This window comes from Pollutimonas bauzanensis (assembly GCF_900129885.1).
GTDB classification, from domain to species: Bacteria; Pseudomonadota; Gammaproteobacteria; order Burkholderiales; family Burkholderiaceae_B; genus Pollutimonas; species Pollutimonas bauzanensis.
Genome location: NZ_FQXE01000014.1, coordinates 97,341 through 145,942, shown reverse-complemented (window position 1 = coordinate 145,942; position 48,602 = coordinate 97,341). Strand labels below are relative to the sequence as shown.

The following is a 48,602-nucleotide window of genomic DNA, read 5'->3' as shown; positions in this document are numbered from 1 at the left end:
TGCACACGTCGCTGAACCTGTATGCCGAGCACGAATTCAACGCCTCGACCTTTACCTGCCGGGTGATTGCCGGCACGGGCTCGGACATGTACTCGGCCATCGCGGGGGGCATAGGCGCGCTGCGCGGGCCCAAGCATGGCGGGGCCAACGAGGTGGCCTTCGAGGTGCAAAAGCGCTACGACACGCCGGCCGAGGCCGAGGCCGACATCCGGCGCCGGGTCGAGGCCAAGGAGGTGGTCATCGGCTTTGGCCACCCGGTCTATACCGTGTCGGACCCGCGCAACCAGGTGATCAAGGAAGTCGCGCGCAAGCTGTCCAAGAAGCAGGGCAACACCAAGATGTTCGACATTGCCGAGCGGCTGGAGTCGGCCATGTGGGACGCCAAGAAGATGTTTCCCAATCTGGACTGGTTTTCGGCGGTGTCCTACCATATGATGGGGGTGCCCACGGCGATGTTCACGCCGCTGTTCGTGATTGCGCGCACCGCGGGCTGGGCCGCGCACATCCTGGAGCAGCGCGCCGACAACAAGATCATCCGGCCCACGGCCAACTATATCGGGCCCGAGGACCGCAAGTTCGTGCCGCTGGACAAGCGCAAGTAAGCCTCCCGACCATTATTTTTCTGCCTCCGGACCCCATGAACACTGCATACCGAAAACCCCTGCCCGGCACTCAGCTGGATTACTTCGATACGCGCGCGGCGGTCGATGCGATCCAGCCCGGCGCCTATGACAAACTGCCATACACCTCGCGCGTATTGGCCGAAAACCTGGTTCGCCGCTGTGACCCGGCCATGCTCGCGGCCGCGCTCAAGCAGCATATCGAGCGCAAGCGCGACCTGGACTTTCCCTGGTTTCCGGCGCGGGTGGTTTGCCATGACATCCTGGGACAGACCGCGCTGGTCGACCTCGCCGGCCTGCGCGACGCCATTGCCGAAAAAGGCGGGGACCCCGCCCAGGTCAATCCGGTGGTGCCTACCCAATTGATCGTCGACCACTCGCTGGCCGTCGAAAGCCCGGGGTTCGACCCCGAGGCGTTCGACAAGAACCGCGCCATCGAAGACCGGCGCAACGAAGATCGCTTCCACTTCATCAACTGGACCAAGAAGACGTTCAAGAACGTCGAGGTGATTCCGCCCGGCAACGGCATCATGCACCAGATCAACCTCGAGCGCATGTCGCCCGTGGTGCACGCCCTGGACGGCGTGGCCTTCCCCGATACCCTGGTGGGCACCGACAGCCATACGCCGCACGTCGATGCGCTGGGCGTGCTCGCCATCGGCGTCGGCGGCCTGGAAGCCGAGAGCGTAATGCTGGGGCGCGCCTCGTGGATGCGCCTGCCCGACATCATCGGCGTCGAGCTGGCCGGCAAACTGCAGCCGGGCATCACCGCGACCGATCTGGTGCTGGCGCTGACCGAATTCCTGCGCAATCAAAAAGTGGTGTCGTCCTACCTGGAATTCTACGGTGAAGGCGCTACTCACCTGACATTGGGCGATCGCGCCACCATCTCCAACATGACGCCGGAATACGGCGCGACTGCGGCGATGTTCTACATCGACCAGCAGACCATCGATTACCTGAAACTCACCGGCCGCGACGATGCGCAGGTCAGGCTGGTGGAAACCTACGCCAGGCAGGCCGGCCTATGGGCGGACACCCTCGAGCACGCCGAATACGAACGCGTGCTCCGCTTCGACCTGTCGAGCGTGGTGCGCAACATCGCCGGCCCGTCCAATCCGCACCGCCGCGTGCCGACTTCCGAACTGGCCGCCCGCGGCATCTCCGGCAAGGTCGAAAACGAGCCCGGCCTGATGCCCGATGGCGCGGTCATCATTGCCGCGATCACCAGCTGCACCAACACCAGCAACCCGCGCAACGTGATCGCCGCCGGCCTGCTGGCGCGCAACGCCAACGCGCGCGGGCTGACCCGCAAGCCCTGGGTCAAGAGTTCGCTGGCGCCCGGCTCCAAGGCGGTACAGCTGTATCTGGAAGACGCCAGGCTGCTGCCCGAACTCGAGCAGCTGGGCTTCGGCATTGTCGGCTTTGCCTGTACCACCTGTAACGGCATGAGCGGCGCGCTGGACCCCGTCATCCAGCAGGAAGTGATAGCCCGCGACCTGTACGCCACCGCCGTGCTTTCGGGCAACCGCAACTTCGACGGCCGCATCCATCCCTATGCCAAGCAGGCTTTCCTGGCCTCGCCGCCCCTGGTGGTCGCCTACGCCATCGCCGGCACCATCCGCTTCGATATCGAGAAAGACGTGCTGGGCATAGACCAGGACGGCAAGCCAGTCACCCTCAAAGACATTTGGCCCTCCGACGAGGAAATCGACGCCATCGTCGCCGCCAGCGTCAAGCCCGAGCAGTTCCGCCAGGTCTACGAACCCATGTTCGCCGCCAGCGTCGCCACGGGCGAGAAAATCAGCCCGCTGTACGACTGGCGCCCGGCCAGCACCTATATCCGCCGCCCGCCTTACTGGGAAGGGGCGCTGGCCGGCGAGCGCGCGCTCAAGGGCATGCGGCCCCTGGCGGTGCTGGGCGACAACATCACCACCGACCACCTTTCGCCGTCCAACGCCATCATGCTGGACAGCGCCGCCGGCGAATACCTGGCCAGGATGGGCTTGCCGGAGGAAGACTTCAACTCCTACGCCACCCACCGCGGCGATCACCTCACCGCGCAGCGCGCCACCTTCGCCAATCCCAAGCTGCTCAACGAAATGGTGCTGGAAAACGGGCAGGTCAAGCAGGGTTCGCTGGCCCGCCTCGAGCCCGAAGGCAAAGTCACCCGCATGTGGGAGGCGATCGAAACCTATATGGAACGCAAGCAGCCGCTCATCATCGTGGCCGGGGCCGACTATGGCCAGGGCTCCTCGCGCGACTGGGCCGCCAAGGGCGTGCGGCTGGCCGGCGTGGAAACCATCGCCGCCGAAGGCTTTGAGCGCATCCACCGCACCAACCTGGTCGGCATGGGAGTGCTGCCGCTGGAATTCAAGCCCGGCGTGAACCGCAAGACACTGAATATAGACGGCACCGAAACCTTCGACGTCATCGGCGAGCCCACCCCGCGTGCCACCCTGACGCTCGTGATCCATCGCAAGAACGGCGAACGCGTAGAAGCGCCGGTGACCTGTCGCCTCGACACCGCCGAAGAAGTGTCGATCTACGAAGCCGGCGGCGTGCTGCAGCGCTTCGCTGAGGACTTCCTCGAATCGGCGGCGGCCGGCTAAAGCAGACAAAGGAAAACTCCATGACTCATGTACCCCAGATCAAGGTTGCGGCGGCCTACATCCGCGGCGGCACCAGCAAAGGCGTGTTCTTCCGGCTGCAGGATCTGCCCGCGGCCGTCCGGACGCCGGGCGCGGCCCGCGACGCCTTCCTGATGCGCGTGATCGGCAGCCCGGACCCCTACGGCAAGCAGACCGACGGCATGGGCGGCGCGACCTCCAGCACCAGCAAGACGGTCATATTGTCCAAGAGCGGCAAGCCGGACCACGACGTCGACTATCTGTTTGGCCAGGTTTCCATCGATAAGGCATTCATCGACTGGAGCGGCAACTGCGGGAATCTTTCGGCCGCCGTCGGCCCCTTCGCCATCAGCGGCGGCCTGGTCGACGCGAGCCGCATACCGCAGGACGGCACGGCGATCGTGCGCATCTGGCAGGCCAACATCGGCAAGACCATCATCGCGCATGTGCCCATCACCAATGGCGCCGTGCAGGAAACCGGCGATTTCGAGCTCGATGGGGTGACCTTCCCCGCCGCGGAACTGCGGCTGGAATTCATGGACCCGGCGGCCGAGGAAGAAGGCGCGGGCGGTTCGATGTTCCCGACCGGCAATGTGGCCGACGACCTCGAGGTGCCGGGCGTGGGCACGCTGCGGGCGACCATGATCAATGCCGGCATCCCGACGATCTTCGTCAACGCCACAGACATCGGCTACACCGGCACCGAGTTGCAGGACGCAATCAACGGCGACGCCAAGGCCCTGGCGATGTTCGAGACCATACGCGCGCACGGCGCGCTGCGCATGGGCCTGATCCAGCATCTGGACGAAGCGGCCCAGCGCCAGCATACGCCGAAAGTCGCGTTCGTCGCCAAGCCGGCCGACTATGTCTCTTCCAGCGGCAAGCGCGTCGCCGCCGGCGACATCGACCTGCTGGTGCGCGCCCTGTCCATGGGCAAGCTGCATCACGCCATGATGGGCACGGCGGCTGTCGCCATTGGCGCGGCGGCCGCGATTCCCGGCACACTGGTCAACCTCGCCGCGGGCGGCGGCGATCGCCACGCGGTATGCTTCGGGCATCCCTCGGGCACCTTGAAGGTCGGGGCGCAAGCCAGCCAGGAAGGCGGCGAATGGTCGATAGTCAAGGCCATCATGAGCCGCAGCGCGCGCGTCCTGATGGAAGGATGGGTGCGCGTGCCCGGCGACGCCTTCTAGGAAGCGGCGCCGCCCGGCCGTTTGCTTCTTCACGCCCCGCCGCCGCGGCGCCCCGAAATCCGGACCAGCGCTCAGCCATATACGGATAAGCGCTTCCTCCCTGTAAACAAGCGCCTCTTCATACATTTTGCAGACGCATACACGCCATAGCCATGTTTGATACCTTCGTCCTTTACGCCCTGCCGTTTTCCTTCACACTGCTGGTCGCCTGCGCCCTCACATCCCTGGTCTCGGGACTCGTGCTGCTGCTTTTCAGGCTCCGGAAAACCAACGAAGTGCTGCGCCATCCCTATCTCAAGCAACATCCCTGGGAACGCTACCCGCTTTCGATACGCGCCACCATCCTGCTCGACTACTTCCTGCGGCTTTGCTTTCCCAAAAGCAAGTTCTGGATTGCCGGCCAGGCCAATCTGCTGCTCGCCCACATACAGCCGACCGAAGTCTCGACCCGCATAAAGTGGCCGCTGATCGGCTTCTGGGGCGGCTGCTTCGTGGGCCTCATCGCCATGCTGCTGCTCTGGGGACTGATCCTGCTTACAATGAATCCCTGATTCCCTTTCAAGACAGGAGCCCGAATGAGCCGCAGCATCGAACACAACCCCGGCAAGCAACGCTTCGAATGGACGGAAGACGGCATCCTCAGCGTCCTGGACTATGAATTGCAGAACGGGGTCATGACCATCATGCACACCGGCGTTCCTGAAGCCCTCGGCGGGCGCGGCATTGCCGCCGACCTCACCCGATGCGCCCTGGCCACGGCCCGCGAAAACGGCTGGGCGGTGCGCCCTCTATGCTCCTATGCCGCGGCCTATATGCGCCGGCACCCGGAATACGCCGGCCTGCTGGCCTGAATCCGCCACGCCCCCGGGGGGTAGCGGTTTAAACACAACAGCCACGCATCTTATGTCTTATATAAGATATAAGACATTTGCTTCCCGTCCAGCTTCCTTCTACAATTGACCACGAGCCTAAGCGCAAGCCTCGCCCTTCAGGGCGAGGTCAAGCGAGGCAAGACCAATGCGGCGCCGAAGGCGCCCCGCATTGTGGCGGAGAAGCGCCGGCCGACAGGCCGGAGTTCTTCACGTAAAGCAATTCTCCATTCATCCTCGAACAAAAGGGCATGCATAATGCTGGATTCATATCGCCAACATGTTGCCGAACGCGCCGCGTCAGGCATCCCTCCTCTTCCCCTTTCCCCGCAGCAGACCGCCGACCTGATCGAACTGCTCAAGAATCCGCCTGCCGGCGAAGAAGCGTTCCTGGTCGACCTCATCACGCACCGTGTCCCCGCCGGCGTCGATGATGCCGCCAAAGTCAAGGCGTCCTACCTGGCCGCCGTCGCCCTGGGCAAGGAAACCTGTCCCCTCATCGATCGCGAGCATGCCACCGAACTGCTGGGCACCATGCTGGGCGGCTACAACATCAGCCCGCTGGTCGACCTGCTGGACAACGAGGAGCTTGGCGCCATCGCCGCGGAAGGATTGAAGAAAACCCTGCTCGTGTTCGACGCTTTCCACGACGTCAAAGAGAAAGCCGACAAGGGCAACAAATACGCCCGCGCCATCCTGCAAAGCTGGGCCGACGCGGAATGGTTCACCAGCCGCCCCGAAGTGCCGGAAAGCCTGACCATCACGGTTTTCAAGGTCAGCGGCGAAACCAACACCGACGATTTGTCGCCCGCTCCCGACGCCTGGAGCCGCCCCGACATTCCCCTGCATGCCCTGGCCATGCTCAAGAACCCGCGCCCGGGCATCGAGCCCGAGGAAGCCGGCAAGATCGGCCCCATCAAATTCATTGAAAGCCTCAAGCAGAAAGGCCACCTGATCGCCTATGTGGGCGACGTGGTCGGCACGGGCTCGTCGCGCAAATCGGCGACCAACTCGGTGCTCTGGCATACCGGCCAGGACATTCCCTTTGTCCCCAACAAGCGCTTCGGCGGCGTATGCCTGGGCGGCAAGATCGCGCCCATCTTCTACAACACCATGGAAGACGCCGGCGCCCTGCCCATCGAGCTCGATGTCTCCAAGATGAATATGGGCGACGTCATCGAGCTGCGCCCCTACGAAGGCCTGGCCTTGAAGGACGGCCAGGTCGTCGCCGAATTCAAGGTCAAGTCCGAGGTGCTGTTCGACGAGGCCCGCGCCGGCGGACGCATTCCCCTGATCATCGGCCGCGGCTTGACCGCCAAGGCCCGCGAGGCCCTGGGGCTGCCCGTTTCGACCCTGTTCCGCCTGCCGCAGGTCCCCGCCGACACCGGCAAGGGCTACACCCTGGCGCAAAAAATGGTCGGCCGCGCTTGCGGCCTTCCCGAAGGACGCGGCATGCGCCCCGGCACCTACTGCGAACCCAGGATGACTTCGGTCGGCAGCCAGGACACCACCGGCCCCATGACGCGCGACGAATTGAAAGACCTGGCCTGCCTGGGCTTCTCGGCGGACCTGGTTATGCAATCGTTCTGCCATACCGCCGCCTATCCCAAGCCGGTCGACGTCAAGACCCATCACGAATTGCCCGCCTTCATCAGCACGCGCGGCGGCATTTCGCTGCGCCCCGGCGACGGCATCATCCACTCGTGGCTGAACCGCATGCTCCTGCCCGACACCGTCGGCACGGGCGGCGATTCGCACACCCGTTTCCCGATAGGCATCAGTTTTCCCGCCGGCTCGGGCCTGGTGGCGTTCGCCGCGGCCACCGGCGTCATGCCGCTGGACATGCCGGAATCGGTGCTGGTGCGCTTCAAGGGCAAGCTGCAGCCCGGCGTGACCCTGCGCGATCTGGTCAGCGCCATTCCGCTGTACGCCATCAAGCAGGGCCTGCTGACTATTGAAACGCAAGGCAAGAAGAATATTTTCTCGGGACGCATCCTGGAGATCGAAGGCCTGCCCGACCTGAAAGTCGAACAGGCGTTCGAACTGTCCGACGCTTCGGCCGAGCGCTCGGCCGCCGGCTGCACCGTGCACCTCAGCAAAGAGCCCATCATCGAATACATCAACAGCAACATCACGCTGCTGAAATGGATGATAGCCAACGGCTACGAAGACGAGCGCACCCTGGGCCGCCGCATCAAGGCCATGCAGGCCTGGCTGGCCAACCCGCAATTGCTGGAGCCCGATGCCGATGCCGAATACGCCGCGGTCATCGAAATCGACCTGGCCGATGTGCACGAGCCCATTGTCGCCTGCCCCAATGATCCCGACGACGTGAAAACCCTGTCGGAAGTCTCCGGGACGGCGATAGACGAAGTGTTCATCGGCAGCTGCATGACCAATATCGGCCACTTCCGCGCGGCTTCCAAGCTGCTGGAAGGCAAGCGCGACATTCCGGTCAAGCTGTGGGTCGCCCCTCCCACCAAGATGGACCAGAAACAGCTTACCGAAGAAGGCCATTACGGTGTCCTGGGCAGCGCCGGCGCGCGCATGGAAATGCCCGGCTGCTCGCTGTGCATGGGCAACCAGGCGCAGGTGCGCGAAGGCGCCACCGTCATGTCGACCAGCACGCGCAATTTCCCGAATCGCCTGGGCAAGAACTCCAATGTCTTCCTGGGTTCGGCCGAACTGGCCGCCATCTGCTCGCGCCTGGGCCGTATTCCGACCAAGGAAGAATACATGGCCGGCGTGGGCGTGCTCAGCGCGAACAGCGATCAGATCTACCGCTACATGAACTTCGACCAGATCGAAGACTTCCAGGAAATCGCCGATTCGGTCAGCGTATAGGCCAATAAGCGCCATGCCTGCATGGAACAAAACTCCCGCTGCGATTCCGCAGCGGGAGTTTTTTTTCGTTCCATAACTCGCGGAAACGGGCCTAAAATATATGGCGGATGCCACGCAGCGCAGCGTATTCCCCTGGCCACGCAAGCCCACAAGACACATAACCGGAGTTCTTTATGCCGCACAATACGTTCAACAGCTTACAAAAGTTCAAGATCGGGCGCAAAACGGCCCAGTTCTATTCCTTGCCGGCACTAGGCGCAACGCTGGGCATCGACATCCAGCGGCTGCCCGTGTCGATCCGGGTGGTGCTGGAATCGGTGCTGCGCAATTGCGACGGCAAGAAAATCACTGAAAAACACATCAGGCAGCTGGCTTCCTGGAAGCCGACGGCCAAGCGCGACACCGAGATTCCATTCGTGGTGGCCCGGGTCGTGCTGCAGGACTTCACCGGCGTGCCGCTATTGGCCGACATCGCGGCGATGCGCTCGGTGGCATCCAAGATGGGCAAGGACCCCAAAAGCATAGAGCCGCTGGTGCCGGTGGACCTGGTCGTCGACCATTCGGTCATGATCGATTACTTCGGCACCAAGAATGCGCTCGACCTGAACATGAAGCTCGAATTCAAGCGCAACCAGGAACGCTACCAGTTCATGAAATGGGGCATGCAGGCCTTCGATACCTTTGGCGTGGTGCCCCCGGGCTTCGGCATCGTCCACCAGGTCAACCTGGAACACCTGGCGCGCGGCGTGCATTACGACGCCAGGAACAATGTGTACTACCCCGACACCCTGGTCGGCACCGACAGCCATACCACCATGATCAATGGCATAGGCGTGGTGGGCTGGGGGGTGGGCGGCATCGAGGCCGAAGCCGGCATGCTGGGCCAGCCGGTCTATATTCTTACCCCGGATGTCGTCGGCGTCGAACTGAAGGGCGAGCTGCGCGGCGGCGTGACCGCCACCGACCTGGTGCTGACCATCACCGAACTGCTGCGCAGGCAGAAGGTGGTGGGCAAGTTCGTGGAATTCTGTGGGCCGGGCACGAGCAGCCTGTCGGTCACCGACCGCGCCACCATAGGCAATATGGCCCCCGAATACGGCGCCACCATGGGCTTCTTCCCGGTCGACGACCGCACTATCGAATACTTCCAGGGCACCGGCCGCAGCAAGGACGAGATCGACGCCCTGAAGGCCTATTTCAAGGCCCAGGGCATGTACGGCGTGCCCGATGCCAAGGATATCGGCTATACGCAGCTGATCACCCTGGATCTTTCCACGGTCACGCCCTCCCTGGCCGGCCCCAAGCGGCCGCAGGACCGCATCGAGCTGGGCGATGTCAAGAACACCTTTACCCGCCTGTACACCGAGCAGTCGGCCGCCGGCTTCAACCAGCCGCCCGAAAAACTCGGCCAGGTCTACACCACCAGCGCCGGCACGCAGGTCAAGAATGGCGACATCCTGATAGCCGCCATCACGTCCTGCACCAACACCTCCAACCCCAGCGTGTTGCTGGCGGCGGGCCTGATGGCCAAGAAAGCGGTCGAGGCGGGCCTGAAAGTGCCCAAGCATATCAAGACATCCCTGGCGCCGGGTTCGCGCGTCGTCACCGACTACCTCACCAAGACCGGCCTGCTGCCCTACCTGGAAAAGCTGGGCTTCGACGTCGCCGCCTACGGGTGCACCACCTGTATCGGCAACGCCGGCGACCTGACGCCGGACCTGAACGAAACCATTATCCAGAACGGCCTGGTCTGTTCGGCCGTTCTGTCGGGCAACCGCAATTTCGAAGCCCGCATCCACCCCAACATCAAGGCCAACTTCCTGGCTTCGCCGCCCCTGGTCGTCGCCTACGCCCTGGCCGGCACGGTATTGCGCGACCTGATGACCGAACCCGTGGGCCGGGGCAGGAACGGCGATGTCTGGCTGGGCGACATCTGGCCGAGCAACGCGGAAATCCAGGCGCTTCTGGGCCAGGCGCTGGATCCCGAAGTCTTCCGCACGAATTACGCCGAGATCAAGTCCAACCCGGGCAAGCTGTGGAACAATATTTCCGGTGTGCATGGCGATGTCTACAGCTGGCCCGCATCGACCTATATCGCCGAACCGCCCTTCTTCGCCGGCTTCGAAATGCGGCCCGCCGCCATGCCGGTGGTAAAGGGCGCGCGCGCCCTGGCGGTTTTCGGCGATTCGGTGACCACCGACCATATCTCCCCGGCGGGCTCCATCAAGGAAAGCTCGCCCGCCGGCGAATGGCTCAAGGCCCACGGCGTCATGAAACAGGACTTCAACAGCTATGGCTCGCGGCGCGGCAATCACGAAATCATGATGCGCGGCACGTTTGCCAACGTGCGCATCAAGAATCTCATGATCCCGGCCCTGCCCGACGGCAGCCGTTACGAGGGCGGCGAGACTTTGTATCAACCTACCGGCGAACGGCTGTCGATTTACGACGCCGCCATGAAATATGTGGCGGCCGGCGTGCCCACCGTGGTCTTCGCCGGGGAAGAATACGGCACCGGCTCGTCCCGCGACTGGGCGGCCAAAGGCACCCAGTTGCTGGGCGTCAAGGCGGTGGTGGCGCGCAGCTTCGAGCGCATACACCGCAGCAACCTGGTGGGCATGGGCGTCTTGCCGCTGCAGTTCAAGGATGGCGACAGCGTGGAATCCCTGGGCATCACCGGCGAAGAAACCTTTGATGTAGCGGGCATCGAAGCCAGCATCAGGCCGCAGCAGGATGTGACTGTCACGATACATCGCCGGGACGGCAGCTCGCAGCAGGTTTCCATGCTGCTGCGCATCGATACGGCGACCGAGGTCGACTACTACCTGCATGGCGGCATCCTGCCTTACGTGCTGCGCGAGCTGCTCGCCGCCTGATCCCGCCGGCCGGCGGCGGCCGCGAGGTGAACAATCAGCGGTGAAGCGTGGGGACACTTTTTGCATGCTCCGCCCCCGCGCCAGCCCACGAAGCCGGGTAGAGCGTTACACTAGCCTACTCATCAACTTGTATTGTCTTATGCCTCGTATGCCTGCCACCCCTCCTTCGCGTTTATCCCGCGAAGCTCAACGTCTTGTGACCCTGACGCAAGCGCTAGCCCGCTCCGGCAGCCGACTCGAAGATATCTACTGGGAAAACCTGCTAGGCATCCAGTTGAACAAGCTGCTGTTGGGCAAAAAAAACAAGACCATCGAAACCGTGCTCGATCACTTGCTGGCCAGCGATCTGAACGCCTACGAAATCCTGGTGGAGCAGGCCGAAACGCTGACCGAGTCCACGACCATCGTCCACCAGGGCGTGGAGTATGACGCCTTGCTGTTTTCGGCGCCGGTCGTGGCCTGGACCCGCTATCAGTTGCCCGAAGGCGAACTGACGCCCGCCCAGCGCCAGGCGCTGGCCCGGCATCTGCAAGCCCATATCGTCGCCGAGGGCGCCAAAATGGCGCTCATCCCGGCCCTCGTCAACTTTGACCAGATGCCGCAATCATTCCAGGAAACCCACGCCTGGACGCAGCGTCTCGCCCTGCTGGCGCTGGGCGCCGGCGCGGAGCCCTGCCAGATCAACAAGCCTGAGGACGCCGACGGCATGCTGGCCGATGCGCGCTTCGCGGTCGGCGTGATCGTCGTGCCCAAAGGGCAGGCGGTGTTCCGCTGGCAGATGCCGCAGGACGACGCCATCGCCATACGGCAAAAATGCCAGGAAGCCTGGGAACAGGCCAGCGCCGAAGTGTTCACCCCGATGTTCACGGGCTGCTATCTTGAATACCTGCAGCCCGACGCCTACTACATGAACAGCCGCGAGGCCGACAGGCGCATACGGCCGCTGGCCCTGAAGGCCGCGGTCACCTGGCTGCAGACGGCCGCCCATCTGCCGGGCGACGAGCTGCGCGCCGTCATCATCGGCTGCGGCGGCGACACCATAGAGGAATACCGGGTGGGCTTCAGCACGCGCCACAGCAACGAAGTGATCTACGGCTGCATCTGGCCCGTGCTGAGCAAGGAAGAGGCTGCCGCCGACGGCACGGAAAATCAGGTCATCGACGTGCCCGATGAAATTGCCGCCCTGCTCAAAGAGCAGGGAATCGCCGACGTGCGCCGGCTGCCGGGCATCCATCCCGCCGAATTCTGCGATGATTGCGGAGCGCCGTATTTTCCCAATCCGCTGGGCGAAATGATGCACCCCGAGCTTCCCGAAGAGACCGACCTGGCGCCCGTCCACTTCCATTAATGCCGCGGCTGTCCTTCGACATCTTTTGCCGGGTCGTCGATAATTTCGGCGACATCGGCGTTTGCTGGCGCCTGGCAAGGCAGCTGGCCCGGCTGCCGCCAGGACGCGAAGTGCGCTTATGGGTCGACGACCTGCACAGCTTCGGGCGGATCGAGCCCGGCGTGGACCCGCAAGCCGCGCAGCAATCGGCCCGGGGCGTCGATATCGTGCACTGGACGCAGCCAGCCCCTGTGCTGCGGCCGCATGCCGTGGTGATCGAGGCCTTTGCCTGCGACCCGCCCGCCGCTTTCATCGAGGCCATGGTCCGGCAAGACAGTTTATGGATCAATCTCGAATACCTGAGCGCCGAAGGCTGGGTCGAGTCCTGCCATACCCTGCCGTCCGCGCAGCACCATGGCTTGCGCAAGCATTTCTTTTTTCCCGGCTTTACGCCCGCCACGGGCGGGCTGCTGCGCGAACCCGGCCTGCTTTCCGAACGCGACGAATGGCTGGCGCAGCCCGGCCAGCGCGATGCGCTTCTGGGCGCCATCGGCGTGCCGGGCCGGCAGATCGAGCGGTTGCGGCAGGGCGCGCGCCAGGTGTTTTTGTTCTGCTACCCGGACGCCCCGGCCCAAGGGCTGCTCGACAGCCTGGAGCGGCAGGCCTGCCCCACCCTGCTGATCGTGCCCCGCGGCGTGTATCCCGGCTTGCAGGACCGCCCAGGCGGACGGGTGCATGTCCATGAAATGCCTTTTGTCGACCAGGCGGCCTTCGACCGGCTGCTATGGAGCAGCGACCTGAATTTCGTGCGCGGCGAGGATTCCCTGGTCCGCGCCTTGTGGGCCGGCAAGCCCCTGGTGTGGCAAATATATGCGCAGGATGCGAACACCCATATGATCAAGCTGCAGGCCTGGCTGGACCGGTCGCCCTGCCGGCAGACTGTCCATGCGCTGATGCGGGACTGGAACCTGGGCGATCCGGAAGCATTCGCCTTGCGGATGAACGAGGCGCTGGAGCCGGGCAACTGGGCGCAGTGGCAGTCCGACAGCGCGCAATGGAGCGATGAATTGGCCGGATATCCCGATTTGGCCTACTCCCTTGTCGGGTTTTGCACGCAACGGCGGCGATCAGGTTAAAATGACGGGTTTTGTAAGTCATGCTCCGGCCCGGCAGTGGCATCTGGCGGAGCAAATCACCCCCCGGAGTCTTTTAAATATATGAAAACCGCACAAGAATTGCGCGTTGGCAATGTGGTCAAAGTAGGCAATGACGCGCTCGTCGTACAGAAAACAGAATACAACAAGTCGGGCCGCAACTCGGCCGTCGTCAAGCTCAAGTTCAAGAATCTGCTTACCGGCTCCGGCAGCGAGTCCGTATCCAAGGCCGATGAAAAATTCGAAGTGGTCCAGCTCGAAAACAAAGAATGCACCTACTCGTACTATGCCGATCCCATGTATGTTTTCATGGATGAAGAATACAACCAGCACGAAGTCGAAGCGGAAAGCATGGGCGATGCCCTGAACTACCTTGAAGAAGGCATGAAGGTCCAGGTCGTGTTCTATGACGGCCGGGCCATTTCGGTCGAGCTTCCCACGATCGTGGTGCGCGAAATCATTTACACCGAACCCGCCGTCAAGGGCGATACGTCGGGAAAAGTGCTCAAGCCCGCCAAGACCAACACCGACATGACGGTCAACGTGCCGCTGTTCTGCAATATCGGCGACAAAATCGAAATCGATACGCGCACTGGCGAATACCGCAGCCGCGTGATGTAAGCCTCTCGGCGGGCGGCCTGGCGCCGCTTGCTGAAAACGATGCGCTTACTGCAGGCGGTCGTCGTCCAGGAACTCGGGTATAGGCATGACGGCTATCCCTTCCTCGGCCAATTCTTCCCTTTCCTCTGGCGTAGCCGTGCCGCGTATGGCGCGTTCCTGCGCTTGCCCGTCGTGCATGCGGCGCGCTTCTTCGGCGAAGCGGGCGCCCACGTTCTCGGTATTGCGCACCATCTGGCGGATGTGGCGCATGACTTCGGCCTGCAACTGCGCCATTTGCCCGGCGGCCGGCGCCGCCACTGCCGTACCCGGCCGGGCGCGGGCGGCGGATGCCGGCGCGGCGGGCGCGGGGGCTTTCGCATGGCCGAGATTCAAGCGCGGCGCCGAAAGCTTCTTGGCGACGCGGCTGCTGTTGCACACAGGGCAGCTCAACAGCCCGCGCGATTGCTGCGATTCATAGCTGTCGGCCGAAGCGAACCAGCCTTCGAAGACGTGGCCCTGGTCGCATTGAAGATCAAAGACTTTTAATGACATAACAGCAATATGCGGGCGTTCGCGCCAAATACAAGGCGGAAAGCCGCCCTGCCGCCGGACTATCCGGCCTACAGGCGGGGCACGGCCGCAAGCAGGCGCTGTGTTTCGCCATGCCGCGGCGCGGCGAGAACGGCTTCGGTGGCGCCCGCTTCGACGATTTTGCCCTGGTGCATGATGGCGATGCGGTCGGACAGATACTCGACCACGCCGAAATTGTGCGTAATGAACAGGTAGGCGATATTGAATTCGAGCTGCAAGGCGCGCAGCAAGTCCAGGATCTGCGCCTGCACGGATACGTCCAGGGCGGACGTGGGCTCGTCGCATATCAGCACCGCCGGCTCCACTGCCAGGGCGCGGGCAATGGCCACGCGCTGGCGCTGGCCGCCGGAGAATTCGTGCGGATAGCGCTGCGCCGTATTCTTGGGCAGGCCTACCCTATCCAGCAGGCTGCGCACCTGCGCCGTCCGGCGGGTCCTGGGGCGGTCGGGCCGCAAGGCAGCAATGCCCTCGTCCAGGATCTCGCCCACCAGCATGCGCGGATCCAGCGAGGCGTAAGGATCCTGGAACACGATCTGTATCGCCTGGCGCAGCTGGCGCAAGCGCGATCCGCGCGCCGTCAGCAGGTCCTGGCCATGAAGATGGGCCTGGCCCCCCACCGCCGCCTGCTTGTCCAGAAGGCGCAGCAGCGCCTTGGCGGTCGTGGTCTTGCCGCAGCCGGACTCGCCCAGCAGAGCCAGCGTCTCGCCGGCGCGCACATCGAAGGACACGTCGTCCACTATCTGGACGGGGTCCGCGGCGCGCCCCCAGAAACCGCCTTTCCTCGAATAGGAGACCGACAGATTCTTGACGACCAGCACGGGGTCGGCGCCCGCCACCTGAGCTTGGCGGGCCGCGGCGTCCGCCTGCGTGGCGGATGTCGCTTCAAAAGACGATGTCGCTCCAAAAGCGTTTGCGCGCTCCGCCGCGGCATCCGGCTCAGCCGCCGACAGGGGCCGGCCGCGCTTGGCGAAAGTGGGTATGGCCGCCAGCAGCTGGCGCGCGTAGGGGTGGCTGGGCGCCGAGAAAAACGTGGCGGCGTCGACCGTTACGACGATCTCGCCGGCGCGCATCAGCGCCACATAGTCCGCCACGTTCTTGACGACCGCCAGGTCGTGGGTGATCAGCAGGATGGCCAGGCCCATTTCTTTCTGGATGTCGGCCAGCAGATCCAGTATCTGCGCCTGCACCGTGACGTCCAGGGCGGTGGTGGGCTCGTCGGCGATCAGCAGGCGGGGCTCGGCCGCCAGCGCGACGGCGATCATGATGCGCTGCTTCTGGCCGCCCGAAAACTGGAAGGGATAATCGTGCAGGCGCCTGTCCGCCTCCGGGATGCCGACCCGCTTCAGCCACCAGGCGGCCCGCTCGGCCAGCGCCTCGCCCCGGTATGGCGTATGCGCGCGCAGCGTTTCGATAAGCTGCTGGCCTATCGTCATGACGGGATTCAGGCTGGTGGAGGGCTCCTGGAAGATGATGCCGACCTGCCCGCCCCGCACGCCGCGCATGCCCTGTTCCGACAGCCCGTTGAGTTCCACCTGCCCCAGGTGGATCTCGCCCGAGACTATCCGGCCGGCTTCGGGCAGCAGGCGCAGCAGGGCCAGCGCCGTCATGCTCTTGCCGCAACCCGATTCGCCCACCAGGGCGAAGGTCTGGCCCCGGGCTATCGCCAATTGCAGGGACTTCACGGCTTCCTGCACGCCGGCGTCGCTGGCTATCTGCACCGACAGATTGCGTATCGATACGACGGTCTCCGGCGAGCCGGAACCGGCGCCCGCGGCTTGTGGCTCAAGTATGTTCATGATGCGCTGTCCTTGAGGGCGAGGCGGCGCGGCCTGAAGCGGCGGGTGCGCGGATCGAAGGCGTCCTGGATGGCGTCGGCGAAGATATTGGCCGACAGCACCAGGGCCAGCAGAAACACGAAAGCCCCCAGCAGATTCCACCAGATCATCGGATCGCGCGACATTTCCAGCCGCGCCATGTCTATCATGGTGCCGAACGAGGGCGTGCTCGGGTCCACGCCTATGCCCAGGTAAGACAGTATCGCCTCGTACAGGACCAGGCCGGAGAACTCCAGCACCATGGTGATGAGCACGATGTGCATGAGGTTGGGCAGCAAGTGGCGGCGCATGATGCGCCAGTGGCCTACGCCGAAGGCGCGCGCCGCCTGCACATACTCGAGCTCGCGCAGCTTGAGGGTTTCGGCCCGCAGCAGGCGGCAAAGGCCCGCCCAGCCGGTCAGGCCCAGTATCAGGCACAGCAGGAACAGGCGCAGGTCGGCGCGCGCCGCCACGGTATCGAACAGGTCCGGATTGTTGTCGATATACACCTGCATCATCAATACGCAGGCGGCGATGAGCAGCACCCCCGGTATGGATGTCAGCGTCGTATAGATGTACTGGATGACGTCGTCGACCTTGCCCTTGAAATAGCCCGCCGCGATGCCGAAGGCAAGCGCGGGCGGCAGCATGGCCACGGTGGTCAGCGTGCCTATCACCAGGGCCGTGCGTATGCTTTTCAGGCACTGCCACAGGACGTCGTTGCCGGTGCGGTCCGTTCCCAGCACGTGATAATTGCCGCCCAGCGCCAGCGCCACGGCGGCCAGCGCCAGGACCATGCTGAACGTGATCCACATGGGGCGCCAGGGGATGCCCGACTCGCCGCGCCACCAGAGCAGCCAGGCATGCCGGAAACCCTCGGCCCGCCGCCTGTGCAGCAAGGTCAGAAGCAAGGCCGACGCCAGGCAGGCCGCCAGGCCGGCCAGGATGCCCCAGGACAGGCGCCTGGATATGTCCCGCCCGCGATCGGCCTCGGCGCGCAGATGCAGCCCGGCATGCTTGAGGCGGGGATAGTCGCGCACGGCCTGGCCGTTGGTCACCACGGTTTCTTTGGTGAACTGCCGCAGGGCCAGCGGCGCCGAATAGGTATTCTCGCGCTTGGCCAATTGGGTAAGCGACAAGAGATCATCCAGCGCGGAGCGCAATGTGGGCGAATAGACGGGCGCCGGCGCGGCGCCAGCCTGCCCGGCGGCCGTCTGCCCGGCGGCCTCGACCGGCGGCAACAGCGGGCGGTAGTGTATGGAGTCCAGCACGCCCAGTGAAACGAAACCGGCCAGCACCACCGCGGCGCACATGGCCGATGGCGTCCTGGCGACGCTTTTCCAGGCGGACTGCAGCGAGGCGCTGCGCCGCACGCGCAGCGCATAAAGCAGCACGGCCAGCACCAGGCAAAAGACGAAGATATCGGTCCACAGGAAAACGAATTTGGGCATAGGCTACTCGAACCGGACCCGGGGGTCAGCCAGGGTATAGGAAATATCGGCCAGGATCAGCCCGACGATATACAGGGCCGAGCCCAGGAAGACCATGGCGCGCACAATGGAGAAATCCTGGGCGTTGATGGCATCTATGGTGTAGCTGCCCAGGCCCGGTATGCCGAAAAACGATTCTGAAATCAGGCTGCCCATGAACAGCAGCGGGATCGCCGAAACCGTGCCGGTCAGTATCGGCAGCAGGGCATTGCGCAATATGTGGCGAAACAGCACGACTCTTTCGGACAGGCCTTTGGCGCGGGCGGTGCGGACATAGTCCTTGCCGGCTTCTTCCAGGAAGAGCGTGCGGTAGAAGCGCGATTCGGCGCCCAGGCGCGACAAGACCGCGACCAGCACGGGCAGGACCAGGAAGCGCAAGCTGCCCCAGCCATCCACATAGCCGGAATACGGCACCCAGCGCAACACCTTGGCGAAAAGCCACTGCCCGGCAATGATGTAGAACAGGCCGGAAATCGACAGCAGCACTACGCACACCACGACGCCGGCGAAATCGAGCCGGGTGCCCTTGAAGAATACCAGCAGCAGGGCGAACGCCACGCAGGCGAACAGGCCGAGAAAAAAGGTGGGCAGGGCCAGCGCCAGGCTGGGGCCCATGCGCTGGCCGATCTCATGGCCTATGTCGCGCCCCTCGTCGGAAAAGCCGAAATCGAAGCGCAGCAGCGGCACCGAGCGGGCAAAGAAAATAGTATCGGTCCACTGCTGCGCGCCGGCGGCCTGCTCGTTGAAGAACAGCGGCTTGTCATAGCCCCGTTCTGTCTTCCACTTTTCTATGGCCGACTGGCTGACGCGCTGCCCGCCTATCGACAGGCGCGCCATGTCGTCGGGCGTGTTCACCGCGAAAAACAGGACGAAGGTCAGCAGGTTCACGCCTATCAGTATCAAGATGCCATACAGCAGGCGGCGTATTACATAGCGCGTCATGGGCGCCTCGCGGTATCGTGATGGGCCAGGGCCGTGGCGCGGTCCCTGCGCCGCGCCGTGCGCCAGGCCAGGTAGGCGCCGAAGGCGAAAACCGCGGCCAGCAGCCACAAGGGCCACCAGCGGGGCGTATTCCATTCCTTGATTTTCTGCGCGCGCAGGGCCGGGTCTATCCGATAGAACTGCAAGGTGTTGCGCACCATTTGCGTCGGCTTGGCGTTGCCCACCCAGGCCTGGTAGGCGCCGCCCGACTTGGGGAAATAGCCGAACATCCAGGGCGCGTCGCGCTGCACGATGGCTATCATCCTGTGCACCAGGGCCGCCTTTTCCGGGCCGTCGTCCAGGAAGCGCATCTGCTCGAAGAGGCGGTCGAACTCGGGATTCTGGTAATTCGAGGCGTTCTCGCCGCCCGTGGCCACCTTGGCATTGGGGCCATAGAGCAGGAAGAGGAAATTCTCGGCGTCCGGGTAGTCGGCGACCCAGCCCCACATGAACATTTGCGCGCTGCCGCTGCGCATCTTGTCCTGGAAACGGTTGTAGTCCGTGGCGCGGACTTCAAGCTCTACGTTGATGGAAGCCAGCTGTCGCCGCATCCAGTCGAGCATGGCGCTCGAGCCCATGCCGCCGGCCGAATCGAAATGCAGTATCAGAGGCTTGCCCGTCCGCGCCTCGCGGCCTTCGGGATAGCCGGCTTCCTTGAGCAGCTGCCGCGCATAATCCAGGGGGCGGCGAACGGCCCGCCCGTCTTCCAGGGTGTAGATCTGGCTGTTGATGCCCTGCGGAAGATCCTGGTAGCCCAGAACCCCGGGCGGCACCGGGCCGTAGGCGACCTGGGCTTCGTCGTTCTCGAAGATGGAAACGTACTGCTCCCAATTGAAGGCGATGCCTACCGCCTGCCTGAGCTTGCGGTTCTTTTCCCGCTGCTCGGGCGTATCGCCCTGCCCCACCACCGGATCGCGCCAGTTGAAGCCCAGGTAATACACTTGCGCCTCGGTCGAGCTGCGCAGCTGGATGCCGTGATCCCGGTACAGCGAGGCCTTCTGCGCTGAGTCTCCCGCCGCGACCCGCATGGCCACTCCGTAGTCGCCGCGATCGGCCTGGGGAATATCGTAATAGCCCTGCAGAAACTTGCCCATCAGCGGCACGCTTTCCTTTTCGAGGGTGAACACTACCTTGTCCACGAATGGCGTGAGCTTGCCGCAGTCGGCCAGCAAACCGGCCGCGGCGTCGCCGGGTTCGCCCTGGCAAGGATAGGGTTCCCCGCGGAAATTGGGGTTGCGCGACAGCACGTGGCGCCGGTTCGGAATGGATGCGCTGAGCATGTAGGGGCCGGTGCCCAGCGGCCAGGTATTGAACGACAGATTGTGCTCGGCCATGCCCGGCTGCTGATAAAAGCGATCGGCCTCCCAGGGGACGGGCGCGGTGAAGGTCATCGCCAGCCAGTATTTGAACTGGGGGTATTTGCCCTTTACCTTGATGCGCAAAGTATGCGGGCCCAGGGCCTGGACGCCGTCGAAGCCGCTCTGGCGCAGGTCCAGCCAGGCCCGGCCGGCTTGCGGCGCCGCCGGAGGCTGGTCCTGCTTCTTCAACTGCTCGCCGTATTCGCGCAAGCCCACGATATGTTCGGCCATGACGCCATAGATGGGCGAGGCCACGCGCGGGCTGGCCAGGCGCCGGAAGGCGTACACATAGTCGTCGGCGAGCAATTCGCGCGTGCCGGTCTCGGGGAAATCGTCGATGCCGAATTTATGCTCGAGTTCGCCGGGCGCCAGCGGCCAGTAGCGGTATCCGCCCGAGGCGCCGCGGGCCAGGGCGGGATGGGGCTGGAATTTTATGCCCGGCTTGATCCGGATGTCGTAGACGCTGACGGCCACTTGCTCGCCCGGCGCATCCTGGGGCAGGCGCTGGCCGGCCTGGTCATAGTAGACCGGGTTGTCTATGGAGGCCGCCGTCTTGGGCACCAGCTTATAAGGCCTGGCCAGGTAATCGTAGCCGTACAGGGGCTCGTATATGGAATAGGTGAACGGCGTTTCGTCGGTCGAATAGGACTTGGCCGGGTCCAGGTATTTGGGCGAGCGCTGCGCGAACGCCGTATACAGGATGTTGTCGCCTTCCCGGCCCTGCGCGTAAGGGCTGTTGACGGGCCCGGGCGAACATCCCGCAAGAAGCGCCACGGCCAGGGCCGGCGCGGCACGCGTCCGCAGCCAGCCTAACACCGCTGCTGCTGCCAGCATTGATAGCGCCATGCCCACGGGCTGACCGGATCGGCCTGCTGCCAGATGCCCAGCCGCGCCTGCCTGGCCTGCCGCTCGAGCGCGGGCAGCGCCGGGTCGCGCATGAACTTGCCGCGGCCTTCCATATTGGCCCAGGCCATTCCCGCCGCCACCTGCTTGCGGCTGGCCGTCGCGCCGCCGCCCAGGGGCACATCGCACACATTGCGGTCGTAGCGGTCGCGCTCATAACAGTTCAGCGTGACCGCCTTGCCCGCGATCAATGCCGCCAGCGCGTCTTTGGAAGCCTGGGCATGCGGCTGCCCCGGGCGCTCGCGGTCCTTGGTGACTTCGGGGGCGTCGATGCTGGCCATGCGCACCCGCTGCTGCCTGCCGCCGGCCAGCAAAGTGAAGGTATCGCCATCGGCAACGCGGACCACGCGGCCGGCCAGCGTGTAGCCCGCCGCCGATGGCTGGCCTCCCGCCACCGGCTTGGCGGCAAGGTCGGATTCCAGGGCGGTAAACGCCCCCAGGCCGGCCAGCGCCACAACCGCCGCGAGCGTCGCCAGCCTGGACCAGCGCCTGGCCATCAGGGCGGCCGCGGCCCTGCGCAGCAATACGTTCAAAACACTATTCACTCGATCCCCGAAGCAATGCAATGACTATGACTGGCCGCGACAACCGGCCAGGCCCAGCGATTATATGGGCTTTGCCGCCGCCCGCGACAGGCGGTTAATCCCTGATGCGGCAAACCGGCGGGACGGCAGTCATTCCGGCCAGGCCCGTTCGAGCACGCTGTACAAGGCCAAGGGCGTCGCGCTGGCTCCGTATACATGCCCGCCGGACCTGCCAAAGCGGCTTTGCACAAAGGCATCGGCCAGCACCTGCGGCGCATGCCGCCGCAGCAGGCCGGCCTGTACCAATAGCACCAGTTCCTGCGCGACATAGCGCGCCGCGGATTCGAGCGTGGGCTCCCCCGAAGCCAGCAGCCCGAGCAGGCTTTGCGCGCGCTGTTCCAGCAAGGGCTCGCCGGCGCAGTCCTGTTCCAGGCTGGCCTGCAGGGCGTGGGCCAGTTCGGGATGCCGCTTCAAGGCGCGCAATACATCCAGGCACATGACATTGCCCGAGCCTTCCCATATGGAATTGACCGGCGCCTCGCGATACAGCCGGGCCATGGGGCCGTCTTCAATATAGCCGTTCCCGCCCCATACTTCCATGCATTCGCCCATCGCCTCGACCGTGCGCTTGCATACCCAGAACTTCGCCGCGGGCGTCAGGATGCGGCGGTAGGCGAGATCCAGGAGATCGTCCGAGGCATCGAAAGCGCGCGCCAGGCGCAGGGCCAGCGCCGTGGCGGCCTCGCTTTCGAGCGCCAGGTCCATCAGCACGCTCTGCATCAGCGGCTGCCGGATCAAGGGCTGGCCGAAGGCAATGCGATGGCGGGCGTGATGCATGGCCTGGACCAGCCCCTGGCGCAACAGCGCCGTGCTCCCCAGCACGCAATCGAGGCGGGTATACGAGGCCATTTCCACCAGCGTCGCAATGCCGCGCCCCTCTTGCCCGATCAGCACGCCCACGGCGTCATCGAACTCGACCTCCACGCTGGCGTTCGAGCTGTTGCCCAGTTTGTTCTTGATGCGCTGAATATGCACGGCGTTCTTGCTGCCGTCGTCCAGCCAGCGCGGCACGTAGAAGCAGGAAAAGGCCTCGTCATGGCGCGCCAGCACCAAGTGGGCGTCCGACATGGGCGAAGAAAGAAACCACTTGTGCCCGACGAGCCGGTAGGCGGCGCCGCGCCCGCCCGCATCCAGGGGAATTGCCCGCGTCGTGTTGCTGCGCAGATCGGAGCCCCCCTGCTTTTCGGTCAGGCCCATGCCTATCATCATGGACGTCTTGCGCGACAAGGGGGCATCGCGCTCGTCGTATTGCAGGGAATAAAGATGATGCGCGACGGAATCAAACCAGGGCTCCTGCTGCAGCAAGGGTATGGCCGCCGAGGTCATGGTCGTGGGGCACAAAGAGCCCGCCTCGACCTGGCCATGCAGGAGATAGGCGGCGGCGCGCGCCACGTGGGCGCCCGCGCGCGGCGCGGACCAGGCGCTGCAGTGCATGCCTTGCAGGAACGCCATGCGCAGGTAGCGGTGCCAGCCGGGATGGAAGCGCACCCTGTCGACGCGGCGGCCCTGCCGGTCGAAGGTTTCGAGCTCGGGCTTGTAGCGGTTGACATCGTGCGCCAGCGCAAAGGTTTCCCGCAGGCCCAGGCGCACGCCATAATGCGCCAGCGATTCGCTGTGCCATTGCGCCCCTTCGCGCTTGACGCCCTCCTGCAAGGCCAGGTCGCTGGCATACAAGTTGTAGTCGCCCAGTTCGGGCACCTGGTTGGTCACTTCATGCGTCGTTGCGCTCATGATGCCATCTCCCCGTATCGCCGCAGCGATTCATAGCCAGTTGGATTTCCTGAACTTCCAGTACAGCACAGCGCAAGCGGCGAAGGTAAGGCCCATGACCGCCGGATAGCCATAGGCCCAGTCCAGTTCCGGCATGTATTTGAAGTTCATGCCGTAGACGCCCGCCACGGCGGTAGGCACCGCCAGGATCGCGGCCCAGGCCGCGAGCTTCTTGGTCGTGTCGGTTTGCTGTGACTGCCCTATCATGAGGCTGGCTTCAAACGCAAAGGCCAGGGCTTCGCGCAGGCTGTTGATGAATTCGTTGGCGCGCACCACCCGGTCGGCCACCTCGCCGAAATAGGCGCGGCTTTCGGCGTCGATATTGCGCATTTCGACGCGCGCCAGCCGCCGGCAGATTTCCGCCATGGGCGCGATCGCCGTATGGATGCGCAGCAAATCGCGGCGCTGGCGGTACAGGCGCCGCACATCGGTTTCGCGAAACCCGCGCAGCAGGAACTGCTGCTCCACCCCTTCGACCACCGCCTCGAGCTTGCCCAGGGCGGCAAGGTAGCGGTCGACCAGCAAATCCAGCAGGGCGGATGCCACATAGTCCGCGCCGCGGCCCAGGAACTCCGGCGAGTTTTCCAATTGGTCGCGCAACTCCACATGCGTGGCCGTGGCGCCGCGCCGTATGGTGACCAGGAAACCCCTGCCTATCAGGATCTGGGTGTCGCCGAAGCTGGGCCGCAGGTTGTCCACTTCCACCGTGATCGCGACGATGAGCGTGAGCTTTTCATATTCGACGACCTTGGGGCGCCGATGCGGGGAGATGATCTCTTCGATAGCCTTGCGCGAGAACCCCAGGTCGGCCCCCAATTGCTCCAGCTGGGCAGCGGCGGGTTCCTTGAGGCCTATCCATAGCAGGCCGTCCTGATCTTGCGCGTGCGCCGCCACCTGCCCCAGCGGCACCTGCACGGGATCATGGCCGGCGCGATACAAGACCGAAGCCACCACCGTGGCGTCGATTGAGCGGTCGTCCCTGTCAGCTATGGCCATACCAGCATTTTCCCTGTGTTGAGTTGCAAGGCGAGGGGGCGCTGTTTGCCTTGGGAGCGGCCCGGCGGCAAAAAATACCCCGAATCGATCATATCACCAGGCGCCGCGTCCACTGCGTGAACTTCTCGCGCGCCAACTGCCCGCCACGAGCGGCCGCGGCTGTTAAAGTATCAATTCATAACCTCAGCCCATGACTTACTGGACCTATCATGATCCGCGATCCCGAAACCCAGGCCTTGCTCGAGGAAGGCGTACGCCGCTTCGTGCAGGAAGCGTTAGTCCCGCGTGAAGACGAAGTCGCGGAAACCGACCGGATTCCCGCCGACATCGTTGCCCAAATGAAGGAAATAGGCCTGTTCGGCCTGTCGCTGCCGGAAGAGTACGGCGGCCTGGGCGTCACCATGGAAGAAGAGGTCCGGATCGCCTTCGAGCTGGGGCAGACGTCGCCGGCGTTCCGCTCCCTGATCGGCACCAATAATGGCATAGGCGCCATGGGCATCTACCTGGACGGCACCGATGAACAGAAACAGGCCTACCTTCCGAGCCTGGCCAGCGGCGATCTGATCGGATCCTTCGCCCTGACCGAGCCCGAGGCCGGTTCGGATGCCGGCGCGCTGAAGACCACCGCGGTTCGCGACGGCGACCACTACATACTGAACGGCACCAAGCGCTTCATCACCAATGCCCCCGAAGCGGGCCTGTTCACCGTCATGGCGCGCACCGACCCCGGCATCAAGGGCGCGGCCGGCATCTCGGCCTTCATCGTCGAAGCCGGCACGCCCGGATTGTCCCTGGGGAAAATAGACAAGAAAATGGGCCAGAAAGGCGCGCATACCTGCGACGTCATATTCGAGGATTGCAAAGTGCCCGCCGCGAACCTGATCGGCAACCGCGAAGGCGTGGGCTTCAAGACCGCCATGAAAGTGCTGGACAAGGGGCGCCTGCACATTGCCGCCGTCGCCATAGGCGCGGCCAAGCGCATGCTGCGCGACGCCCTGGGTTTCGCCATGAACCGCAAGCAGTTCGGCCAGCCCATCAGCGACTTCCAACTGGTGCAAGGCATGCTGGCCGATTCCAAGACCGAGATCTATGCCGCCGAATGCATGGTCATCGACGCGGCGCGCAAGCGCGACGAAGGCAAGGATGTATCGATCGAGGCGTCATGCGCCAAATATTTTTCCACCGAAATGTGCGGCCGCGTGGCCGATCGCGCCGTTCAGATACACGGCGGCTCGGGCTATGTCAGCGACTACGCCATTGAACGCTTCTACCGCGATGTGCGCCTGTTCCGCCTGTACGAAGGCACATCGCAGGTGCAGCAAGTCATCATCGCGCGCGGCCTCATCCGCGGCGCCGCCATCTAGGAGCTTCCCATGACCGACCGCCAACTTGTCATCGTGGCTTCCCTGACGCTGCTGGTGGGCGTCGGCGCCGGGGCCTTCGGCGCCCACGGGCTCAAGCGCCTGATTTCCCCCGACCTGCTTGCCGTCTGGCAAACCGCCGTGCTGTATCAACTGGTCCATGGGCTGGGAATGCTGGCGATAGCCGCCCTGGCGGGCAGGTTCGGATCGGCGCTGCTCAGCGGCGCCGGCAGCCTGATGTTCGCCGGCATCGTCATCTTCAGCGGCAGCCTGTATGTGCTGGCGCTGACGGGCAGCAAATGGCTGGGCGCCGTCACGCCCATAGGCGGCCTGGCATTCCTCGCGGCCTGGGGCATGGTGGCGCTGGCCGCCTATCGCGCGGCCTAGCGAGGCTGTCCGGCGGGCCGCGCACAGAGGCCGCCGGCGCCCAGTCCGCCAGAAATTAGCAAAACTACAAAAAAAATCGGGCCAAAGCCTTGCCTGCCAATCCGGACAGCCAGGCTGATGATCATTTGACCGGCCTGGCAATTCCATGCATGTCCACAGCCCTACAGCAAATGGCCAGGACAGCCATGCCAGAGCGGCCGTGGCCTTGCGCGGGGCGATTGAATAATCCATGTAGTTAAACTACAATGAAAACGCAGCCCTTCTGCATCCTTTCTTCAGGATACGCATCATGGCACTGAACGCCGTCGTCCAAGCCGTTACCGACCGCATCGCGGCCCGCAGCCAGACAACCCGGGGCCGCTATCTGGCGCGCACCCGCGCCGCCTACGGGAAAAAGACCGAACGCAGCCAGCTGGGCTGCACCAATCTCGCGCATGCCTTCGCCGCCATGCCGGAACAGGAAAAGCTGCGGCTGAAGCAAGCCTCCCGTCCCAACCTGGCCATCGTCTCGTCATACAACGACATGCTCTCGGCCCACCAGCCGCTGGCGGCCTACCCCGCAATCATCAAGCAGGCGGCCTTCGCCGCCGGCGCGACCGCGCAGTTCGCCGGCGGCGTGCCGGCCATGTGCGACGGCGTGACGCAGGGCGAAACCGGCATGGAACTGAGCCTGTTCTCGCGCGACGTGATCGCCATGGCCACGGCCATCGCCCTGAGCCATCAGATGTTCGATGCGGCCGTATACCTGGGCGTGTGCGACAAGATCGTGCCCGGCCTGTTGATAGGCGCGCTGAGCTTCGGCCACCTGCCCGCCGTATTCGTGCCGGCCGGCCCCATGAGCACCGGCATATCGAACAGCGACAAGGCCCATACCCGGCAGTTGTTCGCGCAAGGCAAGGTGGGCCGCGCCGAATTGCTGGAATCCGAATCGCAGTCCTATCACGGCCCCGGCACCTGTACGTTCTACGGCACCGCCAATTCCAACCAGATGCTCATGGAGATCATGGGCCTGCATTTGCCCGGCGCCGCCTTCGTGCCGCCCAACACGGCATTGCGCGAGGCCCTGACCCGCGCCGCCGCCCAGCGCGCCATACAGCTGGGCGCGCAGGGCGAGGAATTCACTCCGGTGGCCGAAGTCATCAGCGAAAAAGCCATCGTCAACGGCATCGTCGGCCTGCTGGCCACCGGCGGTTCCACCAACCATACCCTGCATCTCGTCGCCATCGCCCAGGCGGCCGGTATCGCCATCAACTGGGATGACTTCTCGGACCTGTCGGCCGTCGTTCCGCTGCTGGCCCGCGTCTATCCCAACGGCGGCGCCGACGTCAACCATTTCCACGCCGCCGGCGGCATAGGACTGGTGATCGCCGAATTGCTCAAAGCCGGCCTGCTGCATGCCGATGTGAAAACCGCCGCCGGCTTGGGGCTGGAACACTATGCGCAGGAACCTTATCTGGCCGACGGCAAGCTGGCCTGGAGGCCGGCCGCGGCGATATCGCTGGACAGCAATGTCATACGGCCGGCCAGCGATCCTTTCAGCCCCGACGGCGGCCTCAAACTGCTGCGGGGCAATCTTGGCCGCGCCATGATCAAGGTATCCGCCGTCAAGCCGGAACACCGCGTCGTGCAGGCGCCGGCGCTGGTATTCCACAGCCAGGACGATATGCTGGCGGCCTACCAAAGAGGCGAGCTGGCGCGGGATTTCGTCGCGGTGCTGCGCTACCAGGGGCCGGGGGCCAATGGCATGCCCGAACTGCACAAGCTCACGCCTGCCCTGTCGGTATTGCAGGACCAGGGCTTCCAGGTGGCGCTGGTCACCGACGGCCGCATGTCCGGCGCATCCGGCAAGGTGCCCGCCGCCATACACGTCAGCCCGGAGGCGCTGGCCGGCGGGCCGCTGGCCCTGGTCCGGAACGGCGATATCATAAGGCTGGATGCCGGCACCGGTGTACTCTGCGTCCTGGAGCCCGCCGATTGGCTGGAACGGCCGGCAAGCCAGGCCGATATCGAAGAGCATGCCGCCGGCTTCGGCCGGGAACTCTTCGCCTCGGCGCGCAGCCACGCCAGCATGGCGGAAATGGGCGCCACCACTTTTCAACACCCCGACTGGGCCTTCCAGCGCCAAGCAAGGGCCCGCCACAGCGAGAAACCATGAACGCTCTTGAACTCCTGCAACAAAGTCCCGTCATGCCGGTGATCGTCATCAAAGATCTGGATGCGGCCGTCGACCTTGCGCGCGCCCTGGTGGCGGGCGGCGTGCGCAGCCTGGAAATCACCCTGCGCTCGGATGCGGCCCTGCAGGCCATCAGCCTGATCGGCCAAGCCGTCCCCGAAGCGCTGGTGGGCGTGGGCACAGTGCGCAGCGCCCGGCAATTGGACGCCGCCATCGAGGCCGGCGCGCGCTTTGCCGTCAGCCCCGGCCTGACGCCGGACATCGCCCGGGCCGCGAGCCAGGCCGGCATCCCCTTCCTGCCGGGCATTGCCACCCCGTCCGAATCCATGTATGCGGCCGATCAGGGTTTCGTCGTGCAAAAGCTGTTTCCGGCCGAAGCCGTAGGAGGCGTGGCGCTGCTCAAGGCGCTCTATGGCCCTCTGCCCGACATCGTGTTTTGCCCCACAGGCGGCATCAACGCCGCGAATGCCGCGCAGTACCTCGCCCTGCCCAATGTGAAATGCGTGGGCGGATCCTGGCTGACTCCCGATTCGGCCGTAGCCGCCAAAGACTGGAACGCCATCACCGAGTTGGCGCGGCAGGCCTGCCTGCTTCTGAAGCCGTGAACGCTATCGCGCTTGGGCCGCCACCGGCACGAAGACATAACCCAGCCCCCGTACCGTCTGAATGCATTGCATTTCTTCGTGTGGAAAAATCTATATACCTACGAATATCGTTATAATAAAGACATGAAAGGTGAAATCTACGCAGACCGTTTTGCAGCACTTGGCCATATCAATCGCCTGGAAATCTTCCAGACGCTGGTGAAGGCCGGTTCCGAGGGGATGGCGATTGGCGAGATCGCATCGATGCTCGATATCCCAGCGTCCACCTTAAGCTTTCACTTGCGTGAACTGGTTCGCTCGAAGCTTGTAACTCAAAAAAAAGAGGGCCGAACAATCACTTGTGTGGCGAACTTTGATGCGCTCAACGAGCTGCTGACCTTTGTTAAGAAAGACTGCTGCAAGGGTGTGACGCTCCCGGTGTTCTCTTCCTAAAAGCCCCGCGCCGACCCTCACCTCACTGTTTGTGTGCTGCCTACAGAGCCCTTCCATGCGTTGTAAAGAAAAGCGATTTCGCTGGTCTTATTTCGATTTAAATAACTATAAAACTAGTATTATGGTTTAATTATATTGCGCTGATCACAGCACGACTCTGAGGCTGTAATCAACTCGCATCGGAAATCGCGAAAATAAAGGAACTGAGACATGAAACCCTTCCACATCTTCCTGGCGATCTGCGTCGCCACCATCTGGGGCCTGGCTTACGTAGCGACCAAGATCGCACTTGGAAGTTTTTCGCCGCCTCAGCTAACCGCGCTGCGATTCCTCATCGCGTGTACCCCAGTTTTGCTGCTGCCTCGACCTAACGTACCGGTCCATATGCTGGTTGCCATCGGTTTGACCATGTTCACCGGCCAGTTTCTGCTCCAGTTCTTCGGCATCGCCAATGGCATGCCCCCTGGGCTCGCATCAGTAGTCAGCCAGACCCAAGGCATGTTCACTGTAATGCTGGCAATGCTTGTGCTCAAAGAGCGCCCCACAGCTCGCCAGTTGATCGGGATGATCTCCGGATTGGTGGGCTTGGCCATGATCGGCCTGACAGTCGGCAACGGGCTGACCATCGTCGGACTATTGTTGGTTCTGGCTTCTGCCCTCAGCTGGAGCATTGGAAATGTCCTTCTGAAGCGCCTTCCGCCGGTGGACATGCTCCATCTAATGGTCTGGATGAGCCTGGTGCCGCCGCTTCCTGCCTTGGCCATTTCCGGGATGACGGAGGGGTTGAGCGCTCTGCCACTCGCTTTGATGACAGCTCCGTGGCAAGCCATTGCGTCTACGCTGTACCTGGGCGTGGTGGCCACAGTGCTTGCGTACGCCATATGGGGCAAGTTGCTGCGAACATATACAGCTGCCGCGGTAACGCCCTTTGCGCTGCTCGCCCCTTGCGTTGGTGCTGTTTCGTCGGCGCTGGTCTTCGGCGAACAATTTACGAATTTGCGCCTTGCGGGCATGGCCGCCATCCTCGTTGGCCTGGCCATCGTTGTCGTGCCTTTGGACAAGCTCGCCACCGTCTGCTTGCCTAGGCTCCGAACGGGCAAAAACACTGAGATAAAAGTTTCGAAGCAGTCTTGAGCTGTATGGAGGCTGCACTGTTGAGCCGTTAAAGCAGATCATCTTATTCAAAGTCCTGGCATAGTGATTGCGATTATTTTATATTTCGACTATAGTTGAAATATGGAAACAGAGAAAGCACTTGAGGCGCTTGCCGCCCTGGCTCATTCGATTCGCCTATCGGTCTTTCGCCTCTTGGTGCAAGCTGGGCCAGAGGGACTGCCGGCAGGCCGTATCGCTGAGTTGATAGAGATACCAGCCTCCTCATTGTCATTTCATCTGAAGGAACTACACCGGGCAGGATTGCTCGCCAGCCGTCAAGATGGGCGGTCCATCATTTATTCGGCGCGCTACCAGACGATGAATGATCTGCTTGGCTACCTCACGGAGAACTGCTGCGGCGGCAATCCGTGCTCTCCCTTAAGCAACTGTGACACCACCTTGGAGTCCTCATCATGAAACGCTTTCATGTTCATGTCACCGTAGCCGATCTTTCAGCCAGTATCGGCTACTACTCAGCGCTCTTCGCAGCCGAACCCACTATCCTGAAATCCGACTATGCGAAGTGGGCACTCGAGGATCCGCAGGTGAATTTTGCCATTTCGTCCCTGGGCGCAGTGCCTGCCAAGCTCGGTGTCGACCACCTTGGTATTCAGGTGGAAACCGATGAGGAACTGGCAGAAATCCAAGAACGCCTGGTAGGCGCGAGCCTGCCCATGCAGGAGCAAAACGATACAACCTGCTGTTATGCCAAGTCTGATAAGTACTGGTCTATCGACCCCCAAGGCGTCGCCTGGGAGTCATTCCACACGCGGGAAAGCGCACCTACTTATGGCCAATCCCGCCAGGCTACAGACAATGGAGCCGCGTGCTGCGCACCTGAACCAGGCTCCGTCGCTACGCCGCCCAAAGCAGAAAAAGCATGCTGTAAGCCCGGCTCGTCTTGTTGCTAACCCCCGATTAGCTAAAACCCTTGTGACTTCAAATTGATAATCCACCATGTCTGATAAAACTTTCAATGTACTAGTGCTTTGCACTGGTAATTCAGCGCGAAGCATCATGGCCGAAGCGCTTTTCAATGTGCTGGGCAAAGGACGCTTTCGCGCCTTTAGCGCTGGCAGCCAGCCGACGGGCAAGGTGAACCCCTTCGCGGTGGAGCGATGCGAGGCGATTGGCTACGACGTTTCGGCCCTGCGCAGCAAAGGTTGGGATGAGTTTGCCACGCCCAACGCGCCAAAAATGGACTTTATTCTGACGGTTTGCGACCAGGCAGCGGGCGAAACCTGCCCTGTATGGCCAGGCAAACCCATCACAGCGCACCGGGGATTTCAAGATCCAACCGCGTTCGAGGGAAATGATGAGAAAAAGCGTGCGCTTTTCAATAAAATCTTCCGGCAAATCATGGCGCGCGTCAGCCAGTTTGTGAACCTGCCGCTGCATGCTCTTGATCGCAACGCCATTCAGACGGAAATGCGGGCGATTGGTCGGCAACACGTGGAGCCCGGGGAATGACTTCGGTGACACAAGTGGCCGCGGTATCACAGGGCGGGGGCATTAGTTTCTTTGAACGCTACCTTACCGTTTGGGTGGTCCTGTGTATCGTTGCTGGTATTTTGTTAGGCCAGTCGATGCCAGGCGTGTTTCAAGGCATCGCCGCGCTAGAGGTGGCACAAGTCAATCTGCCGGTAGGCCTGTTGATCTGGGTCATGATCATTCCTATGCTGATCAAGATTGATTTCGGCGCAATGGGACAGGTGACACGCCACTGGCGCGGCATGGGCGTGACACTATTCGTAAACTGGCTCGTCAAGCCCTTTTCCATGGCGTTGCTGGCCTGGATTTTCGTGCGTCATTTATTTGCTGGATGGTTACCTGCTGATCAGCTCGACAGCTACGTGGCAGGGCTGATTCTGCTGGCTGCCGCGCCCTGCACCGCAATGGTCTTTGTCTGGTCGCAGCTGTGCAAGGGCGATCCGTATTTCACACTATCGCAAGTAGCGTTGAACGATGCCATCATGATCGTGGCGTTCGCGCCTGTCGTTGCGCTGCTGCTCGGGTTATCCTCGATCTCGGTGCCGTGGGATACCCTCATCACTTCCGTAGCGCTGTACATCATTGTTCCGGTCCTAATCGCTCAGGCCATACGTAAGCTGTTGCTTGCCAGGGGCGAAGCGATGTATCGGCGCGTAGTCGGCGCATTGGGCCCATACTCCATTGCCGCGCTTCTGGCCACGCTCGTTCTGCTGTTCGGCTTCCAGGGCAATGCCATTGCTGAAAAGCCACTGATTATTCTTTTGCTGGCTATCCCGATTCTGATTCAGGTCGTGCTGAACTCGGGTCTGGCCTATTACCTGAATCGCCGGTTTGGCGTAGCCCATTGTGTGGCGGGGCCATCCGCCTTGATCGGTGCCAGCAATTTCTTCGAACTGGCCGTAGCCACGGCGATCAGCCTGTTCGGTTTCCAATCGGGCGCCGCGCTCGCCACCGTGGTCGGCGTGCTCATTGAAGTGCCCATCATGCTGGTCGTGGTTCGCGTCGTAAATCGTTCAAAGGGTTGGTATGAAGCAAAGGCAAACTAAGGACACAAAATGTCAATAGCTATCTATCACAATCCCGCCTGCGGCACATCCCGCAACACGCTGGCCATGATTCGCAATGCGGGCATTGAACCGCAGATAATCGAGTACCTAAGTGTGCCGCCGACGCGCGCTGAGCTGCAACACATGATTCGCCAGGCAGGACTAACGGTACGCCAGGCGATCCGGGAAAAGGATACGCCCTATGCGGAGCTCGGCCTGGATAATCTCGATCTGACAGACAATCAGTTATTGGATGCCATGCTGGCTCACCCTATCCTGATTAATCGTCCGTTCGTTATCACAGAGCTTGGGGTGCGCCTATGCCGGCCATCAGAAGTCGTGCTCGACATTCTGCCTGCACCCCAGCAAGGAGCTTTCATTAAGGAAGATGGTGAAGTGATGATCGACGCAAACGGCCGGAGGGTCGACGGATGAAGGAAACATTGCCTAACGTTGTACCGTCGGTGCTGGATACGCCTGACTTGGGAAAGTTGGAGCCGACGCGGCCTAGCCAGCATCCCCCTCGCATTCTGTTGTTGTATGGTTCGCTTCGTGCCACCTCATACAGTCGGCTGCTCACTTTGGAGGCGGAGCGCATCTTGCAGCTGTTCGGAGCCGAAACCCGCATTTTCGACCCGCATGGCTTACCGGTTACCGATAGCGTACCCGCCGACCATCCCAAGGTCGTTGAGCTTCGAAAGCTGTCCGAATGGTCCGAGGGTCAAGTCTGGTGCAGCCCCGAGCGGCATGGCACGTTAACCGCCGCCTTTAAAAACCAAATCGACTGGCTGCCATTGGAAAGTGGTGGTGTTCGCCCCACGCAAGGCCGCACGCTTGCTGTAATGCAGGTTTGTGGCGGCTCGCAGTCGTTCAACGCCGTTAATGCGTTGCGGATTCTGGGGCGTTGGATGCGGATGGTCACCATCCCGAATCAATCTTCAGTGCCCAAGGCATATCAGGAGTTTGACGCACATGGCCGGATGAAGGCATCTTCGTACTACGATCGCGTCGTGGACGTCATGGAAGAGCTGTACAAGTTCACACTGCTGATTCGCGATCGTTCCGACTATCTGACTGACCGGTATAGTGAGCGCAAGGAAGCTGCCCCGCAAGTGGCATCAACGCTTATCGCAGCCGCTATGAGCCACGAGCCGGCCGGCATACTCGGTGATACCGACAGCGGCGAGGCCGAGTAACCCTAAAGCGTCAAGAGGCAGAAATGGCCGCGCGGCTATTGGAATTTGGCCTGCTACGTAAAGTTCACCCTCGCGCCTGGGCCGCCACCCGGCACGAAGACATAACCCAGTCCCCGTACCGTCTGAATGAACATAGGCCTGGATGGGTCGGCTTCGATAAGCTTGCGCAGGCGGGCGATACGGACATCCAGGCTGCGGCCGAGGGTCTCACGCTTGCGCCCATGGGCCATTTCCATGAGCTTGTTGCGAGACAGCGGAATTCCGCAATGGCGCGCAAAAACCTTCAACATCGAGAATTGACCGGTGGTAATTGGCACTCGCTGCTTATTGCGGGTCAAGCTGCGCGCTGACAGATCGAGCACATAAGGCCCGAATTCGACGCGTTCGTCGTCCCGGCCAGGCGCACTGGGGTGCGGCGCCGCGCTGCAACGGCGCAACACGGCGTTGAGGCGGGCGAGAAGCTCGCGCGGATTGAATGGTTTAAACAGATAGTCATCGGCGCCCATTCCAAGACATTCGATCCGGTCGTTCTCGTCGGCTTTGGCCGCCAGCATAATAATTGCCGTGTCGTCGCGGGCGCCGCGCAGGGCGTGGCAAATGGCCGAACCGTCGCCATCCGGAAGCATGCGGCCAAGCACCAGCAGATCGAAGCGCTCACGCTGCCATAGCCTGGCCATATCGCTGGCGCCGTGCGCCGCACAGACACGGAAACCATGTTCGGACAAGTAACGACGCAATAACAAGCATGATCGCCAATCATCGTCGACGACAAGAATTTTCCGCTTAAGCCTGGAATACGGGTCTGGAATCGCCATGATGGCCATGCTTGTTTTCATACTCGCCTTGAAGGCCAGGCCTTGCGCTGTTCCGGCGTCAGCACGGCCAGGATTTCGCTGTCGATCCGAGCCTTGAGCATGATGACGCGCGCTATCGCGTCAACCGTGGCTTGCGCCAAATCCCTGGCGCGGCCTTCATCGGCCGGGGCGGAACTGGTCCGCTCCCGCAGCGCCAGCGCGTCCTGAAGCGCTTTGCGAAATTGCGGCGCCGCCCTCTCGCAAAGACGGTCGATACTCGCCTTCTGATCATTGCTGAGCTTGATGTTGTAAAGCATTATTCGCCAATCCGGTTCTTCAGATGCCGCTGGCACGATTGCCAGCACAGACTTCTACATTACGTGATCAATTCGGCGCGATTGTGGCGAAACCTGGTAGAAATTGTGAAATCCTTGTCCATTCGGCAGGAGTCGTCAAAGCCCGGACGCGGCGGGCAGGCAGCATGTTCAATTGCGGAAATTTCGTGAACTTCCTGCTTCACGCCGGCCGCGCGGAGCCGGATACCGCATAATGGGTGCCTGCCTGACCTGACAAGCCGCAAGGCGGCGCCCATCATTGTCCATTTCCCGCCTATGAAGCCCGGTGTTACGTTCAAATTGTTTCTGGTGATCCTGGCGACATGCATCACCGTTGTCCTGTCCATGGGAATCGCAGTGCGCTGGAGCTTCGGGCGCGATTTCTTTCAGTACGTCAAAGAGCGGGACGCCGAACTGGTGTCTCGCTTGCAAGTCTCCCTGGCCGCCGTTTATAGGGAACATGGCGACTGGACTTCCTTGAGCAGCAACGGTTTTCTGTGGCACCAACTGATGCGCCGACCTTTGCCGCTGGACAGTGAATCTGGCGCAGTTCCTGAGAAAAGCGAAGGTATCCCGCCTTCGGCCGACGATAGGGCCGACGATAGGGCCGACGATAGGGCTGACGATAGGGCCTACGGTGGTATCCCCGGGCCCAACCCGCATGCGAGCCGCCCTCATCCTCCGCCGCCACCGCCCTATTCGCTCCTGGATGCGGCGGGACAATATGTCGCCGGCGCCGGATTGTTGCCCGCGCATGCGCCGCGCCATGCCATAGACGTCGCGGGACGAACGGTAGGATGGCTGATAACGCCAGTCCCCGATAGACTGCCCGATGATGCCGACCGCCGATTCCAATCGGAGCAAGGCAGAGCGACCTGGATTATTGCTTGCGCATCGGTATTGTTGGCCGCTATGGTCAGCCTCCTGCTGGCGCGGGTTTTCGTCGCGCCATTGCGCCGGCTTGCCCTGGCGACCCACCGGCTGACCGCCGGCGATTACTCTGCGCGCATACCAGTGAGTTCATCCGACGAACTGGGGAAGCTGACGCAGGATTTCAACCGCCTGGCCGGAACACTCGAACGCAATGAACATTTGCGGCGTAACCTGATGGCGGATATTTCGCACGAGCTGCGCACGCCACTGGCGGTATTGCGCGGCGAGCTTGAAGCGCTGCAGGACGGAGTGCGGGAATTGAACCTTCAAGCCTTGAGCTCCCTCCAGTCGGAAGTCGGCCTGCTCAGCAAGCTGATTGACGATTTATATGAGCTATCCCTGGCCGACGCGGGCGCCTTGACCTATCGCATGCAGCCCATAGATATTTCCGCGCTTGTCGCCGAAACGATGGACTCGTTCTACGGCCGCTATCGGGCCAGGAGCATCGCTCTCTCCCTGAGCGCGCCCGGCAATTTGCCAGCCGTCGACGGCGATGTGCAGCGCCTGGCGCAACTGCTCAACAATTTGCTGGAAAATTCACTGCGCTACACCGATCATGGCGGACAGCTGCGGGTCAGCCTGCATGCCGGCGATGGCCGCGTGCATATCGATTTCCAGGATTCGGCGCCAGGCGTGGAGCCTGAAATGCTGCCGCGGCTATTCGAGAGACTGTTTCGCACCGACGAGTCGCGCAACCGCGAGAGCGGCGGCACAGGATTGGGTTTGACGATCTGCCAGAGTATTGTCCGGTCGCACGGCGGCGCGATACAGGCCATGCACTCCCCCCTGGGCGGCGTGCGCATACACGTGGCCTTGCCCGAGGTCCGGGAGAACAGCCCGGACACCGGAGGACAGGAAGCATGATTCTTGTTATCGAAGACGAGCCCAAGCTGGCGGCATTGCTGGTCGACTATCTGCGCGCGGCCGGTTACGAAACTCAATGGGTCGCGGATGGCCGCCAGGCCGTTGCCGCGGTACGCGCCGGCCGGCCGCAATTCATTATTCTGGACCTTATGCTTCCGGGGCGCGACGGCCTGGATATTTGCCGCGAAGTGCGCACTTTCAGCGAAGTGCCCATCATGATGGTGACGGCGCGGGTCGAAGAAATAGACCGTCTGCTGGGGTTGGAGCTCGGCGCCGATGATTATGTCTGCAAGCCATTCAGCCCGCGCGAGGTCGTGGCGCGCATCAAGGCCATTCTGCGGCGCACGCAAAACAACCAGGGGCTTGCTTTGCCCAAGGGCTTGCTAATCGATATGGAGCACTATTGCGCCAGCCTGGATGGCCACGGCCTGACGCTCACGCCCGTGGAATTACGCCTGTTGAATGCGCTGGCGCAGGCAAAGGGCAGGATTTTATCCCGCGATCAGCTGCTCGGTCAGCTCTACGATGACCACCGCGTGGTGACGGATCGCACCGTTGACAGCCACGTCAAGAATTTGCGCCGCAAGTTGCAGGCGCTGCGGCCGGAACAGGACCTGATCCGCTCCATTTATGGCGTGGGATACTGCCTCGATCTATAGCGCCGGCCCGGCCGGGTTCACGATTTCTCCACGGATTCTGCATAGTTGCCACAAATTCCCTGCCTAGACTGGACACAGTCGGATCTGCCATTCGATCGGCGGCGCCCGGCTTACTTCGAACCTTCAGGAGAACTCATGAAAATCAACAGCAACAAATGCCTGGGCGCCGTCGTGGTGCTCGCGATCACAGCGGGATTTGTGATTTCGGCCTACGCCGCTCCCCCGGCGCCCCTCATGGATATGGCTTACTGCGCCATTCATGCGCCCGCCGCGGAACCGCGCATGCCCTTTCCCCGTCCGCCGGGATTCGAGCCCATGCTCAATGAAATGTCCGCTATGCCGCCATACTTGCGCGGGATCGATCTGAGCGACGACCAGCAGGACAAGGTATTCGCCATCCTGCACGCGCAAAGCCCCGCTATCCGCCAGGCGGCCAGGGCAGCAAGAGAAGCACATCGGGCATTGGCCCAGTTAGTCATCTCCGATTCCTATGCCGATGACACCGCGCGGGATCTGGCCTCCAAAGTGGCCAGGCAGCATACTGAAATCGAATACCTTCAGGCAGTCGCCAATGCGCGCATTTTCCGCCTGCTTACGCCCGAGCAGCGCGCGCAAGCGGCGGAGCATGGCGACCGGAATGGCGGGCCGGAAAATATGGCCAGGTAGGCGGCGCGCCCTGGCCCATTCCCGGACTGCCTGGAACACCCCGGCCTATGACGACTGCGGCGCATAAAGCGCCAGGGGCTGCTTGCCCTGCAAGGCAAGCAATAAATTGCTGGTCGCCATTTCAGCCATCGCCTCGCGCGTCTCGTGGGTGGCCGACCCCATATGCGGCAGCGCCAGCACCCTGGGGTGCGTGCGCAAAGGCGAGGCCAGCGGCAAGGGCTCGGTATCGAACACATCCAGCCCCGCCGCGCGCAAGCTGCCATGGTCCAGCGCATGCAGCAAGGCGGCTTCCTGAACGATGGGGCCGCGGGCCCCGTTGATCAGTATCGCGCCCGGCTTCATCGCCGCCAATTCCTGCGCCCCGATCAAGCCCCGCGTCTGGTCGGTCAAGGGCAGTACCACCACCACGAAATCCGATTTCATCAGCACTTCGCGCAGCGTGGCCGCGTGCGCCAGGCCGTCCGGCAGGCCGCTGGGCACCGGCGTGCGCGTGTGATAAAGCACCGGCATGCCGAACCCCAGCCCCGCGCGCCGGGCCAGCGCATGGCCGATGCGGCCGTAGCCCAGAATGCCCAGGGTTTTGCCATGCACATCCCAGCCGTACAAATCCTCGCCGATGCTGCGGTCCCAGCGTCCGTCGCGCACGTAGCGGGCCAGTTCCGCAATGCGGCGGCTGGTGGCCAGCACCATGGAAAACAGCAGATCGGCGACCGTCTCGGTAAGAACCCCCGGCGTGTGGCACAGGGCGATGCCGCGCCGATACATGGCCTCCAGGGAAAACTGATCCACCCCGACCGAAATGCTCGAGATGACCTCCAGGCGCGGAGCCTGCGCAAGCACGCCGTCATCGATGGGGTAGCTGGAGCCTATCATGCCCTGCGCCCGCGGCAAGGCGCCAAAGAAGGCTTCCCTTTGCCCGGGAACACGCGGATCGGCCAGCACCACGTCGTGTTCCCGCTGGATGCGGGCCAGTTGGCCCGGCGGCAATTGTTTATATACCAAAACCTGTTTGCGGATCATTTTTCCGTTTGCCCCATATTGGCCGGACCCGATCTTCCACCGGCCCGGGCAGCCGATGCGAAGCTCGAGGCCCGGCGTCTGTCGATTGATGCCTGGTGTCCTGTTTGCTTAGTTCGTGCACTCGAACACGCCACTAGCGCCCGGCCTGCTCGAGTTCGCCGCGGGTGGGCAGCCCTTCGGTATCGCCCAGCACCTGCACGGCCCGCGCCCCTATCCAGGCGCCGCGTTCCACCGCCTGGCGCAGCGGCCGGCCTTCGAGCAAGGCGCTGATCACGCCAACCGCGAAACCGTCGCCCGCGCCCACGGTATCCACCACCGTCTTCACCGGAAATCCGGGCACATAGCCCTGTTCGTCGCCGTTGTCGAAGTAGGCGCCCTCGGCGCCCAGCTTGATGGCCACCAGCCTGGCGCCATGCCCGCGATAAAAGCCGGCGATGTCCTCAGGCGTATGCCGGCCCGTCAGCAGCCGTCCTTCCTCTATGCCTGGAAATACCCAATCGGCGCCAAAGGCCAGGGCATTGACGCCCTCGCGCATGCTCTCGGTCGACGCCCACAAGGTGGGACGCAAGTTGGGGTCGAACGACACGGTCCTGCCCGCCTCGCGCATCAATGCCATGGTCTTGCGCACCACCTCGTAGCAATTCCCGGAAATCGCCGCGAACACGCCCGTGCTGTGCAAATGCCTGGCGCTGCGCAGCCAGGGTTCGTCGATGTCCGACACTTGCATCTGGCTGGCGGCGGAGCCCTTGCGGTGATATTCGATCGGGGGATCGCTGCCATCGGTGACCCGGCCCTTGAACTGCAGGGCGGTGCGCTGGCCGGGGTCGCTGACCACATGCGAACAATCTATGCCCTCGCGCCGCATTTCGGCAAGCAGGTAGCGTCCCATGGAGTCCGCCCCCAATCGGCTGGCCCAGCCCACATTCAGGCCCAGCCGGGAAAGTCCGATGGCGACATTGGTTTCCGCGCCGGCCGTGCGCTTGTGAAAGGCTTGCGCCTGCTCCAGCGGCCCGGGCTGATCGGCCACGAGCATCATCATCGCTTCGCCAAACGTTACGACATCCAGGGGACGGCTCACGATTTATTCTCCAGATTGCGTAATTCATCAATAGCGGCGCGCGTCAGGGCCGGCAGGTCCTCGCCCGCCAGGGGATATTCGATGGCGCGCGGCATGTCGCCGGGCAACGCCCGCAATATCGCCCGCCACGGCGCGGCCGAATCCGTCAGGGGTACGGCAACCCAGCGCCCCGGCTGGCGCTGCGCGCCCTTGCAATGGACGTAGCGCACGCGCGCGGAAAACGCCTGCGCGGCCTGGAGGGGGCATTCGCCCACCCAATGCCAGTTGCCCATGTCGAAGGTCATGCCGAGATCCAGGCCGCAAGCGTCCGCCGCCTGGAAGAAATACTGCAGGCTGTCCACGCTGCCGGCGCTGGCCGTCTGGTCGTTTTCAATGAGCAGTCTGACGTCCTGGCGGGCCAGGCGCTGCTGCAAGACTGCGAGCGTATCGCGCGACGCTCGCCCGAAGGCGCCTATGGACATTTTCAGCACCGGCGCGTTCAGAGCGAGGGCGCTGTCCAGGCCATGATCCAGCGCCGGCAGATTCAGCGCGCCGGCCGCGTCCCACAGCATGTCGGGGCAGGAATACACGCAGGACAGCCCGCCGCCGCGCACGCTGGCGGCCAGTTCGGCGAGTTCGCCGCCGCGGCCTTGCAGAAGCTCGCCGCGGATCTCCACGCCGTCGGCGCCCGCCGCCTGGCACAGCTCGACGAACCAGCGCTGCCCATGGCGCCGCACCTCGCTTGCGCCGAAAGATGTCAAGGAAATGATAATTGGATAGGACGAGTTCATGATTCCACAGAAGCCGTGCACAATGCGGCCGGCAGAAAACAGGGCGCGGCGAGGCGCCTGGCCCCGGTATCGATACAAGGGACCGCGCTAGGAATTCAGGATCTGGCCCAGGAAGCTGCGGGTCTTTTCATTCTGCGGGTTGCTGAAGAACTGCTGGGGCGAAGCCTGCTCGATGATGGCGCCGTCCGCCATGAAAATCACCCTGTCGGCCACACTGCGAGCAAACCCCATCTCGTGGGTCACGCACAGCATGGTCATGCCGTCTTCGGCCAGGCCTATCATGGTGTCCAGCACTTCCTTGACCATTTCAGGATCGAGCGCCGAGGTGGGCTCATCGAACAACATGATCTTCGGCGTCATGCACAGCGCGCGCGCAATGGCCACCCGCTGCTGCTGCCCGCCGGACAACTGGCTGGGATACTTCAGGGCCTGGTCCGCGATGCGGACCCGGGTCAGGTATTTCATGGCCATCGCTTCGGCTTCCTGCGAGCTGATGCCGCGCGACCGCATGGGGGCCAGCATGCAGTTGCGCAAGACCGTCATGTGCGGGAACAGATTGAACTGCTGGAACACCATGCCGACTTCCTGGCGAACCGCATCGATATTGCGCGCGCTGGCGGTAAGGTCTATGCCGTCGACCACGATGCGGCCTTGCTGTATCTTTTCAAGCCCGTTGATGCAGCGTATCAGCGTCGATTTGCCCGAACCCGAAGGGCCGCAGATAACGATACGTTCGCCGGCGGCGACGGTCAGGTCGACGTCGGTAAGAGCGTGGAATTTGTCGTACCACTTGTTGAGCGCTTCGATCTCGATAATCGTCCCGCCCTGCTGGACGGAACGATCCGATTCATCGACGGCAAGCATGGTCTGTCTGTCAGTCATGATAAATCGCTGCTATGTGAATCAGGAGGCTTTCAGTTCTGGCAAGGGCGTGCCCAGCCATTTCTGGAACAGCTTGCTGAACTCGCCGTCCTTGATGTTCTTGTCGACCAGCTCGTTGACGATCTTGAGCGTATTGGGTTCACCGGGACGCAGCGCCACCGCCATTTCCTGCTGAAGCAATACGAACTTGTTTTCAAAGCGATCGGGCGCGCGCTGGGCGATCTGCGCGGCCACGGTGGTCGAGCAGCCGATGGCATCCACCTGGCCCGACAGCAAGGCCTGCATGGCCGAAGCATCGTCGTCGAAGCGGCGGATGTTGGCGTCCTTGGGAGCCACTTTGCTGACGGCGATATCCTGCGTGCTGGCGCGGGCAACGCCGATGCGCAAGCCGGACAAGTCTTCTGCCTTGGCGATCTTGGCATCCTTGCCGCCGAACACGACGATCTGGGCGGCGGAGTAAGGATGCGAGAATTGCACTTGCTTGGCGCGTTCCGGGGTAATGGCCAGCGAGGCTATCAGCATGTCGACCTTGTTGGTCAGCAGATAGGGAATGCGGTTGGGGCCCGTGACGCCTATGATATTGATCTTGACGCCCAGTTCCTTGGCCAGTTGCTTGGCCACATCGGCATCGTAGCCGTCGGGCTTGTTTTCAGCGTTCAGAATGCCGTAGGGAGGAAAATCGACGAGCATCCCTATGGTCAGCTCGCCCTTTTCCTTGACCTGATCTATGGTCTCGGCGCCGGCCGGCGCCGCGCCCAGCGCAAGCGCCGTGCAGCCCGCCAGCAATGTTGCGCCGGCAAAAGCGCGCATTTTCTTGATTACGAACATATCGTGTCTCCAGGATTGAACTAAAACGTCAACAAAAACAGGGGTCGGCATGCGCCAGCGCGCCTTTTCAGCGCGACAGCGACACCGCCAGGCGCCGCTCCATGTAGGCGGCCAGCAAAGACAAAGGCCAGCACAGCAGGAAGTAGATAATGGCCACGGCGGAAAAAACCACCATGGGCTGGAAGGTGGCGTTATTGATGATCTGCCCGGCGCGGGTAAGCTCGGTGAAACCGATAATGGCGGCCAGGGATGTGCCTTTGACGATCTGCACCAGGTAGCCGACCGTAGGCGGCACGGCTATCTTCAGGGCCTGCGGCAGGACGACATCGCGCATTTTGTTGCGATACGACAGGCCCAGCGCTTCGGCGGCTTCCCATTGGCCGCGCGGAATCGCCTCGATGCAGCCGCGCCATATCTCGCCAAGGAAGGCGCCGCTATTGAGCGTCAGGGCCACCGCGGCGGCGATCCAGGGGTTGATGTCCAGGCCCAGCACCGGCGCGCCGAAAAACACCAGGAACAGCTGCAGCAGCAAGGGCGTGCCCTGGAACAGCTTGATGAAGCCCATGGACAAGGCGCGCGCCGCGCTGTTTTCAGACGTGCGCGACAGCGCGATGATCAGCCCGACGATGCCGCCGCCGATAAAAGCCATGACGGACAGGGCGATGGTCCATTGCGCCGCCTGGATGATGAACCATAAATCGGAGTAGCCAAAAGTACGCATTATCGACGATCCGGATAATTGAGGCCCCACTGGTACATCAGTCGGAACAAATAGGAAAAGGCCAGGGTCAGTAAAAGATAGATTCCGGTGATGACGATGTAGATCTCGAAACTGCGGAAGGTTTCCGATTGCAGATTGGCGGCCACCGAGGTCAGGTCATCGGCCGAAATCACCGACACCACGCTGGATGCCAGCATCAGCAGGATGAATTGGCTGGTGAGGGCGGGATAGATGGCCCGCAAGGCCGGCTTGAGCACGACAAAGCGAAAAATCTCCAGGCGCGACAGGCTCAAGGCCAGACCGGCTTCGATCTGCCCCTTGGGTATGGATTCGATGCCGGCGCGCACGATTTCGGTGGCGTAGGCGCCCAGGTTGAACACCATGGCGACCAGCGCCGCGGTATAGGGCGACCACCGCACTCCGACGGCCGGCAGCGCGAAGAAAAAGAAAAACAGCTGCACCAGGAAGGGCGTGTTGCGTATGATTTCAATATACGCATTGATCAGCCAGCGCAGGGGCGCCGGGCCGGCCGTCTTGCCCCAGGCGCACAGTATCGCCACCAGCGATCCAAAGACCATGGCCAGGAATGACAACTGAATGGTCATCCAGGTGCCGTGTAGCAATAAGGGCCAGGCGTCGAAGACCGGGCCGAATTGGAAAGAATAATTCACGTTCTCGAACCTAAGGTATTGCCGGCGGATAAAAGCATACCGCGAGCCTGGCAAAATACCTAAACAAACAAAAAGGGATATCGTCGCCGTTCACGGGGACAGGGCCGCCGTTTCGGCGGAGCCAGCAAGGCCCGTGCCGCTGAAACCGGTTTCACAGTTTAATCACAAGAGCCGAAAATTATATCAGCACTTACCCTGATCGGCCCGCGCGCTACTGGCGCGACGACCCCCGCGCCACCAAAGTCCCGGGCAGCAAGGCCTTGCGCGCCGGAACATTGGAGCCCGCCACGCGCTGCATCAGGCACTGCGCCGCCATGCGCCCGAGCTCGTCGGTGGGCTGGGATATCGTGCTGATGCCCGGGCCCACATATGGCGCCCATTCGGTATCGTCGATGCCGACCAGCCCTATGTCCCTGCCCAGGCGCCAGCCCAGCCCGGCGACGGCGGCGACGATGCGCAAGGTCACGACGGCGTTATTGGAAATGACGGCCGGCATGGCCGAGCGGGCCTGCGCGCGCGCCCTGGCGGCTTGCAGCGCAGCCACCAGGGCATCCTGCCCCTGCGCCTGGCTCTCGAAGCACTGGCCGGACACGGCGCCGCCGTGCTCGCGGACGAAGGCGTCGAAAGCCCGGGCGCGTTCAAGGCGCGAACTCACGCCGCCCAGCGGCTCCGTGACCAGCAGCAATTCCCGGTAAGCCGCATCGACCAGGTGCCGGGCGCCAAGGTAGATCGCCTGCCGGTTGTCCAGCGAAACAAAATCCACGTCCAGGCCCTGGTGCAGGCGGTCGACCAGGACGATGGGCTTGCCCTGGCGCGCGGTTTCCAGCAGCGCCCCGGCGTCGTGGCCCATGGTGTTGAGGATGAAGCCCTCCACCCGATAGGAAGACAAGGCATGTATGCCGGCGCTTTCGCGCTCGCCCTCATTGCCCAGGTTGAACAGCATGAGCAGGTAGCCGGCCTCGCGGCAGGCCTGTTCGGCGCCGCGCAGGACCGCCACCGAATACGGGTTGGTGATGTCGGCGACCACCAGGCCTATCAGGCGCGAGCGGCCGCGCTTGAGCGCCTGCGCCATGGGGCTGGGCGTATAGCCGAGATCGGCGATCGCCGCTTCGACGCGCCCGGCGATCCCGGGCGACAGCAGCGTATCGCGATGATTCAGGAAGCGGGACACGGTGGCTTTGGAAACGCCCGCGTGACGCGCTACGTCGGCAATCGTGCTGCGGGCCGGGCTCTGGGTCATGATTACTTTCGGCTGACAAAATGATGAGTGCGGACTGGCTGGCCATTGTAGCCAGCTATTCTACCGGCCCGCGGCGGGCGGAGCCCAAATTGGGGCCTTTGCAGAGCCTGCGCTTTACAAGGCGGCCGACATGTAGCTTAATTACACCAACGGTCCCGCCCCATTCAAAAGGAAAGCTTGCTCATGGCCACAACACCCGCCTTTGATATCGTGTTTTTCGGCGGCACCGGAGACCTTGCCCTGCGCAAGCTGCTTCCCGCGCTATACCAGGCCCACAAGGCGGGAGCGCTGCATGCCGATGGGCGCATCTTCGCCCTGGGGCGCAAGGCGGTCGGCATAGATGGCTATCTGGAACTGCTGCAGCAGCGCGTCAGGCCCGGGCTGGGCGCCGACTACGACGACGAGGTCTGGAAAAGCTTCGCCGCCCGCCTGCATTTCCATAGCCTGGACGCCGACAACATCCAGGACTACCAGACGCTGCTGCAGGCCATGGGCGACGCGCCCGAGCGCGTCACGGTATGCTATCTGGCCACGGCCCCGCATCTGTTCATCACGATCTGCCAGCACCTGGCGCAGGTCGGCCTGAACCATCCGAACGTGCGCGTGGTCCTGGAAAAGCCCCTGGGCCACGACCTGCAGTCGTCCAACACCATCAACGAGGCGGTCGGCCGGTGCTTCGCCGAGAACCAGATCTACCGCATCGACCATTATCTGGGCAAGGAGTCCGTGCAGAACCTGATGGCCATCCGCTTCGGCAATACCCTGTTCGAGCCCTTGTGGCGCCGCGAATGGATAGACAATATCCAGATCACCATTGCGGAAGAACTGGGGGTCGAAGAGCGCGGCGAGTTCTATGACCGCACCGGCGCCCTGCGCGACATGCTGCAAAGCCACCTGCTGCAGCTGCTGTGCATCGTCGCCATGGAACCGCCCGCCAGTCTGGCGGAAGACGCGGTGCGCGATGAAAAGCTCAAGGTGCTCAAGTCGCTCAAGCCCTTCAGCACCGAAGACGTCCTGGCCAAGAGCGTGCGCGGCCAGTACCGCAGCGGCGCCATCAACGGCATGCCGGTGACCGGCTATCGCGAAGAGCACCACGTCGCGCCCGAGAGCAACACTGAAACCTTTGTCGCCCTGCAGGCCGAGCTGTCCAACTGGCGCTGGGCGGGAGTGCCTTTTTTCCTGCGCACGGGCAAGCGCATGCAGGAGCGCGTGGCCGAGATCGTCATCAATTTCCGCGACGTCCCGCACGCGCTGTTTCCGATGCCCATGGGCCTGCACTCGGCCAACCGCCTGGTCATCCGCCTGCAGCCCAAGGAAAGCGTGCGCCTGTACTTCCTGGCCAAGGAACCGGGCGACGCCATGAGTCTGCAGTCCACCTACCTGAACCTGGACTTCCACACCATGTTCAAGGCGCGCTGGGCCGATGCCTACGAGCGCCTGCTGCTGGAGGTCATACGCGGGCAGCTGGGGCTGTTCATGCGCCGCGACGAACAGGCCCAGGCCTGGACCTGGGTGGAACCCATACTGGCGTGCTGGAGCAAATACGCGATAGCGCCCAAGACCTACACGGCGGGCAGCTGGGGGCCCGCGGCCTCCAGCGCCCTGGCGTCGCGGGCCGGCTTCCTGTGGCACGAGGAAACCTGACATGTGGCACGCCTTCGATGCGCAAGAAGCCTATCTCACGCAAATAGTAGACAAAGTATCTACTTCACTGGAACAGGCGGTGGCCGCGCACGGCAGCGCCGGCCTGGCGGTGTCCGGCGGCAAGTCTCCCATCCCCCTGTTCGAAAGGCTCAGCCTGGCGGACATCCCCTGGGACAAGATCCATATCCGGCTGGTCGACGAGCGTTTCGTGCCGCCCGCCGACCCGGACAGCAATGAATGGCTGGTGCGCCAATATTTATTGGTGAATCGCGCCAGGCTGGCCGGCTTCACCGGCCTGGTCAGCGACCCTGCCGACCTTGGGCGCTGCGTGGCGCAGGCCAACCGCCTGCCCTGCGACATCACCGTGGCGATACTCGGCATGGGCGATGACGGCCATACGGCGTCCCTGTTTCCCGGCGCGCCGCAATTGTCCGAGGCGCTGGACACCAGCCGGCCGCAGCGCTATCTGCGCATCAGCCCTCCCGCGGCGCCCCACGAAAGAATCAGCATGACCCTGGCCGCCTTGCTGGACGCGCGCCAGCTCGTGCTTGCCATAGCGGGCGGGCATAAACGCCGCATCTTCGAACAAGCCGCAAGGCAGGCCACGCCCGCCCTGCCCGTGAGCTACCTGATCGCGCAAACCGGAGTGCCCCTGAATGTCTACTGGCAAGCATAAACACAGTCTGCACCTGATCGCGGATATCGGCGGCACGCACGCGCGCTTCGCCCTGTGCACATCGGTCGACAGCATAGAAAAGATCAGCGTGATGGCCGTCGCGGATTTTCCTTCTATCGAGCTGGCCATCGCCCACTACCTGCGCGGACTGGGCAATCCTCCGGTCAGGCATGGGGTGATAGGCATCGCCAACCCCATACTGGGCGATCACGTAAAAATGACCAATTTCCCCTGGGAGTTTTCGATCGAGGCCACGCGCCGGGCCCTGGGCTTCGACAGGCTGCGGGTCGTCAATGACTTCACCATCCTGGCCCTGGCCTTGCCGCAGCTTGCCCCGGACAAGCTGCGCGCCATCGGGGGCGGCCAGGCTGTGCC

At 63.0% G+C, this 48,602-nt stretch carries 46 protein-coding genes (1 of these 46 only partly in view); 28 read left to right on the top strand and 18 right to left on the bottom strand.

Going from position 1 to position 48,602, the window contains the following annotated elements:
* The 10 genes from BUB23_RS21195 to efp all read left to right on the top strand — a co-directional run.
* On the top strand, nucleotides 1-602 hold a 602-nt coding region (locus BUB23_RS21195; RefSeq protein ID WP_281255572.1), incomplete at its 5' end, for a citrate/2-methylcitrate synthase.
* 35 nt (nucleotides 603-637) lie between these two features.
* The gene (gene acnD, locus BUB23_RS21190) at nucleotides 638-3,232 is read left to right on the top strand and encodes a Fe/S-dependent 2-methylisocitrate dehydratase AcnD (protein WP_073107478.1); all 2,595 of its coding nucleotides are present in this window, start codon (nucleotides 638-640) and stop codon (nucleotides 3,230-3,232) included.
* A 20-nt stretch (nucleotides 3,233-3,252) separates the two neighbouring features.
* On the top strand, nucleotides 3,253-4,443 hold the full coding sequence (gene prpF / locus BUB23_RS21185) for a 2-methylaconitate cis-trans isomerase PrpF (RefSeq protein WP_073107473.1): 1,191 nt from the start codon (nucleotides 3,253-3,255) through the stop codon (nucleotides 4,441-4,443).
* A 152-nt stretch (nucleotides 4,444-4,595) separates the two neighbouring features.
* Nucleotides 4,596-4,994 (top strand): hypothetical protein, encoded by a 399-nt coding sequence (locus BUB23_RS21180; protein WP_073107470.1) that lies wholly within the window; start codon nucleotides 4,596-4,598, stop codon nucleotides 4,992-4,994.
* A 24-nt stretch (nucleotides 4,995-5,018) separates the two neighbouring features.
* On the top strand, nucleotides 5,019-5,294 hold the full coding sequence (locus BUB23_RS21175) for a GNAT family N-acetyltransferase (RefSeq protein ID WP_073107466.1): 276 nt from the start codon (nucleotides 5,019-5,021) through the stop codon (nucleotides 5,292-5,294).
* Nucleotides 5,295-5,570: 276 nt separating this feature from the next.
* Nucleotides 5,571-8,156 carry a bifunctional aconitate hydratase 2/2-methylisocitrate dehydratase gene (gene acnB / locus BUB23_RS21170; protein WP_073107462.1) on the top strand — a complete coding sequence of 862 codons (2,586 nt, stop codon included), beginning with the start codon at nucleotides 5,571-5,573 and terminating at the stop codon, nucleotides 8,154-8,156.
* 173 nt (nucleotides 8,157-8,329) lie between these two features.
* Nucleotides 8,330-11,032 carry an aconitate hydratase AcnA gene (acnA, locus tag BUB23_RS21165; RefSeq protein WP_073107458.1) on the top strand — a complete coding sequence of 901 codons (2,703 nt, stop codon included), beginning with the start codon at nucleotides 8,330-8,332 and terminating at the stop codon, nucleotides 11,030-11,032.
* Nucleotides 11,033-11,171: 139 nt separating this feature from the next.
* Nucleotides 11,172-12,380: a DUF2863 family protein gene (locus BUB23_RS21160; protein ID WP_073107455.1), complete on the top strand. Its 1,209-nt coding sequence runs from the start codon at nucleotides 11,172-11,174 to the stop codon at nucleotides 12,378-12,380.
* 8 nt (nucleotides 12,381-12,388) lie between these two features.
* Nucleotides 12,389-13,495, top strand: coding sequence for an elongation factor P maturation arginine rhamnosyltransferase EarP (earP, locus tag BUB23_RS21155; RefSeq protein ID WP_143161073.1), 1,107 nt, complete (start codon nucleotides 12,389-12,391; stop codon nucleotides 13,493-13,495).
* 81 nt (nucleotides 13,496-13,576) lie between these two features.
* Nucleotides 13,577-14,134 (top strand): elongation factor P, encoded by a 558-nt coding sequence (gene efp, locus BUB23_RS21150; protein ID WP_073107447.1) that lies wholly within the window; start codon nucleotides 13,577-13,579, stop codon nucleotides 14,132-14,134.
* 45 nt (nucleotides 14,135-14,179) lie between these two features.
* Here the strand turns inward: efp and BUB23_RS21145 are convergent, their stop codons facing one another.
* The 8 genes from BUB23_RS21145 to BUB23_RS21110 form a co-directional block, all read right to left on the bottom strand.
* Nucleotides 14,180-14,665, bottom strand: coding sequence for a DUF1178 family protein (locus BUB23_RS21145; protein WP_073107442.1), 486 nt, complete (start codon nucleotides 14,663-14,665; stop codon nucleotides 14,180-14,182).
* A gap of 68 nt (nucleotides 14,666-14,733) precedes the next feature.
* Nucleotides 14,734-16,500 (bottom strand): ABC transporter ATP-binding protein, encoded by a 1,767-nt coding sequence (locus BUB23_RS21140; protein ID WP_073107439.1) that lies wholly within the window; start codon nucleotides 16,498-16,500, stop codon nucleotides 14,734-14,736.
* Complete coding sequence (locus BUB23_RS21135) at nucleotides 16,497-17,969, bottom strand: ABC transporter permease (RefSeq protein ID WP_073107434.1); 1,473 nt, start codon at nucleotides 17,967-17,969, stop codon at nucleotides 16,497-16,499. Before BUB23_RS21135 ends, BUB23_RS21140 begins: the two co-directional genes overlap by 4 nt.
* A 3-nt stretch (nucleotides 17,970-17,972) precedes the next feature.
* Nucleotides 17,973-18,950, bottom strand: coding sequence for an ABC transporter permease (locus tag BUB23_RS21130; protein WP_073107431.1), 978 nt, complete (start codon nucleotides 18,948-18,950; stop codon nucleotides 17,973-17,975).
* Nucleotides 18,947-21,181 (bottom strand): ABC transporter substrate-binding protein, encoded by a 2,235-nt coding sequence (locus tag BUB23_RS21125; RefSeq protein ID WP_143161071.1) that lies wholly within the window; start codon nucleotides 21,179-21,181, stop codon nucleotides 18,947-18,949. The genes BUB23_RS21130 and BUB23_RS21125 overlap by 4 nt, the downstream gene beginning before the upstream one ends.
* Nucleotides 21,157-21,795, bottom strand: a complete 639-nt coding sequence (locus BUB23_RS21120) for a thermonuclease family protein (RefSeq protein ID WP_084136178.1) — start codon at nucleotides 21,793-21,795, stop codon at nucleotides 21,157-21,159. Before BUB23_RS21120 ends, BUB23_RS21125 begins: the two co-directional genes overlap by 25 nt.
* A gap of 129 nt (nucleotides 21,796-21,924) precedes the next feature.
* Complete coding sequence (locus tag BUB23_RS21115; protein ID WP_073107426.1) at nucleotides 21,925-23,565, bottom strand: isovaleryl-CoA dehydrogenase; 1,641 nt, start codon at nucleotides 23,563-23,565, stop codon at nucleotides 21,925-21,927.
* Nucleotides 23,566-23,595: 30 nt separating this feature from the next.
* On the bottom strand, nucleotides 23,596-24,600 hold the full coding sequence (locus tag BUB23_RS21110; RefSeq protein ID WP_073107424.1) for a magnesium and cobalt transport protein CorA: 1,005 nt from the start codon (nucleotides 24,598-24,600) through the stop codon (nucleotides 23,596-23,598).
* 209 nt (nucleotides 24,601-24,809) lie between these two features.
* On the opposite strand from BUB23_RS21110, the gene BUB23_RS21105 reads away from it, so the two are divergent.
* From BUB23_RS21105 to arsH, 12 genes are all read left to right on the top strand, one after another.
* The gene (locus BUB23_RS21105) at nucleotides 24,810-25,964 is read left to right on the top strand and encodes an acyl-CoA dehydrogenase family protein (protein WP_073107421.1); all 1,155 of its coding nucleotides are present in this window, start codon (nucleotides 24,810-24,812) and stop codon (nucleotides 25,962-25,964) included.
* A 9-nt stretch (nucleotides 25,965-25,973) separates the two neighbouring features.
* The gene (locus BUB23_RS21100; RefSeq protein ID WP_073107419.1) at nucleotides 25,974-26,348 is read left to right on the top strand and encodes a DUF423 domain-containing protein; all 375 of its coding nucleotides are present in this window, start codon (nucleotides 25,974-25,976) and stop codon (nucleotides 26,346-26,348) included.
* A 289-nt stretch (nucleotides 26,349-26,637) separates the two neighbouring features.
* Entirely contained in the window at nucleotides 26,638-28,503 is a 1,866-nt protein-coding gene (gene edd / locus BUB23_RS21095) for a phosphogluconate dehydratase (RefSeq protein ID WP_073107416.1), read from the top strand.
* A complete protein-coding gene (locus BUB23_RS21090; protein WP_073107414.1) occupies nucleotides 28,500-29,126 on the top strand; it encodes a bifunctional 4-hydroxy-2-oxoglutarate aldolase/2-dehydro-3-deoxy-phosphogluconate aldolase in 627 nt (208 codons plus the stop codon). The genes edd and BUB23_RS21090 overlap by 4 nt, the downstream gene beginning before the upstream one ends.
* Before the next feature lie 123 nt (nucleotides 29,127-29,249).
* Nucleotides 29,250-29,558, top strand: coding sequence for an ArsR/SmtB family transcription factor (locus BUB23_RS21085; RefSeq protein WP_073107547.1), 309 nt, complete (start codon nucleotides 29,250-29,252; stop codon nucleotides 29,556-29,558).
* A 210-nt stretch (nucleotides 29,559-29,768) separates the two neighbouring features.
* Complete coding sequence (locus tag BUB23_RS21080; RefSeq protein WP_073107412.1) at nucleotides 29,769-30,692, top strand: EamA family transporter; 924 nt, start codon at nucleotides 29,769-29,771, stop codon at nucleotides 30,690-30,692.
* A gap of 102 nt (nucleotides 30,693-30,794) precedes the next feature.
* Nucleotides 30,795-31,130, top strand: coding sequence for an ArsR/SmtB family transcription factor (locus BUB23_RS21075; protein ID WP_073107410.1), 336 nt, complete (start codon nucleotides 30,795-30,797; stop codon nucleotides 31,128-31,130).
* Entirely contained in the window at nucleotides 31,127-31,624 is a 498-nt protein-coding gene (locus BUB23_RS21070) for an ArsI/CadI family heavy metal resistance metalloenzyme (RefSeq protein WP_073107407.1), read from the top strand. The genes BUB23_RS21075 and BUB23_RS21070 overlap by 4 nt, the downstream gene beginning before the upstream one ends.
* A 46-nt stretch (nucleotides 31,625-31,670) precedes the next feature.
* A complete protein-coding gene (locus BUB23_RS21065; protein ID WP_073107405.1) occupies nucleotides 31,671-32,183 on the top strand; it encodes an arsenate reductase ArsC in 513 nt (170 codons plus the stop codon).
* Nucleotides 32,180-33,250, top strand: a complete 1,071-nt coding sequence (gene arsB, locus BUB23_RS21060) for an ACR3 family arsenite efflux transporter (protein ID WP_073107402.1) — start codon at nucleotides 32,180-32,182, stop codon at nucleotides 33,248-33,250. The genes BUB23_RS21065 and arsB overlap by 4 nt, the downstream gene beginning before the upstream one ends.
* Before the next feature lie 9 nt (nucleotides 33,251-33,259).
* The gene (gene arsC / locus BUB23_RS21055) at nucleotides 33,260-33,685 is read left to right on the top strand and encodes an arsenate reductase (glutaredoxin) (RefSeq protein ID WP_073107399.1); all 426 of its coding nucleotides are present in this window, start codon (nucleotides 33,260-33,262) and stop codon (nucleotides 33,683-33,685) included.
* Nucleotides 33,682-34,446, top strand: a complete 765-nt coding sequence (arsH, locus tag BUB23_RS21050; RefSeq protein ID WP_073107396.1) for an arsenical resistance protein ArsH — start codon at nucleotides 33,682-33,684, stop codon at nucleotides 34,444-34,446. Before arsC ends, arsH begins: the two co-directional genes overlap by 4 nt.
* Before the next feature lie 53 nt (nucleotides 34,447-34,499).
* Here arsH and BUB23_RS21045 read toward each other — a convergent pair whose 3' ends face one another.
* Both BUB23_RS21045 and BUB23_RS21040 read right to left on the bottom strand, forming a co-directional pair.
* Entirely contained in the window at nucleotides 34,500-35,282 is a 783-nt protein-coding gene (locus tag BUB23_RS21045) for a response regulator (RefSeq protein WP_084136177.1), read from the bottom strand.
* A complete protein-coding gene (locus BUB23_RS21040) occupies nucleotides 35,279-35,557 on the bottom strand; it encodes a Spy/CpxP family protein refolding chaperone (protein WP_073107393.1) in 279 nt (92 codons plus the stop codon). Before BUB23_RS21040 ends, BUB23_RS21045 begins: the two co-directional genes overlap by 4 nt.
* 294 nt (nucleotides 35,558-35,851) lie before the next feature.
* On the opposite strand from BUB23_RS21040, the gene BUB23_RS21035 reads away from it, so the two are divergent.
* The 3 genes from BUB23_RS21035 to BUB23_RS21025 all read left to right on the top strand — a co-directional run bounded on the left by BUB23_RS21035 (nucleotide 35,852) and on the right by BUB23_RS21025 (nucleotide 38,697).
* Nucleotides 35,852-37,372: an ATP-binding protein gene (locus BUB23_RS21035; RefSeq protein ID WP_073107390.1), complete on the top strand. Its 1,521-nt coding sequence runs from the start codon at nucleotides 35,852-35,854 to the stop codon at nucleotides 37,370-37,372.
* Complete coding sequence (locus tag BUB23_RS21030; protein WP_073107387.1) at nucleotides 37,369-38,031, top strand: response regulator; 663 nt, start codon at nucleotides 37,369-37,371, stop codon at nucleotides 38,029-38,031. The genes BUB23_RS21035 and BUB23_RS21030 overlap by 4 nt, the downstream gene beginning before the upstream one ends.
* 135 nt (nucleotides 38,032-38,166) lie before the next feature.
* Nucleotides 38,167-38,697, top strand: a complete 531-nt coding sequence (locus BUB23_RS21025; RefSeq protein ID WP_073107384.1) for a Spy/CpxP family protein refolding chaperone — start codon at nucleotides 38,167-38,169, stop codon at nucleotides 38,695-38,697.
* A gap of 45 nt (nucleotides 38,698-38,742) precedes the next feature.
* On the opposite strand, the gene BUB23_RS21020 is transcribed toward BUB23_RS21025, so the two are convergent.
* From BUB23_RS21020 to BUB23_RS20985, 8 genes are all read right to left on the bottom strand, one after another.
* On the bottom strand, nucleotides 38,743-39,717 hold the full coding sequence (locus BUB23_RS21020) for a 2-hydroxyacid dehydrogenase (protein WP_178372368.1): 975 nt from the start codon (nucleotides 39,715-39,717) through the stop codon (nucleotides 38,743-38,745).
* A gap of 133 nt (nucleotides 39,718-39,850) precedes the next feature.
* The gene (locus BUB23_RS21015; RefSeq protein ID WP_073107381.1) at nucleotides 39,851-40,795 is read right to left on the bottom strand and encodes a sugar kinase; all 945 of its coding nucleotides are present in this window, start codon (nucleotides 40,793-40,795) and stop codon (nucleotides 39,851-39,853) included.
* Nucleotides 40,792-41,565, bottom strand: a complete 774-nt coding sequence (locus BUB23_RS21010; protein ID WP_073107379.1) for a sugar phosphate isomerase/epimerase family protein — start codon at nucleotides 41,563-41,565, stop codon at nucleotides 40,792-40,794. The genes BUB23_RS21015 and BUB23_RS21010 overlap by 4 nt, the downstream gene beginning before the upstream one ends.
* 87 nt (nucleotides 41,566-41,652) lie before the next feature.
* Nucleotides 41,653-42,429 (bottom strand): amino acid ABC transporter ATP-binding protein, encoded by a 777-nt coding sequence (locus tag BUB23_RS21005; RefSeq protein ID WP_073107378.1) that lies wholly within the window; start codon nucleotides 42,427-42,429, stop codon nucleotides 41,653-41,655.
* A 39-nt stretch (nucleotides 42,430-42,468) separates the two neighbouring features.
* On the bottom strand, nucleotides 42,469-43,275 hold the full coding sequence (locus BUB23_RS21000) for a transporter substrate-binding domain-containing protein (RefSeq protein ID WP_073107376.1): 807 nt from the start codon (nucleotides 43,273-43,275) through the stop codon (nucleotides 42,469-42,471).
* A 67-nt stretch (nucleotides 43,276-43,342) separates the two neighbouring features.
* On the bottom strand, nucleotides 43,343-43,996 hold the full coding sequence (locus tag BUB23_RS20995; protein WP_073107374.1) for an amino acid ABC transporter permease: 654 nt from the start codon (nucleotides 43,994-43,996) through the stop codon (nucleotides 43,343-43,345).
* On the bottom strand, nucleotides 43,996-44,667 hold the full coding sequence (locus BUB23_RS20990) for an amino acid ABC transporter permease (RefSeq protein ID WP_073107372.1): 672 nt from the start codon (nucleotides 44,665-44,667) through the stop codon (nucleotides 43,996-43,998). Before BUB23_RS20990 ends, BUB23_RS20995 begins: the two co-directional genes overlap by 1 nt.
* A gap of 211 nt (nucleotides 44,668-44,878) precedes the next feature.
* Nucleotides 44,879-45,907 (bottom strand): LacI family DNA-binding transcriptional regulator, encoded by a 1,029-nt coding sequence (locus tag BUB23_RS20985; RefSeq protein WP_073107369.1) that lies wholly within the window; start codon nucleotides 45,905-45,907, stop codon nucleotides 44,879-44,881.
* 183 nt (nucleotides 45,908-46,090) lie between these two features.
* On the opposite strand from BUB23_RS20985, the gene zwf reads away from it, so the two are divergent.
* The 3 genes in view from zwf to BUB23_RS20970 are tightly spaced (at most 1 nt apart) and all read left to right on the top strand, a layout consistent with a single transcriptional unit that may run on beyond the window.
* Nucleotides 46,091-47,551 (top strand): glucose-6-phosphate dehydrogenase, encoded by a 1,461-nt coding sequence (gene zwf / locus BUB23_RS20980; RefSeq protein ID WP_073107366.1) that lies wholly within the window; start codon nucleotides 46,091-46,093, stop codon nucleotides 47,549-47,551.
* Nucleotide 47,552: 1 nt separating this feature from the next.
* Nucleotides 47,553-48,227, top strand: coding sequence for a 6-phosphogluconolactonase (gene pgl / locus BUB23_RS20975; protein WP_073107364.1), 675 nt, complete (start codon nucleotides 47,553-47,555; stop codon nucleotides 48,225-48,227).
* Nucleotides 48,208-48,602, top strand: the beginning of a protein-coding gene (locus BUB23_RS20970) for a glucokinase (RefSeq protein WP_073107362.1). The gene runs 586 nt beyond the window's last position; 395 of the gene's 981 nt are visible here — the first part of the coding sequence; it begins with the start codon at nucleotides 48,208-48,210; its stop codon lies beyond the right edge, outside the window. Before pgl ends, BUB23_RS20970 begins: the two co-directional genes overlap by 20 nt.

Bases quoted from the DNA above. Each gene is read 5' to 3' on its own strand.
- BUB23_RS20995 (WP_073107374.1), bottom strand. From the start codon at position 43,996: ATGCGTACTTTTGGCTACTCCGATTTATGGTTCATCATCCAGGCGGCG.
- BUB23_RS21085 (WP_073107547.1), top strand. From the start codon at position 29,250: ATGAAAGGTGAAATCTACGCAGACCGTTTTGCAGCACTTGGCCATATC.
- BUB23_RS21065 (WP_073107405.1), top strand. From the start codon at position 31,671: ATGTCTGATAAAACTTTCAATGTACTAGTGCTTTGCACTGGTAATTCA.
- BUB23_RS21130 (WP_073107431.1), bottom strand. From the start codon at position 18,950: ATGACGCGCTATGTAATACGCCGCCTGCTGTATGGCATCTTGATACTG.
- BUB23_RS21075 (WP_073107410.1), top strand. From the start codon at position 30,795: ATGGAAACAGAGAAAGCACTTGAGGCGCTTGCCGCCCTGGCTCATTCG.
- arsB (WP_073107402.1), top strand. From the start codon at position 32,180: ATGACTTCGGTGACACAAGTGGCCGCGGTATCACAGGGCGGGGGCATT.
- BUB23_RS21035 (WP_073107390.1), top strand. From the start codon at position 35,852: ATGAAGCCCGGTGTTACGTTCAAATTGTTTCTGGTGATCCTGGCGACA.
- BUB23_RS21040 (WP_073107393.1), bottom strand. From the start codon at position 35,557: ATGCTTTACAACATCAAGCTCAGCAATGATCAGAAGGCGAGTATCGAC.
- BUB23_RS21030 (WP_073107387.1), top strand. From the start codon at position 37,369: ATGATTCTTGTTATCGAAGACGAGCCCAAGCTGGCGGCATTGCTGGTC.
- BUB23_RS21110 (WP_073107424.1), bottom strand. From the start codon at position 24,600: ATGGCCATAGCTGACAGGGACGACCGCTCAATCGACGCCACGGTGGTG.
- BUB23_RS21005 (WP_073107378.1), bottom strand. From the start codon at position 42,429: ATGCTTGCCGTCGATGAATCGGATCGTTCCGTCCAGCAGGGCGGGACG.
- BUB23_RS21025 (WP_073107384.1), top strand. From the start codon at position 38,167: ATGAAAATCAACAGCAACAAATGCCTGGGCGCCGTCGTGGTGCTCGCG.
- prpF (WP_073107473.1), top strand. From the start codon at position 3,253: ATGACTCATGTACCCCAGATCAAGGTTGCGGCGGCCTACATCCGCGGC.
- pgl (WP_073107364.1), top strand. From the start codon at position 47,553: ATGTGGCACGCCTTCGATGCGCAAGAAGCCTATCTCACGCAAATAGTA.
- BUB23_RS21135 (WP_073107434.1), bottom strand. From the start codon at position 17,969: ATGCCCAAATTCGTTTTCCTGTGGACCGATATCTTCGTCTTTTGCCTG.
- BUB23_RS21175 (WP_073107466.1), top strand. From the start codon at position 5,019: ATGAGCCGCAGCATCGAACACAACCCCGGCAAGCAACGCTTCGAATGG.
- arsC (WP_073107399.1), top strand. From the start codon at position 33,260: ATGTCAATAGCTATCTATCACAATCCCGCCTGCGGCACATCCCGCAAC.
- arsH (WP_073107396.1), top strand. From the start codon at position 33,682: ATGAAGGAAACATTGCCTAACGTTGTACCGTCGGTGCTGGATACGCCT.
- BUB23_RS21090 (WP_073107414.1), top strand. From the start codon at position 28,500: ATGAACGCTCTTGAACTCCTGCAACAAAGTCCCGTCATGCCGGTGATC.
- BUB23_RS21115 (WP_073107426.1), bottom strand. From the start codon at position 23,565: ATGAGCGCAACGACGCATGAAGTGACCAACCAGGTGCCCGAACTGGGC.
- acnD (WP_073107478.1), top strand. From the start codon at position 638: ATGAACACTGCATACCGAAAACCCCTGCCCGGCACTCAGCTGGATTAC.
- BUB23_RS21105 (WP_073107421.1), top strand. From the start codon at position 24,810: ATGATCCGCGATCCCGAAACCCAGGCCTTGCTCGAGGAAGGCGTACGC.
- acnA (WP_073107458.1), top strand. From the start codon at position 8,330: ATGCCGCACAATACGTTCAACAGCTTACAAAAGTTCAAGATCGGGCGC.
- BUB23_RS21020 (WP_178372368.1), bottom strand. From the start codon at position 39,717: ATGATCCGCAAACAGGTTTTGGTATATAAACAATTGCCGCCGGGCCAA.
- BUB23_RS21000 (WP_073107376.1), bottom strand. From the start codon at position 43,275: ATGTTCGTAATCAAGAAAATGCGCGCTTTTGCCGGCGCAACATTGCTG.
- BUB23_RS21145 (WP_073107442.1), bottom strand. From the start codon at position 14,665: ATGTCATTAAAAGTCTTTGATCTTCAATGCGACCAGGGCCACGTCTTC.
- zwf (WP_073107366.1), top strand. From the start codon at position 46,091: ATGGCCACAACACCCGCCTTTGATATCGTGTTTTTCGGCGGCACCGGA.
- BUB23_RS21160 (WP_073107455.1), top strand. From the start codon at position 11,172: ATGCCTCGTATGCCTGCCACCCCTCCTTCGCGTTTATCCCGCGAAGCT.
- efp (WP_073107447.1), top strand. From the start codon at position 13,577: ATGAAAACCGCACAAGAATTGCGCGTTGGCAATGTGGTCAAAGTAGGC.
- BUB23_RS21010 (WP_073107379.1), bottom strand. From the start codon at position 41,565: ATGAACTCGTCCTATCCAATTATCATTTCCTTGACATCTTTCGGCGCA.
- BUB23_RS21100 (WP_073107419.1), top strand. From the start codon at position 25,974: ATGACCGACCGCCAACTTGTCATCGTGGCTTCCCTGACGCTGCTGGTG.
- BUB23_RS21070 (WP_073107407.1), top strand. From the start codon at position 31,127: ATGAAACGCTTTCATGTTCATGTCACCGTAGCCGATCTTTCAGCCAGT.
- edd (WP_073107416.1), top strand. From the start codon at position 26,638: ATGGCACTGAACGCCGTCGTCCAAGCCGTTACCGACCGCATCGCGGCC.
- BUB23_RS21080 (WP_073107412.1), top strand. From the start codon at position 29,769: ATGAAACCCTTCCACATCTTCCTGGCGATCTGCGTCGCCACCATCTGG.
- BUB23_RS21180 (WP_073107470.1), top strand. From the start codon at position 4,596: ATGTTTGATACCTTCGTCCTTTACGCCCTGCCGTTTTCCTTCACACTG.
- acnB (WP_073107462.1), top strand. From the start codon at position 5,571: ATGCTGGATTCATATCGCCAACATGTTGCCGAACGCGCCGCGTCAGGC.
- BUB23_RS20985 (WP_073107369.1), bottom strand. From the start codon at position 45,907: ATGACCCAGAGCCCGGCCCGCAGCACGATTGCCGACGTAGCGCGTCAC.
- BUB23_RS21140 (WP_073107439.1), bottom strand. From the start codon at position 16,500: ATGAACATACTTGAGCCACAAGCCGCGGGCGCCGGTTCCGGCTCGCCG.
- BUB23_RS21125 (WP_143161071.1), bottom strand. From the start codon at position 21,181: ATGCTGGCAGCAGCAGCGGTGTTAGGCTGGCTGCGGACGCGTGCCGCG.
- BUB23_RS21045 (WP_084136177.1), bottom strand. From the start codon at position 35,282: ATGAAAACAAGCATGGCCATCATGGCGATTCCAGACCCGTATTCCAGG.